This window comes from Mesorhizobium sp. LHD-90 (assembly GCF_030929505.1).
GTDB lineage: Bacteria > Pseudomonadota > Alphaproteobacteria > Rhizobiales > Rhizobiaceae > Kumtagia.
The window spans coordinates 110383-151742 of record NZ_JAVFVV010000017.1; the positions used below are offsets into that span (position 1 = coordinate 110383).

The 41360-nt window shown below is 62.4% G+C and carries 40 protein-coding genes and 3 pseudogenes (1 of these 43 running past the window's edge); 22 read left to right on the forward strand and 21 right to left on the reverse strand.

Going from position 1 to position 41360, the window contains the following annotated elements; genetic code table 11:
* From RB623_RS22355 to cax, 5 genes are all read left to right on the forward strand, one after another.
* On the forward strand, positions 1-600 hold the 3' portion of the coding sequence (locus tag RB623_RS22355) for a M14 family metallopeptidase (RefSeq protein ID WP_308059209.1). Its footprint begins 540 nt before the window's first position; 600 of the gene's 1140 nt are visible here — the last part of the coding sequence; its start codon lies off the left edge, out of view; it ends in the stop codon at positions 598-600.
* A gap of 427 nt (positions 601-1027) precedes the next feature.
* Positions 1028-1501 (forward strand): carboxymuconolactone decarboxylase family protein, encoded by a 474-nt coding sequence (locus RB623_RS22360; RefSeq protein ID WP_308059210.1) that lies wholly within the window; start codon positions 1028-1030, stop codon positions 1499-1501.
* Positions 1501-2358 (forward strand): sigma-70 family RNA polymerase sigma factor, encoded by an 858-nt coding sequence (locus RB623_RS22365; RefSeq protein WP_308059211.1) that lies wholly within the window; start codon positions 1501-1503, stop codon positions 2356-2358. Before RB623_RS22360 ends, RB623_RS22365 begins: the two co-directional genes overlap by 1 nt.
* Positions 2359-2611: 253 nt before the next feature.
* Complete coding sequence (locus RB623_RS22370) at positions 2612-2944, forward strand: potassium channel family protein (RefSeq protein WP_308059212.1); 333 nt, start codon at positions 2612-2614, stop codon at positions 2942-2944.
* Between the two features lie 123 nt (positions 2945-3067).
* A complete protein-coding gene (gene cax / locus RB623_RS22375) occupies positions 3068-4171 on the forward strand; it encodes a calcium/proton exchanger (RefSeq protein ID WP_308059213.1) in 1104 nt (367 codons plus the stop codon).
* Positions 4172-4281: 110 nt separating this feature from the next.
* Here the strand turns inward: cax and RB623_RS22380 are convergent, their stop codons facing one another.
* Positions 4282-5262: a glutathione S-transferase family protein gene (locus RB623_RS22380; protein ID WP_308059214.1), complete on the reverse strand. Its 981-nt coding sequence runs from the start codon at positions 5260-5262 to the stop codon at positions 4282-4284.
* Positions 5263-5545: 283 nt separating this feature from the next.
* Here RB623_RS22380 and RB623_RS22385 point away from each other — a divergent pair, with 283 nt between their 5' ends.
* From RB623_RS22385 to RB623_RS22405, 5 genes are all read left to right on the forward strand, one after another.
* Entirely contained in the window at positions 5546-6100 is a 555-nt protein-coding gene (locus tag RB623_RS22385) for an N-acetyltransferase (RefSeq protein WP_308059215.1), read from the forward strand.
* A gap of 92 nt (positions 6101-6192) precedes the next feature.
* Entirely contained in the window at positions 6193-6954 is a 762-nt protein-coding gene (locus RB623_RS22390; protein ID WP_308059216.1) for an SDR family NAD(P)-dependent oxidoreductase, read from the forward strand.
* A 64-nt stretch (positions 6955-7018) separates the two neighbouring features.
* A complete protein-coding gene (locus tag RB623_RS22395) occupies positions 7019-7786 on the forward strand; it encodes a HugZ family protein (protein ID WP_308059217.1) in 768 nt (255 codons plus the stop codon).
* 168 nt (positions 7787-7954) lie between these two features.
* Positions 7955-8245 carry a metalloregulator ArsR/SmtB family transcription factor gene (locus RB623_RS22400; RefSeq protein WP_308059218.1) on the forward strand — a complete coding sequence of 97 codons (291 nt, stop codon included), beginning with the start codon at positions 7955-7957 and terminating at the stop codon, positions 8243-8245.
* A gap of 57 nt (positions 8246-8302) precedes the next feature.
* The gene (locus RB623_RS22405; RefSeq protein ID WP_308059219.1) at positions 8303-9145 is read left to right on the forward strand and encodes an RNA methyltransferase; all 843 of its coding nucleotides are present in this window, start codon (positions 8303-8305) and stop codon (positions 9143-9145) included.
* Here the strand turns inward: RB623_RS22405 and RB623_RS22410 are convergent.
* Together RB623_RS22410 and RB623_RS22415 are read right to left on the reverse strand one after the other, a co-directional pair.
* Positions 9105-10298, reverse strand: coding sequence for a hypothetical protein (locus RB623_RS22410; RefSeq protein ID WP_308059220.1), 1194 nt, complete (start codon positions 10296-10298; stop codon positions 9105-9107). The two genes, RB623_RS22405 and RB623_RS22410, sit on opposite strands and share 41 nt — an antisense overlap.
* Positions 10299-10498: 200 nt before the next feature.
* Positions 10499-11026 carry a DUF1134 domain-containing protein gene (locus tag RB623_RS22415; RefSeq protein ID WP_374121728.1) on the reverse strand — a complete coding sequence of 176 codons (528 nt, stop codon included), beginning with the start codon at positions 11024-11026 and terminating at the stop codon, positions 10499-10501.
* A 395-nt stretch (positions 11027-11421) separates the two neighbouring features.
* Here RB623_RS22415 and chpT point away from each other — a divergent pair, with 395 nt between their 5' ends.
* Entirely contained in the window at positions 11422-12060 is a 639-nt protein-coding gene (gene chpT / locus RB623_RS22420) for a histidine phosphotransferase ChpT (protein WP_308059223.1), read from the forward strand.
* A 150-nt stretch (positions 12061-12210) separates the two neighbouring features.
* On the forward strand, positions 12211-12606 hold the full coding sequence (locus RB623_RS22425) for a response regulator (RefSeq protein WP_308059224.1): 396 nt from the start codon (positions 12211-12213) through the stop codon (positions 12604-12606).
* 71 nt (positions 12607-12677) lie between these two features.
* On the opposite strand, the gene ctrA is transcribed toward RB623_RS22425, so the two are convergent.
* Positions 12678-13373 carry a response regulator transcription factor CtrA gene (gene ctrA, locus RB623_RS22430; protein ID WP_308059225.1) on the reverse strand — a complete coding sequence of 232 codons (696 nt, stop codon included), beginning with the start codon at positions 13371-13373 and terminating at the stop codon, positions 12678-12680.
* 442 nt (positions 13374-13815) lie between these two features.
* Here ctrA and RB623_RS22435 point away from each other — a divergent pair, with 442 nt between their 5' ends.
* Complete coding sequence (locus tag RB623_RS22435; protein ID WP_308059251.1) at positions 13816-14196, forward strand: flagellar export protein FliJ; 381 nt, start codon at positions 13816-13818, stop codon at positions 14194-14196.
* Between the two features lie 36 nt (positions 14197-14232).
* On the opposite strand, the pseudogene RB623_RS22440 reads toward RB623_RS22435, so the two are convergent.
* The 11 genes and pseudogenes from RB623_RS22440 to RB623_RS22490 all read right to left on the reverse strand — a co-directional run.
* Positions 14233-14945: pseudogene (locus RB623_RS22440) on the reverse strand (ketopantoate reductase family protein); the annotation flags it as partial.
* A gap of 69 nt (positions 14946-15014) precedes the next feature.
* Positions 15015-15896, reverse strand: coding sequence for a succinate--CoA ligase subunit alpha (locus RB623_RS22445; protein ID WP_308059252.1), 882 nt, complete (start codon positions 15894-15896; stop codon positions 15015-15017).
* Positions 15893-17101, reverse strand: coding sequence for an ADP-forming succinate--CoA ligase subunit beta (sucC, locus tag RB623_RS22450; RefSeq protein ID WP_308059226.1), 1209 nt, complete (start codon positions 17099-17101; stop codon positions 15893-15895). Before sucC (RB623_RS22450) ends, RB623_RS22445 begins: the two co-directional genes overlap by 4 nt.
* A 546-nt stretch (positions 17102-17647) precedes the next feature.
* The gene (locus RB623_RS22455) at positions 17648-18382 is read right to left on the reverse strand and encodes a GntR family transcriptional regulator (RefSeq protein WP_308059227.1); all 735 of its coding nucleotides are present in this window, start codon (positions 18380-18382) and stop codon (positions 17648-17650) included.
* A gap of 188 nt (positions 18383-18570) precedes the next feature.
* Positions 18571-19488, reverse strand: a complete 918-nt coding sequence (gene sucD, locus RB623_RS22460) for a succinate--CoA ligase subunit alpha (protein WP_308059228.1) — start codon at positions 19486-19488, stop codon at positions 18571-18573.
* Positions 19488-20687, reverse strand: coding sequence for an ADP-forming succinate--CoA ligase subunit beta (sucC, locus tag RB623_RS22465; protein WP_308059229.1), 1200 nt, complete (start codon positions 20685-20687; stop codon positions 19488-19490). The genes sucD and sucC (RB623_RS22465) overlap by 1 nt, the downstream gene beginning before the upstream one ends.
* Positions 20688-20774: 87 nt before the next feature.
* Positions 20775-22901, reverse strand: a complete 2127-nt coding sequence (locus RB623_RS22470; protein ID WP_308059230.1) for an acetate--CoA ligase family protein — start codon at positions 22899-22901, stop codon at positions 20775-20777.
* Positions 22902-23046: 145 nt separating this feature from the next.
* The gene (locus RB623_RS22475; RefSeq protein ID WP_308059231.1) at positions 23047-23796 is read right to left on the reverse strand and encodes a TerC family protein; all 750 of its coding nucleotides are present in this window, start codon (positions 23794-23796) and stop codon (positions 23047-23049) included.
* Positions 23797-23799: 3 nt separating this feature from the next.
* Positions 23800-25326 carry a tripartite tricarboxylate transporter permease gene (locus RB623_RS22480; protein WP_308059232.1) on the reverse strand — a complete coding sequence of 509 codons (1527 nt, stop codon included), beginning with the start codon at positions 25324-25326 and terminating at the stop codon, positions 23800-23802.
* Positions 25327-25365: 39 nt separating this feature from the next.
* Positions 25366-25896, reverse strand: a complete 531-nt coding sequence (locus RB623_RS22485; protein ID WP_308059233.1) for a tripartite tricarboxylate transporter TctB family protein — start codon at positions 25894-25896, stop codon at positions 25366-25368.
* Between the two features lie 73 nt (positions 25897-25969).
* Positions 25970-26965, reverse strand: a complete 996-nt coding sequence (locus tag RB623_RS22490; protein WP_308059253.1) for a tripartite tricarboxylate transporter substrate-binding protein — start codon at positions 26963-26965, stop codon at positions 25970-25972.
* Positions 26966-27333: 368 nt separating this feature from the next.
* On the opposite strand from RB623_RS22490, the gene oxc reads away from it, so the two are divergent.
* The 3 genes and pseudogenes from oxc to RB623_RS22505 form a co-directional block, all read left to right on the forward strand.
* Positions 27334-29073, forward strand: coding sequence for an oxalyl-CoA decarboxylase (gene oxc, locus RB623_RS22495; RefSeq protein ID WP_308059234.1), 1740 nt, complete (start codon positions 27334-27336; stop codon positions 29071-29073).
* Positions 29074-29084: 11 nt separating this feature from the next.
* The gene (frc, locus tag RB623_RS22500) at positions 29085-30359 is read left to right on the forward strand and encodes a formyl-CoA transferase (protein WP_308059235.1); all 1275 of its coding nucleotides are present in this window, start codon (positions 29085-29087) and stop codon (positions 30357-30359) included.
* Between the two features lie 98 nt (positions 30360-30457).
* Positions 30458-30631 (forward strand): annotated as a pseudogene (locus RB623_RS22505) (IS5/IS1182 family transposase); the annotation flags it as partial.
* Between the two features lie 137 nt (positions 30632-30768).
* Here the strand turns inward: RB623_RS22505 and RB623_RS22510 are convergent.
* From RB623_RS22510 to RB623_RS22530, 5 genes are read right to left on the reverse strand one after another with little or no spacing between them, the layout of a single operon-like run.
* Positions 30769-31473 carry a fumarylacetoacetate hydrolase family protein gene (locus RB623_RS22510; RefSeq protein ID WP_308059236.1) on the reverse strand — a complete coding sequence of 235 codons (705 nt, stop codon included), beginning with the start codon at positions 31471-31473 and terminating at the stop codon, positions 30769-30771.
* Complete coding sequence (locus RB623_RS22515) at positions 31470-32225, reverse strand: ABC transporter permease subunit (RefSeq protein ID WP_308059237.1); 756 nt, start codon at positions 32223-32225, stop codon at positions 31470-31472. Before RB623_RS22515 ends, RB623_RS22510 begins: the two co-directional genes overlap by 4 nt.
* Before the next feature lie 24 nt (positions 32226-32249).
* Positions 32250-33053: an ABC transporter ATP-binding protein gene (locus RB623_RS22520; protein WP_308059239.1), complete on the reverse strand. Its 804-nt coding sequence runs from the start codon at positions 33051-33053 to the stop codon at positions 32250-32252.
* 1 nt (position 33054) lies between these two features.
* Entirely contained in the window at positions 33055-33879 is an 825-nt protein-coding gene (locus RB623_RS22525; protein ID WP_308059240.1) for an ABC transporter permease, read from the reverse strand.
* A 3-nt stretch (positions 33880-33882) separates the two neighbouring features.
* A complete protein-coding gene (locus RB623_RS22530) occupies positions 33883-34878 on the reverse strand; it encodes an ABC transporter substrate-binding protein (RefSeq protein ID WP_308059241.1) in 996 nt (331 codons plus the stop codon).
* 166 nt (positions 34879-35044) lie between these two features.
* Between RB623_RS22530 and RB623_RS22535 the strand changes: the two genes are divergently transcribed.
* The 6 genes from RB623_RS22535 (at position 35045) to RB623_RS22560 (ending at position 39465) form a co-directional block, all read left to right on the forward strand.
* Positions 35045-35737 (forward strand): FCD domain-containing protein, encoded by a 693-nt coding sequence (locus tag RB623_RS22535; RefSeq protein WP_308059242.1) that lies wholly within the window; start codon positions 35045-35047, stop codon positions 35735-35737.
* Positions 35738-35802: 65 nt separating this feature from the next.
* The gene (locus RB623_RS22540) at positions 35803-35949 is read left to right on the forward strand and encodes a hypothetical protein (RefSeq protein ID WP_308059244.1); all 147 of its coding nucleotides are present in this window, start codon (positions 35803-35805) and stop codon (positions 35947-35949) included.
* An 897-nt stretch (positions 35950-36846) separates the two neighbouring features.
* Positions 36847-37944: an IS1595 family transposase gene (locus RB623_RS22545; protein ID WP_308059245.1), complete on the forward strand. Its 1098-nt coding sequence runs from the start codon at positions 36847-36849 to the stop codon at positions 37942-37944.
* Positions 37945-38001: 57 nt separating this feature from the next.
* Positions 38002-38499, forward strand: a complete 498-nt coding sequence (locus RB623_RS22550; protein WP_308059255.1) for an ISAs1 family transposase — start codon at positions 38002-38004, stop codon at positions 38497-38499.
* A gap of 113 nt (positions 38500-38612) precedes the next feature.
* Positions 38613-38963, forward strand: a complete 351-nt coding sequence (locus RB623_RS22555) for an MbcA/ParS/Xre antitoxin family protein (protein ID WP_308059246.1) — start codon at positions 38613-38615, stop codon at positions 38961-38963.
* Positions 38964-38967: 4 nt separating this feature from the next.
* On the forward strand, positions 38968-39465 hold the full coding sequence (locus RB623_RS22560; RefSeq protein WP_308059257.1) for an RES family NAD+ phosphorylase: 498 nt from the start codon (positions 38968-38970) through the stop codon (positions 39463-39465).
* 20 nt (positions 39466-39485) lie between these two features.
* Here RB623_RS22560 and RB623_RS22565 read toward each other — a convergent pair.
* Positions 39486-41241: pseudogene (locus RB623_RS22565) on the reverse strand (helicase-related protein); the annotation flags it as partial.
* Positions 41242-41360: the final 119 nt, after the last annotated feature.

Below are 41360 nucleotides of genomic sequence, written 5' to 3' on the forward strand. Positions count from 1 at the left end.
GAACACAGCCGGACGCAAGAGCGGCTTTGGCGCAAGAACCGCCGGAGGAACGACGACGGCTCGTTCGGCGTCGACCCGAACCGCAACTATGGCTACATGTGGGGAACTCTTGACGTTCCTACCTCCAGCCACGTGCCGAGTGATGAGACCTATGTCGGTCCGCGCGCCTTCTCCGAGCCGGAGACCCAAGCGGTCCGCGACCTGATCGGGTGCGAGCGCTTCGCCGGCGTGATCACCTATCACAGCTACTCTCAGCTCATACTCTATCCCTGGGGCTATGGGGAGAAGCCCATAGCGGACGTTCAGCATCGGGAGCAGATGGTGGGGATGGCCGAAGAGATGCAAACCCTGATCCAGGGGGTGCATGGCAAGATCTACGTCCCGCAGCAATCTTCCGAGCTCTACCCAACCGCGGGCGACACAACGGATTGGACCTACGGGACCTACGGCATACCGTCCTTCACGGTCGAACTCAGGCCGCAGACCTTCCAAGAAGGCGGTTTCATCCTGCCACCAGGCCAGATCCTGCCGACCTGGGAGGAGAACCGTCCGGCTGCATTCCGGTTCATCGAACAGACGTTGGCCGTACCTGTGGCATAGATAGAGGCAGAGCGGAGGACGGTGAAGGCTACAGATGGCCCGAGACGGAGTACGCGCCGCCTTTCAAAGCAGTTTTCCTCTGCTGCGACCTCGACCGGCGCTTCACGGCACCAGGAGGCAGCACCTACAAGGTCAGTGCGGGTTTATCAGGAAGACTGGTGGCTGTTCCGCAACCTGCCGAAAGCGCTCAAGCGGTTCGAGAGTGAGACTGGTATCAAGACGGAACTCGTCTGGGACATCCGTCTGTTTGCTATTGCATTGATTTGCCCGAATGCGGACCATCAGGTTTCGGCACCAACCAAGACATTCGGAGCTCATACCCAAAACGTCCGCTCTTGGTGCGGTGCGGACAAAAAAATCCCACCCCAATGTCACACCGGCGCATCCCGTCTCGTCATGGTGTCGTAACCTGTGAAAGGAACGACCAATGACTGCCAAACTCGATCCGTTTGCCGCTGCGCCTGCGCTGATGAAGAGCTGGATGGGCGCCTCGCTCGCCATCGCCTCCAGCCTGGAGACCAGCCTCGTTCACCTGGTGGAAATCCGCGCCTCGCAGATCAACGGCTGCGCCAACTGCCTCAACATGCACACGGCCTCCGCGCGCGAAAAGGGCGAGACCGAGCAGTGCATCTACCTGCTCTCGGCCTGGCGCGAGGCGCCGTGCTACACCGACCGTGAGCGCGCCGCGCTCGGCTGGACCGATGCGCTGACAAGGCTCTCCGAAGGCCATACATATGAAACCGCCTACGCGACGCTGAGGGAAGAGTTTTCGGAGGAGGAGCAGGTGAAGCTGACGCTGATGATCAACATCATCAACGGCTGGAACCGGCTCGCCGTCGGCTTCGGCCTGTTCGTCGACCCAAAGGCGGTGAAAACCATCCAGGCCAAGGTGGCGGCCTGATGGAAGAGGCGACGCACACCGACGCGGCGGCGAGTTTCGATCCGCTGCGCCAAAAGCTCATGCGCGTCGCCTACCGCATGCTCGGCTCGGTGGCCGACGCCGAGGATGTCGTGCAGGAGGCCTTCATCCGCTGGATGGGGGCCGACCGCGCGGCGGTGCGCGAGCCCGAGGCTTTTCTGCGCCGCACGGTGACGCGGCTTTGCCTCGACCAGCTCAAATCGGCGCGGCGCCGGCGCGAGACCTATGTCGGCCCGTGGCTCCCCGATCCGGTCGTCGAGGAGGACGAGGCGGAGGACGTCACCCTGCCGCTGATGCTGGCGCTGGAGCGGCTGTCGCCGCTGGAACGGGCCGCGTTCCTGCTGCACGACGTGTTCGGGCTGGAATTCGAGGAGGTGGCAAAAACCATCGGGCGCGACCCTGCCGCCTGCCGCCAGCTTGCCGCCCGCGCCCGCACCCATGTGCGCGAGGCGCGGCCGCGTTACCAACTCGACAAGAGGCATGGCATCGAGCTTGCGGAAGCGTTTTTCGCCGCCTCGCGCGGCGGCGACATGAAGGCGCTGGGCGCCATGCTGGCGGCCGACGTCAGCATGCACGCCGACGGTGGCGGCAAGCGCTCTGCCGCGATTGTGCCGTTCGTCGGTTTCGACGCGGTGATGGAGGTGCATGAACGCCTGGCCTCGCTGTTCAGGCAAAAGGGTTCGACGCTGGTGCGCGCCGGCTTCGTCAACGGCCTGCCCGGCTTCGTCACGCTGGAGGCCGACGGCGAGTTGCAGACCACGGCGCTGGAGATCGAGGACGGCAAGATCGCGGCGATCTACGTGGTGCGCAATCCCGACAAGCTGAGGCATCTCCACTAGCGCTTGTAGCCGTTCCCTTCACCACTCTTGAAATTTCAGCTCTGGCCGAGTGTCGTGCCCGGAGGTGAAGAGTCGTCCGCGCAAGGGACGAAAAGCCGACATATCTCAACCGGCGAACGCGCTGGGGATCAGGCAAGGCTGGACGCCAGGCGATGGCATTCGGAGATTGAACCGCCGAAGCCTTCTGCCGCAACTGGCAACATTTGCGCCTCGGAGCTATACTGGGGAGATACCACAGCCGCGATCAAACCAAATGCAGTCCAAACAGAAAAGACGCATCTTTTTTCTTGTTCTTGCGCAACAAATTCGCTTGATGTGGCCCATTCTGTCCGGCCTGCTTGTTGTCATGGTCGGACTTGGACTGGTGATTGGACGCTTGGAGAATTGGCGGATCGACGAGGCTCTCTACTTTACATTCGTCACCGGCCTTACGATCGGCTACGGAGATTTGACACCGGGACGTTTCAGTTCGCGCTTGCTGGCCCTGGTCATCGGCTTCGCCGGCATCGTGCTGGCCGGTCTTGTTGTGGCCGTCAGCGTCCAGGCGCTGCGGGCGACGGAAATCGACCCCCCCGAAAAGAAGTAGCTTCGCCCCGATGCTCTGCCTCAAACAAGGTGGTTAGTGCTAAGCAAACTTGCCCTGAGAAGGGGAAATAGGACGATCGCAGAAAACCAGCAGACGCCAGCTCCAACCCAACGGAAGTCCCTGATGGTAGCCTTTGCCCCATTGCTCCAGGAAATCCGCCGCAACCCCGTTCTTTGGCTGTTGGTCGCTTTGCCTGTGCTATTCTTCACCCGGCTGATCGAGCCCGAAGCGCACACGCTGCTATTTGTGCTGTCCGTACTCACGATTGTGCCCCTGGCCGTGCTGCTGAGCCGCGCAACCGAGTCGGTCGCGGTCAAAACAGGCGACACCGTAGGCGGCCTTCTCAATGCCACGCTGGGCAACCTGACGGAGTTGATCATCGCACTGGCCGCGCTACGGGCCGGACAATACATGTTGGTAAAGGCATCCCTCGCCGGGGCGATCGTCACCAATACCCTGTTCATGTTGGGCGCGTCATTCCTGATTGGCGGCCTGAAGCACCATGTGCAGGAGTACAATCGGGTCAGTGCCCGCCTCCAGACAGGCCTTCTGTTTCTGGCCGCAATCGCCATGCTGACCCCGTCGCTTGTCCCGGATCCCGGTTCGGCGGCGGCATCGTCGTTCACGCAGAAATTGAGCGTGGGCCTGTCGGTGCTGCTCATCGGCACGTATGCGCTGGGCCTGGTATTCTCGCTCAAGTCGCATCGGGAGTTCTTTGGAGGAACGGATCACGCGGAGGCTGGCGGTGGCACGCTGCCGCTCCGCCTTGCACTGGCGACGCTGGCCGGCGTCACCGTGCTGGTGGCACTGGTGAGCGAGGTGTTCATCGAGTCGGTGCAGCAGGCCGCTGTCGCGTTCGGGATGAGCCCTGCTTTCGTGGGCTTCATCATCGTGGCACTGGTCGGGGGCGCCGCCGAGATGGCTTCGGCGTTTTCCGGCGCACGCAAGAACCGGCTGGACCTGAGCGTAGGCATCGCCCTGGGAAGCTCATCTCAGATCGCGCTGTTCGTGGCTCCGGTGCTGGTACTTTTGAGCTACGTCATCGGACCTGCGCCGATGAACCTGCTATTCTGGCCGGGCGCGGTTGTCATGGTGCTCGTTTCCACGCTGACCGCGTTCCTGACGACCAGCAGCGGACGCTCGACCTGGTTCGTCGGGGTGCTCGTGCTGATGGTTTATCTGATTTTCGCCATGACGCTCTACCTCCTGCCTCCGGGCACGCAATGAAGCCGGCGGTCGAAGGGGTTTGAGACGCTAAGCAGAGTCGGCGTTTGGCCGCGGCGACCCCACCCGGCCGCTTCGCGGCCACCCTCCCTCAAGGGGGAGGGAAGCCCGCCTCACCCGAACCGCCCCCGGTCGTGCGGCGCGGCATAGTCGAGCGCCGGCCCGACCGGCACGATGCGGGTCGGGTTGATGGTGGTATGGCTGCCGTAATAATGCGACTTGATGTGGTGGAGGTTGACCGTTCCGGCCACGCCGGGCACCTGGTAGAGGTCGCGCAAGTAATTGGAAAGATTCGGATAATCGGCGATGCGGCGCAGGTTGCATTTGAAGTGGCCGACATAGACCGGGTCGAACCGCGCAAGCGTGGTAAACAGCCGCCAGTCCGCCTCGGTGATTTCAGCGCCCACCAGATAGCGCTGGTGCGACAATCTCTGCTCCAGCGTATCCAGCGCCGCGAACAACTCGCCGAACGCCTCCTCATAGGCCTCCTGCGTCGTGGCGAAGCCGACCCGATAGACGCCGTTGTTGATCGCTGGGTAAACCAGCGCGTTGATTTCATCGATCTCGGCGCGCAGCGCTTCCGGATAGAAATCTACCGTCCGGTCGCCCCATTCGTCGAAGGCCGAATTCAGCATCCGGATGATTTCGGACGATTCGTTGGAGACGATCGTCTGCTCCTTGCGGTCCCAAAGCACCGGCACGGTCACCCGGCCGGTGTAGTGAGGGTCCGCGCTGGTGTAGATTTGATGAAGGAAATCAAGCCCGTAGAGCCCATCCCCGGTGGCCCCGTCCTCGGCCAGAAACGTCCAGCCGTCCTTGCCCATGAAATGATGGACGACCGAAACCGAGATGATGTCCTCAAGCTTCTTCAGCGCGCGAAAGATCAGCGTGCGGTGCGCCCAGGGGCAGGCATAGGAGACGTAGAGATGGTAACGCCCCGGCTCGGCCTGGAACCCGCGCGTGCGGCCCGGCGCCGGCTTGCCGTCGGCGGTCACCCAGTCGCGCCACGGCGCCTCGGAGCGTACGAAGCGCCCACCCGTTTCCCGGGTCGAATACCAGACGTCGTGCCACTTGCCGTCGACCAGTTGTCCCATCGCGTCGCTCCGTACCGTGCCTCGTTGCAAAAACACTTAGGGTCTCGCGGCCGAAAGCAAAACCGTTGCGGCTTGAACACAGCGTCGCCGATCCGCACAGGCGTCGAAAAGACGCGTCACCTTGCTGTAGACGCGCCGGCGATTAGATGATAGCGGCGTGCGTCATGGCAAACTGCAAGCAGTTCCGGTTCTACCGACGACGATAGAGCGCCCGCGCCGACGCGCGGCCGACACTGCCGTTTTGACGGCCCTTCTATCCTCGCAACCGACCGGATGCCGCACCATGATCCCCGCAGACGTTGTTTTCGTGCCGGAAACTGCCGCGCACGACGCCGAAATCGACCATCTCAACGAAGAAGCCTTCGGACCGGGCCGTTTTGCCCGCGCCGCCTACAAAATCCGCGAGGGCGGACCGCACGAGCGGCGGCTTTCCTTCGTGGCGCTGCATGAGGGAGAGGTGATCGCCTCCTGCCGGCTGACGCGCATCGCCGCCGGCGAGGGCCGCGCGCTGCTGCTGGGGCCGCTCGCCGTGCGGCCCGCCCACAAGAATCTCGGCATCGGCAAGAAACTGGTGGCGATCTCGGTGGAAGCCGCGCGACAGGCAGGCGCCGGCGCCGTGCTTCTCGTCGGCGACGAGCCCTATTACGGCCCGCTCGGCTTCAGGCGCATTTCACGCGGCCAGATCTCGATGCCGCGGCCGGTCGATCTCGACCGCATCCTGGTCCATGAGCTGACCCCCGCCGCGGCCGAGCGGCTGAAGGGCGAGGTTTGCCACGCGGATCTGGCGCGCATCCCCGCCTGGACCGACGATCGCGAGCCGATCCGCAAGGCAGGCTGACCCGTTCATGAACGCGCAGCGCCGATCGTTGCGGCGTTGCCTCTTCGCGTTCGCATCCTTATAGGCTGCCCCAAAGGCTCAAGGAGAGAACGATGGACATCAGCGGCCAGACAGCGATCGTCACCGGCGGCGGCTCCGGTCTCGGCGAGGCGGCGGCCCGCGCGCTTGCTGCGAAAGGCGCCCGCGTCGCCGTGCTCGACATCGGACTGGAGCGCGCCCAAGCGGTTGCCCGCGACATCGGCGGTTTTGCCGCAAGCTGCGACGTGGCGAGCGCGGAAGCCGCGGAGGCAGCGATTACCCGGGCAGCGGAAGCGCTCGGCCCTGCCCGCATCCTGATCAACTGCGCCGGCATCGCGGTCGGCATGAAGACGGTCGGCAAGGACGGCCCGCATCCGCTCGACCTTTTCCGCAAGGTGCTGGAGGTCAACCTCATCGGTACCTTCAACATGATCCGCCTGTTCGCCGACCGTGCTGGAAAACTCGATCCGTTGGCCGGCGGCGAGCGCGGCGTCGTCGTCAACACCGCTTCCGTCGCCGCCTATGACGGCCAGATCGGCCAGGCCGCCTACTCCGCCTCGAAGGGCGGCGTGGTCGGCATGACCTTGCCGGTGGCGCGCGACCTCGCCCGCTCCGGCATCCGCGTCGCCACTATAGCCCCCGGCATCTTCAAGACGCCGATGATGGCCGGCATGCCGCAGGAGGTGCAGGATTCGCTGGGCGCGGCCGTACCATTCCCGCCGCGGCTGGGCGAGCCTTCGGAATACGCCGCGCTCGCCGTCCATATCGTCGAGAACCAGATGCTGAACGGCGAGACGATCCGTCTCGACGGCGCAATCCGCATGGCGCCGAAATAACGGGTCTTGCCGCCCGGGCCGGGACGCAGATAAGTGGACCTCGAACTTCAGGATTGAGGCAGCCATGGAAGAAAAACGCGACGTCATCCGCCCGACCGACGAAGAGGCGATCCGGCTGGCGAAGACCTTGCTTCGCTCGGCGCGCTACGGCGCGCTTGCTGTGCTCGACCCGACCGGCGGCGGCCCGCTCGCCAGCCGCGTCGGCGTCGCCACCGATCTCGACGGCACGCCGCTCGTCCTCGTGTCGATGCTGTCGGCGCATACGCGCGCCATCATCGCCGACCCGCGCTGTTCGCTGCTGCTCGGCGAACCCGGCAAGGGCGATGCCCTCGCCCATCCGCGCGTCACCCTGGTCTGCCGCGCCTCCAGGCTGGAAAAAGGTTCGCCGGCGCAGGCGCAGGCCGAACGGCGCTATCTGAACAAGAACCCCAAGGCGAAACTTTATGTCGGCCTGGGCGACTTCCACATCTTCCGTCTGGAGGTGGAGAACGCCAGCCTCAATGGCGGCTTCGGAAAAGCCTACAATCTGACCCGAGACGATATCCTGACCGCGAGCGCGGCGACCGAAACGCTGTCCACGTCCGAGCAGGGCGCGGTCGATCACATGAATTCGGACCATCGCGACGCCATCGATCTCTACGCAACGCATTTCGCCCGGGCTCAGGGCAAGGGCTGGGCCATGACCGGCATCGATGCCGAAGGTTTCGACCTTGCCAGTGGCGACGAGGTGCGGCGCATCTTCTTCGATTCGCCGCTGCAGCAAGCATCCGACCTCCGTCCCGCCTTGGTCGCCATGGCCAAGGTAGCGCGCTCTAGTGTGGACAACTCTTAGGACCAACCGCAAATTGCAGCAGCAGCCCCTTGAGATCGTCAGTCAGTGCGCTAGGTTGTAGGAAAAACAATGCGGAGGCCCAACGGTGTCCCTGGGAGGACGGTGCCCACGACCTAGCACGACGAAAAGGTCGTTTCATCCGGCGGGCCGGGGAGACCGCGTGGTGGAATGAATGGGGAGCAAGCCACGGCCACCGACGCCGCGAACCTGCTCACGATGCTCGGCAACGAGAAGCGCCTCGCCATCCTTCGCAGCATCCTGGACCGTGAAATGTCGGTCGGGGCGCTGGCCGAGAAGGTCGAGCTGAGCCAATCGGCGCTCTCCCAGCACCTGGCAAAACTACGCAAATCCAAGCTGGTGGAGACCCGGCGGGATCGCCAGACCATCTACTACTCCTGCCGCTCCGAGAAGGTGCGGACGATCATGCGGGCGCTGCACAATCTCTACCAGATTGCCTGAAGCGCCTCGCATCGGGCGCGCCTCGCCAGCCGCCGCAACTTCGCATAGATCTGCCGCATGACCATCGTTCGAATTGCCGACGCGGGCGATCCGCGCGTTGCCGCCTATCGCCACATCCGCGAGCGCGATCTTGTCGGCCGGCAAGGCCTGTTCGTTGCGGAAGGCAAGGTCGTGCTCGACGTACTGCTGTCGGCGCCCGGCTACGACCTTCAATCCGTGCTCGTGCTGGAAAGCCGTTATCCGGGCCTGGAGGCGACACTGCGAAAGGCGCCGCCCGGCCTGCCGGTTTTCGTCGCCTCGCCCGATGTCATGGACGCGATCGCCGGCTTCCACATCCATCGCGGCATCCTTGCCATCGGCCGCCGCCGCACGACGCCGTCGGCCGATGAACTGCTGGCGCGCCTGCCCGACCGCGCGCTGGTTCTCGTACTGGTCGGCATCTCCAATCACGACAATGTCGGCTCGATCTTCCGCAACGCCGCCGCCTTCGGAACAGCCGCCGTCTTTGCCGACCCCACCTGTTGCGATCCGCTCTACCGCAAGGCGATTCGCGTTTCGGTCGGCGGTGTCTTCCGCGTGCCGTTCGCCCGCATAGACGACACCGCGGCCTTTGCCGGCACGCTGCTCGATCACGGTTTCCAGCCGATCGCGCTGTCGCCGCGCGGCGAGACCGATATCCGTCACCTGAAGCCGGCCGATCGGACCGCGCTGTTCCTCGGCGCCGAAGGCGCCGGCCTGCCTGCGCCGCTGCTGTCGGCCATGCGGACGGTACGCATCGCCATCGCAGACGATTTCGACAGTCTCAATGTCGCCGCGACCTCGGCGATCGCCCTGCATCGCCTGTCCGATCTGGAGTGGCTCAGCTCAACGGCAGCGGCGCGATCTTCTTCAGCGCCTTGACCCGTTCTGCGAGGCTCATGCCATCCACCGCCTGGCCGTTCTGGGCGACCGACGGAAGCTGCACCTCCAGAGCCTTGCGGATTGGCGAATCCGGCCCGTCGAGCATTGCGGTCAGCGAAATGACCTCGGCGGCGAGATCGTTCATCTGCTCGCGCAACAGCGCGGTCTCGCGGCGCTCGACCTCCCAATCGTCCGCCTTGGCGCGATCGCGCCCCGCCAGGTCGGCGCGCAACTTCTGGTTCTCGCGCGTCATTGCCACGAGGCGCTCGTCGAGGCGGCGCCGTTCGGCGTTGAGTTTCGCTACCGCCCCCTGCATGTCGCCGTTGCCGGCATTGGCCAGAAGATTGGACATCTGCAAGGTCAGGTCGGCCGTCTGGGCCTCCTGCCGCAACTTTTCCTCCAGCGCCTTGGCCAACTTGCCATTGAGCTCGTTCTCGCGCTCCGTGCCGGCCTTCAGCCTTTCGCGGAACGCGGAAATATCCTTCTCGCGCCGCTCGATCGTCTCCTCGCGGTCTGCAACGGTCGCGACCATGCGTTCCAGCTTCCGCTCGAGGCCGGCGGCTTTCCTCTTGTCGGCTCGCGCCGCTTCCCGCGCGCCGCGCAACTCGACCGCCAAATCCTGCAGTCGCTTGTCGGCCTCCCGCCGCTCGCCCTTTAGCGCGCCGAGATCGCCCGTCAGTTTTTCCACCTCGCCTTCTCGGGCAACCAGTTCGGCCTGGCGGCTGTTCGACATCTGGCTGGCGCTCTCATAGAGGCTGTTGAGCTTTTCCAGTTCCGCCGCCCGCTGCTCCAGCATGCGGTCGGCTTCCTCCAACCGGTCGGAATACTGCCGCAACTCCTCCTCCCGTTGGCGAAGCTCGGCACGAAGCTGGGAGCCCTTGGCTTCCAATTCGGAAAGCACGCGGTTCCGCTCATCCCTTTCGAGCGCGAGCTGACGCAGTTCCTCGCGGCCGCGTCCGATCTCGACGATCTGGGCGGAAGCCTTGTCGCGGAATTCCTTGACACTCATTTCGAGGCGGCGGGTCGACATCGCGAACTCGGCGCGCAGCCTGTCCTTGTCGGCCTGGATCTCGTCCATCGAAAGCGGCACCGAGCTCTCGATGCGCTGACGGGTCAGCCGCACAGCGCGGCGCCAGACAGCCGGCGCGACCATCAGGGCGAGGAAACCAGCGCACAAGAAACCGAGAACAAAAAAGAGAACGGACTGGATCACGGCAAGCCTTGAAGTGCAACGGGAAGGCCGATGGCCTTCCGGTTGCACTAATGCCGGATTTCAGCATTAGCGCAAGGATGCTGCAGTTTTGGACGAAAAAGGCGATCCCGGAACGCCGTTGGATGCTCCGATCAGATACCCTAAAACGGGTTCCAGGTCGGCTTCTGCGTCAGCTTGAGGTAGCCGACATTGATTCCGAGCCGAGCGCCGACGCCGGTGCGCACCGGCACCAGGAGCACGTCGCCCTGCTTCAGCACGTTGAACCCCACTCCAGCCACCATGTAGGCCGACCCTGCCACGCCGACGAAGCGGTCATAGAGTGCGTCGACCTGATCCAGATTGTAGACCAGCATCATGATGCGCGAGCCCTCGCCACCGAAATCGAATCCCAGCGACGGTCCCTGCCAGAAGACTTTGTGGTCGCCGGCATTCTTCGTGTAGAGCGTGCCCTCGCCATAGGTGAGGCCGCCGACGAAGGCGCCGGAACCCTCCTCCCCCAGCACATAGCCGTTCGGAAGCCCGTAGGACGAGAAGATCTGCTCGATCGCCGTCGCCAGACCGCCCGAGGTCGCGCCGAAGAAGCGGTGTCCCGAATCGACGATCTCGCGCGCGGTATATTCCTGCGCCTGAAGCGGCGAAGCAGCCATGTTCATGGCGCCGACAGCCATCATGACGACCAAGGCGAGCCGGAAAGTCATCCGGCCGAAAAAACGGGAAAGCATATTTCTGATCTCCGTCCGCGAGCGCTTCGCTGACGTCCCTGCCTTCGGCGGCTCTTGGCGGCCGCGCATGAAGTTCACCATGACACCCTATGCCGTAATCGTTTTTCAACCATTAAGCTCTCAGATGAAGATGGCGGTTCGAAGACCTGCGTGACCGTCTTTTGGGCTGCGAGGGTCGCTTCCGGACTGCCGAATCCCAACCCTTCCGCCTCGCCCGGATTTGCCGAAAAGCCAGGATGCCTTATAGCCAGACAACCGCGAAACAGGCATGATTCGGACTGGCCGGCACGGCGACCGCGGCCTGCTCCGAGATGAGGGGATCGCCGGAGAATGAATATCCGATGGCCGACATTCTGACGCTTTCCGCAGCCGATCTTGCCGCGCTTCTGTGCAGCAGGGTCTGTCACGACATCATCTCGCCTGTGGGGGCCATCAACAACGGGTTGGAATTGCTTGACGAGGGCGGCGCCGACGAAGACGCCATGAACCTCATCCGGGCCAGCGCCCGCAATGCCTCCGCCAGATTGCAATTCGCCCGCATCGCCTTCGGCGCGGCCGGCTCCGCCGGAATGGTCATCGACACCGGCGACGCAGAATCGGTCGCGACCGCCTTCCTGCGCAACGAGAAGCCCGAATTCGAATGGAGCGGCCCGCGCTGGCTGCTGCCGAAGAACAATGTCAAGCTGCTGCTCAACCTCATCCTGATCGCCAACGCGGCAATCCCGCGCGGCGGCAGGATCGCCGTCAGGCTCGACGGTACCGACAGCAATCCGAAGTTCAGCATCTCGGCGCGCGGCCCGATGCTGCGCGTGCCGCCGAAGTTCCTCGAACTGCATTCCGGCAACCGCCCGGAGGAAGCTATCGACGCGCATGCCGTGCAGCCCTATTACACGCTGCTGCTCTCGCGGGAGTCCAGCATGCCGATCTCGATTCATGCCACAGCGGACGAGATCATCTTTTCGGCCGCGCGGCCGGAGTGAACCGCCCGAGGTTGCGGCTGAAACCAGCGCAATCCGCCGATTTTAGCTGAAACTTTACCCAACCCGTTCTCTCGATTTTTACCCGCCTGTTCTAGCGTCAGCAGACCCACGCTACTGCCTGACGCCCACGGGGCGGACAAAGGATCACAGATGAAGCGGTGCATATTCGTCGACGACTCGAGCGTCATCCGCAAGGTCGCCAAGCGAATCCTCAATGGTCCGGAGATGATCTTCATTGAGGCCGGCAGCGGCATCGACGCGATCGAGATGTGCCAGGCGGACATGCCGGACATTGTGGTGATCGACTCGGCCCTGCCCGACCTGCCGACGGTCGACGTCATCCGCCGCATCCGCGCCATTCCGAGCGCCATCGTTCCCCATATCGTCGTCTGCCTGACGGAGAAGGACGTCGCCACGATCATGCGGGCGAAGCGGGCGGGCGCACAGAGCTATCTGCTGAAGCCGTTCAACCGCGCTCAGTTGCTGGAGCGCTTCCGCGCAATAGACATCGCCGCCCAGTCGAGCGCTCCGACCCAGGCGGCGTGACGTCAATCCAAAGGTTCGACCGGATCGGCGGGCTCAGGCGGGCCGAACCTTAGCCCGGCCGCCTCTTTCGTTCAGGCGCTTTCGCGGATTTCTTCCGGCTCGCGCAGCACGTAGCCGCGGCCCCATACGGTCTCGATGAAGTTCTGGCCGCCCGAAGCCGCGTCGAGCTTCTTGCGCAGTTTGCAGATGAAGACGTCGATGATCTTCAGTTCCGGCTCATCCATGCCGCCGTAGAGGTGGTTGAGGAACATCTCCTTGGTCAGCGTCGTGCCCTTGCGCAGCGAGAGCAGCTCCAGCATCTGGTACTCCTTGCCGGTCAGGTGCACGCGCTGGCCGCCGACCTCCACCGTCTTGGCGTCGAGATTGACGATGAGGTCGCCGGTGGCGATGACCGACTGGGCGTGGCCCTTGGAGCGGCGGACGATTGCGTGGATGCGCGCCACCAGTTCGTCCTTGTGGAAGGGTTTGGTCATGTAGTCGTCGGCGCCGAAGCCGAGTCCGCGCACCTTGTCCTCGATGCCGGCCATGCCGGACAGGATCAGGATCGGGGTTTTCACCTTGGAGAGCCGCAGCGTACGCAGCACCTCGTAGCCCGACATGTCGGGCAGGTTGAGATCAAGCAGGATGATGTCGTAGTCGTAGAGCTTGCCGAGATCGACGCCCTCCTCTCCGAGGTCGGTCGTGTAGACGTTGAAGCTCTCCGACTTCAGCATCAATTCGATGCTCTGGGCCGTCGCACTGTCGTCTTCAATCAGCAGAACGCGCATCTAAATCCCCTTTTCTGCTGCCGCACCGGCTTTCGCCAGCCATGCGGTGCCGGAGCAGTGATTGCCTGGATCAACCTGCCACCGAATGGTTAACAAAACCTGATTCCGTTTGGCAAGCCGCAAGTTCGCCTATCAGCCTTGAGGTACACTCTCTTGATTCCGCTCGTGAATCACATTGCGGGATAGCTGGAGGTACACCTTAACAAACCGACCTAAGTGACTCATTCGACTCATCAACTCGCAACCGATGGCAAACGACCGGATTTTTTTTACCGCGCCTTAAGCCCTTGAGCCGTATGATTAACAATGCCCGTAAACGAATGGTTACCGGGCGCGAATTTTCTTAGGGTTTCGTTCCATTTCGTTAAGGAGCGTCCGAGACGGAACGGGACCGCGGTTTTTGACGAAGCGTTAGGTTGCGTCGCGTTTGCGGAGTGAGGACATGAAGTCTCGTGAGAACCTTGTGCGGCTGAAGCAGTTCCAGGTGAACGAAAAGCGCCGGCAGCTCGCGCAACTGGACATGATGATCGCCGAATTCGAACGGATGGCGGGCGATCTCGAAGCCCAGATCGCCGCCGAGGAAAAGAAGGCGGGCATCGTCGACGTCAATCATTTCGCCTATCCGACCTTCGCAAAGGCCGCGCGCCAGCGCCGCGACAACGTCCGCAACTCGCAGGCCGGCCTCGCCGACCAGCGCGCGACCGCGGTCTCGGCGCTGCGCGAGGCGGAAGCCGAGCTCTCCAAGGCACAGATGCTGGAATCGCGCGACGGCAAGATGCGCGAGGCCGACAGCCACCATGGCCGCAGCGCCATGATCGGCTGAAGCCGCCGGAGCGCTCTGCCTCGACCGCCGCTCCCAGCGGTAGTTTCCGGTCAGGAGCATCGACCATTTGGCCAGGGGGACGAACAGTGAGTCGAAGACCTTGAGTTTGACCGGAACGTCGTGGCCGTCCAGCGTGACGGCGGCGATGTCCGCTTCCAGTTCCCGGAGCAGGAGGTTGTGCGCCTCGTCGGCAAAGGTCGCCGCCTTGAAGTTCGTCGGCAGGCCGACTTGCAGCACATTCGCCGCCTCGTCCGGCGGGCGGAAGGCCTGCGGATCGGGCGAGCAGAGCGATATCAGTCCCGGCTCGAATCGTTCCCATACCGTGGCGTTGGTGTAGGCCTCGTCCAGTTCCATTCTTGCCAGCGCCGGAATCTGTTTGAGATAGGGCAGGGCGGCATGTTCATGATCGAGAGACAAGGCAGCCGTGCCTCGGCGATCTTGGCCATCAGGCCCCGGATCGTGTGGTCCGCATATTGTGGCTCCTGCATGGCAAGGCCGACGAGGTCGTAGCGGGAGAGATCCACGTCTTCAGGCGGCGCGGCGTCCAGTGCCCCCGGCAGGCCGCGCGAGAAGATCGCCCGGTGCGCCGCTTCGTGGCGCAGCTTGATGCGGACTTCAGTACCGCCACGATTGATGAGCTCCGCGGTCTGCTTCCGGCACACCAGTGTCACGTTGTGGCCGGCCATCAGCAGCTTTGTCGCCAACAACGAGCCATATGAGGCACCGAGGATCAGAATGTTGCGCGCCATCTTCCCTCTCATGACATTGCGGCGACTGTCGTCGGACTGAAGTCACGTACTGATCACGTAAGGGCACGCTCAGGCGGCCAGAGTAAGCTCCTCCTGCATCGTCTTTCCCACGAGATGTGGGCTTTTGGCTATGACGACGCCAGCTGCGCGCAGGGCGCCGATCTTGCTTTCGGCATCGGCTCCGGCATTGCCCGCAATGGCGCCGGCATGGCCCATGCGGCGCTCGACCGGCGCATGCCGCCCGACGATAAGAGCGACGACCGGGATTTTCGGCCTGGTCGCGGCGATGAACTCAGCCAGTACTTCCTCATCCGTGCCGCCGATTTCTCCTATGACGATTACGCCGTGGGTATCGGAATCGGCAAGGAAGAGCTCGAAGCAGGCGCGCATGCTGAGACCGTGAATGGTGTCACCGCCGATGCCGACCGTGGTGGACTGACCAAGTCCGGCGTCGCTCAGCTGCGCGATGACCTCGCTGGTCAGCGACGCGGAGCGCGACAGTATGCCGATATTGCCGCGCCGCGCATTGCCGGTCGCCATGACGCCGATCTTGCAAACGCCGGGGGCGAGGATGCCCTGCGAGTTCGGTCCGACGAGAATGGTGGAGCCCTGCTTCAAGGCATCGCGCACGCGCATCATGTCGCGAATCGGAACCCGCTCCGTGAGCGCCACGACAAGCGGCATCTCCGCTTCGATCGCCTCGATCATCGCATTGGCAGCTCGATCCGGCGGAACGAAGAGCATGCTGGCATTGGCGCCAGTCGCAGCCTTGGCAGAGGCGACAGTGTCGAAAATCGGCAGGTTGAGATGATGGGTGTCGCCCTTGCCCGGGCGCACGCCGCCGACGACGCGAGTGCCGTATTCCAGCATTACGGACGAATAGTGCGTACCGGCCCTGCCGGTCATACCCTGGCAGATGACGCGCGTGTGTTGGTCGACGAGAATGGTCATGGCCTTGTTCCCGCTATCCTGGCTTCCTCGACGGCGCGCGTCGCCGCGCTCCACATGTCCGGGCGGTCTATGACCCGGCAGCCGAAATTGGCGAAACGGAAACGGGCATATTCGGCGTTGTTGCCGGCCAGACGCACGACTGTCGGCAGCCTGCGGCCGGTCCGCCGCATGGCGATTCCGAGCCCGTCGGCAATCGTGTCGCAAGGCTGCATGCCGCCACCGTGCACATTGACCAGGATCGAGCGCACCGCCGGATTGTTCAGCAGCAGCGAAAAGCCGTAGGCGACATCGAGGCTGGTTGCCGTGGTGCGTATGTCCATGAAGTTCGCCGGCCTGCCATTGGCGGCGTGGACCATGTCGAGGGTGGCCAGCCCAAGCCCCGCGCCATTCGCCACGAGTCCGATGTCGCCGTCCATCTGGATGTAGTTGAGCTGCCGGTTCTGGGCGACACGCTCGCCCTCATTGTCTTCCTGCTCTTCGCGCAACGCGGCAAGTTCGGGTTGGCGAAAGAGCGCATTGTCGTCGATGATGATCTTCGCGTCGGCTGCAACGAATGTCCTGTCTCTGGTCAGCATCAGAGGATTGATTTCGATCAGCGTGGCGTCGAGAGAGGAGAAGGCCGAGGTCAGTCGCTGCAGCAGGCTGGCGAATTCCCGAAGCTGGGTACCCGAAAGGCTGAGCCGCAGGCCCAGGGCGAGGGCCTCGTCGTCCTTGATTTCCTGGTCCGAGGTCAGATGAAGACGCTCGAGGCGCATCTCGCCGGCGTGCACACGCTCTTCGATGTCTTCGCCGCCTTCCGCTCCTGCGAGCAGAACGGTTTCGGCCCTCGCAGCGTCGATAGAGAGCGAGAGATAGAGGCTGCGCGGTGCGGTGACGGCACGCTCGACCAATACGCTATGCGCCTTCGCACCGTCGGGGCCTGTCTGGGAGGTGACGAATGCCTGACCAAGGAGAAGGCGGGCGGTCGTTGCCACTTCGTCGGGCGTGCGCACAATACGCACTGCGCCCGCCTTACCGCGCCCGCCGGAACGGATCTGCGCCTTGACCGCGAAGCCTTCCCCGCCGAGATCGCGTGCGATCGCCGAGGCGTCCTCGGGTGTCAGCGCTACGCGGCCCTCCGGCACATCGATGCCGTGGCCAGCGAGCAGCGACTTCGCCTGGAACTCGTGCAGTCGCATGACACCCTCCCCCCTAGCGCGTGGCAAGATAGTAGCGCCTTGGAATACATTATGCCAGTGCGGCTGATGTCCGTCAATGCCTGGAAAACGGCGTCATTGATTACCGCCCCTAGGAATGGCTGACGAACAGCTGGACAAAAAGAAAATGGGGGCATCTAACGATGCCGCCGCAGACCGCCAACAAACCCCGTCATTTTTGGCGGGGTTTAGTTTTGTGGGTTTGCCGGTGCTGGCGCTTTGGGTGTCAGAATGTTTTGTCGGGAGGTTGCAGACCGCTGCGGGCGGGCTTTTGATCGCTCAGGCGAGGGTGGGCTTCGGTTTCGGCGAGAGGCAGAGCGCGATCTTCTTGATGGTCTGTGCGGTGGCGGCGAGCAGGCACAGGACGCGCACGCGCACGAGACTTCGGAAGCGGGCATAACGGTGGCTGTGCAACTCTGCTTGATGACCGCTGTTGGAGGACGGACGAGGAACGTGAGCCGTCTAGCCGCCATCCCATTGGTGAGCAAAGGCAAACCGCGCCGAAACGAGCGCATTCTTACAGTTAAGCGCAAAGCGACAAGTGGATAGTGATCATTAGGTGCTCGAGGAAGTTTCGGTCCAGATACCCTCGCTATGCTCTTTGACATAAGTCGCAAGGCCCAACGTATGGTCGCGGCAAAGCCGTTCGGCCATTTCTGTGTCGCGTTTTTCCAGCGCATCGATGATCGCCAGATGATCCTTGATGGACTGGCTTGTGCGGTCGTGACGGCCGATCGTGATCTTTCGGATGCCGCGGACATGAAGGAGGATATCCTCGGTCATTTCCTGCAGGATCTTCGATCCGGTCATCTTGATGAGAGTTTGGTGAAAGTTGATGTTCGCTTCCGAATATTCACTGAGATAGTCCGTAGGCCTGTGACCTTCGTGAAACTTCTCGAAAATTTTGCGAAGCTGCTCGATTTCCTTGCGGCTGGCATTGAGCGAAATCAGCCGCGCAGCCATGCCTTCCAGCGCCGCCCAGACCTGTATCATCTCGATCACTTCACGCTTGGTCTTGCGCAGGACCACGATTCCCCGGCGAGGTATCGACTTGACGAAGCCCTGTTGTTCGAGCATCGCGATCGCCTCGCGGATCGGCGTCCGACTCACCCCGAGGCGCTCGGCAAGCTGACGCTCGTCGAGCCAAGTATCCTCGGTTGTGCCGTAGACGTCCATGTTGGCGATCGCTTTCTTCAGCGTCGCATATATCCGCGTCTTGAAATTGGGTTCGGCAGCCAACGGCCCCAGGACGAGTTCGGGAGTAGCTTCATTAGCAAGTGGCCAACGCATTTGGCTTCTCCCACTCATCTCAGGGCATTTCTCCTTTGACGTCGATTTGGGATGTGTAATGCCATATTTGTTTGGGCGCAGCCATTCTCAATGTTGGGGCAAATTGTCCAGCCGGTTGAGGTCGACAGGGCGTCATTCGTCTTTCCAGACAGATCGCTCGGGCCGCGCATTGCCCAGTGGCGCTGCAGTCAGCCGGCCTTGGACAGGATCGGCTGGCGGATTGGCACGCCCAGCAGTTCGGCAAGCGTTGAACCGAGACGGGCCGGTGTGGGCGCGATGCGAATTCCGGCCGCTTCCATAGCCGCGATCTTATCTTCGGCGCCACCCTTGCCGCCGGAAATGATCGCGCCGGCATGGCCCATGCGGCGTCCGGGCGGGGCGGTGCGACCGGCGATGAAGCCTACCGTTGGTTTGAAGCGCCCACGGCCGGCCTCGTCGCGAAGGAACTTCGCCGCCTCTTCCTCCGCCGAGCCGCCGATCTCGCCGATCATGACGATGGATTCGGTCGCGGGATCGGCCAGGAACATCTCCAGCACGTCGATGAATTCCGTTCCCTTGATCGGATCGCCGCCAATGCCGACCGCCGTCGTCTGACCAAAACCCTGCTGCGAGGTCTGGAAGACCGCCTCATAAGTGAGCGTGCCGGAGCGCGAGACAATGCCGACGGAACCGCGCCGGAAGATGGAGCCCGGCATGATACCGATCTTGCATTCATCTGCAGTGATGAGGCCGGGGCAGTTGGGACCGATCAGCCGTGATTTCGAGCCGGAGAGAGCGCGCTTCACCTTCTGCATGTCGAGCACGGGGATGCCCTCAGTGATGCAGACGATGAGGGGAATTTCGGCCTGGATCGCTTCGCAGATCGCATCGGCCGCGCCGAAGGGCGGCACATAAATAACTGTCGCATCCGCGCCGGTCGCTTCGCGCGCCTCCATGACCGTGTCGAAGACCGGGAGCCCGAGATGGCTCGAGCCGCCCTTCCCCGGCGCGACGCCGCCAACCATCTTCGTACCATACTTGGCCGCTTGCTCGCTGTGAAACGTGCCGGTCTTGCCGGTGAATCCCTGGCAGAGAACGCGGGTGTTGCTGTCGATGAGAATGGACATCAGTTGAGCCCCCCGACGGCGTTCACGATCTTCTGGGCGGCGTCGTCGAGATCGTCGGCAGGGATGAGGTTGAGCCCGCTCTGCTCGAGTATCTGCTTGCCGAGTTCGACGTTGGTGCCTTCGAGCCGCACCACCAGCGGTACCTTGAGTCCTACGTCCTTCACCGCAGCGACCACGCCTTCGGCGATCACGTCGCAACGCATGATGCCGCCAAAAATATTGACAAGGATGCCTTTGACACTGGGATCGGCGGTAATGATCTTGAAAGCGGCAGCAACCTTCTCGGCCGTCGCACCGCCGCCGACATCGAGAAAGTTCGCCGGTTCCGCACCGTAGAACTTGATGATGTCCATGGTGGCCATGGCCAAGCCCGCGCCGTTCACCATGCAGCCTATGTTACCGTCGAGTGCGACATAGGAGAGATCGTATTTAGACGCCTCGATCTCCTTTGGATCTTCCTCCGTCTCGTCGCGCAAGGCCGCAATTTCCGGATGGCGTGCGAGCGCATTGGAATCGAAGCCCACTTTGGCGTCGAGGCACTGCAGCTTCCCGTCCTTCGAAACGATCAGCGGATTGATCTCCAGCATCTCCATGTCATTGGCGGTAAAGGCAGCGTAGAGACTTTCGACCAGCGACTGCGCCTGTTTGACCAGGTCGCCGCCAAGCCCGAGCGTTTTCGCGACCGCGCGACCGTGATGCGGCATGATGCCGGTCGCGGGATCGACGGAGAAGGTGACGATTTTCTCAGGCGCGTCGTGCGCGACCTGCTCGATGTCCATCCCGCCTTCGGTGGACACCACGAAGGAGACGCGGCTGGTCACGCGGTCGATGAGAAGCGACAGATAGAACTCCTTCTCAATTTCGGAGCCCTCTTCGACATAGAGGCGGTTGACCTGCTTTCCGGCCGGACCGGTCTGGAGGGTCACCAGCGTGTTGCCAAGCATCTCGACCGCGTCGGCGCGGATGTCGACAAAGGATTTGGCAAGGCGAACGCCGCCCTTGGCGTCGGCCGGAAGTTCCTTGAACCTGCCCTTGCCGCGCCCGCCGGCATGAATCTGCGCCTTCACGACATAGACCTGGCCGGGAAGCTTGCCCGCAGCCTCGGCGGCTTCTTCTATTGTGGTAGCTGCAAAGCCTTGTGGAAGCGGTACGCCGAAGGACCGCAGCACTTCCTTGGCCTGATATTCATGGATGTTCATCGACGAAAGCCCTGAAAGATTGCACAGTTCTGGATGGCCCCTGCGCGACGCGCCGGGGAGCTATGATGCGCCAGGACCCGGTTCAGATCAGAGCAGGCCTGCGCCCCGCGCCCATTTGTACTTCGCGCCGAGCACTTCGACCGGCAGTTCGGTCGAATAGGCGTAGGCCGGAATGCCATGCTGGTAGAGATATTCGGCCGCCTCCTCGACCTCGACGTCGCCAGCGAGCGATGCAACCATCGGCTTTTCGATGCCCTTGGCGGCCATTTCTTCCTTCACCTCCACCATCAGCCTGGCGAAGACCATCGGCGGCGTAACGATCGTGTGCCAATAGCCGAGAATCAGCGAGTGAATACGGTCGTCCTCAAGCCCTAGCTTCACGGTGTTCTTGTAGGTCTGCGGGGGCTCGCCGCCGGTGATGTCGACCGGGTTGCCGGCAGCACCGAAGGGCGGAATGAATTTGCGGAACGCCGCATCGAGATCGTCCGGCATGGACATAAGATTGAGGCCGTTGTCCACGCAGGCATCCGACAGGAGCACGCCCGAGCCTCCGGCCCCCGTGATGATGACGATATTCTCGCCCTTGGGCGTCGGCAGGATCGGCACGCCGCGCGCGAACTCGAGGAGCTGCCTAAGAGAGCGGGCGCGAATGACGCCGGACTGCTTGAAGACGTCCTCATAGATTTTGTCATTGCCGGCAAGCGCGCCCGTATGGGACGACGCCGCCTTCGCGCCGGCCGACGTGCGGCCCGCCTTGAGGATGACGATGGGCTTCTTCTTGGAGACCCGCTTGGCCGCCTCCGCAAAGGCGCGGCCGTCCTTCAGGTCTTCGCAGTGCTGGGCAATGATGCTAGTATTGTCGTCCTGCTCGAAGAAGGCGAGAAGGTCATCCTCGTCAATGTCGGACTTGTTGCCGAGGCCGACGATTGCAGAAACGCCCATCTTCGCCGAGCGGGAGAAACCGACGATGGCCATGCCAATGCCGCCCGACTGGGAAGAGAGCGCCGCCGACCCCTTAACGTCATAGGCCGTGCAGAAGGTGGCGCAGAGGTTGGCGGGCGTATAGTAGAAGCCGTAGATGTTCGGCCCCATCAGGCGGATATTGTATTTCTGGCCTACCTTGACGATCTCTTCCTGCAGTTCGGGGGCGCCAGCCTCGGCAAACCCTGACGGGATCAACACCGCGCCCGGAATGCCCTTCTCGCCGCATTCGGTAAGAGCGCCGGCGACGAACTTGGCAGGAATGGCGAAGATCGCCGTATCGATCGTGCCTGGTACGTCCTTGACGCTTCTGTAGGCCTTGTAGCCAAGGATTTCGTCGGCCTTGGGATGGATCGGATAAATCTCGCCCTTGTAACCGCCATTGATGAGGTTCTTCATCACCGAATTGCCGATCTTGCCGTCCTCGGCGGAGGCGCCGATCACGGCGACGGCCTTCGGCTTCATGATGCGGTTCATCGCCTTGACGATGTCGTCCTGGCTGGGTCGCGGGCGCGGCGCAGGCTGGTTGTAGTCGACCACGATGCGCACATCCGCGGCAATCGCGCCGTCCTTGGTGGCGAAAACCGGATTGAGGTCGAGCTCGGAGATTTCCGGATAATCGTTCACGAGCTGCGAAACGCGCACGATCATGTCGGCGAGCGCGGCGCGGTCGACCGGATCGCCGCCGCGCACGCCTTTCAGCATCTCGGCCGCCTGGATGCCGTCGAGCATGGAGAGCGCCTCTTCCCGCGTCACAGGCGCCAGGCGGAAGGTGATGTCCTTCAAGACTTCGACCAGCACTCCGCCGAGACCGAAAGCAACGAGCTTGCCGAAGGAGCCGTCGGTGACGGCGCCGATGATGACTTCCTGGCCGCCGGTCAGCATCTGCTGGACCTGCACGCCAGTGATCTTGGCGTCGGCCTTGTAGGCCTTCGCATTGGCAATGATCTTCTCGTAGGCGGCCTGCGCATCCTCGGCCGATTTGACGCCGACAATGACGCCGCCGGCCTCGGTCTTGTGAAGGATGTCCGGCGAGACGATCTTCATGACCACCGGAAAGCCCATGCCGGAGGCCAGCTTGGCTGCTTCCTCGGCGCTGCCGGCGACGCCTTCTTGCGGAACCTTGATACCATAGACATCGCACAGCAGTTTGCCTTCGGGCGCGGTGAGCGCCTGGCGCCCTTCAGCCTTCACCTTGTCCAGCACGTTACGGACAGCGGTTCTGTCGAGCATATTTACCTCCTCGAGTGCCGCTCGCCTTCTTTATGGCTGCGGTGTTGCATGGGCGGCTCGGCGGCACTGTTCCAGTAACCGCCTCGCGCTGGTTTTGGCTTCCTAGCGCCCCGCCCTTCTCGCGGCCGGAGCTTCAATCTCCAGCCTACGTCGGTTCCTCCGCCGCCCGGCGACGCTGCCCCTCATTCCCAGGGGTGCGATCGCTTTCGGGATGCCGGGCCGCCTTCCAACGCAGCAGCAGCCCGAAGGCCATGACGCCCATACAGATGATGGCCGGCAGCGCAGCAGGAAGCCACGGAATATGCATCGCGATCCAGGGGCCGGCGATGTGGTCATGCACGGCGAGTTCGCCTGCGATCCATCCGAGCAGGCCGGCGCCTGCCACGGCAAGCACCGGAACCCGGTCGAGCAGCCACAGCATCATGGCGCTCCCCACCACCATCAGCGGGATGGAGATAGCGATGCCGAGAGCGAGCAGCGTGACGCTGCCCTTCGCCGCCGCGGCAACCGCCAGAACGTTGTCGAGGCTCATCACCGCGTCGGCGATGGCAACGATCTTGACGGCCTGCCAAAGCGAGGTCGCCTCCTGCGCTCCCAGGTGCGATACTCCGTCCCCGCCGGTCGGCGCCACCAGCTTGACGGCGATCCAGACGAGCAGCAAGGCGCCCGTGAGTTTCAGGAACGGTACCTCGAGCACGTACACGATGGCGGCCGCGAAGGCGATTCGGAGTACGATCGCGGCGCCGGTGCCCATGAGCACGCCCCACTTTCGCTTCTCGGTCGGCAGCGACCTGCAGGCGAGCGCGATCACCAGAGCATTGTCGCCCGACAGCACGATGTCGATGCCTATGATCTTCAGCAGACCTATCCCGAAGGCCGAGGAGCCGAATTCCATTGCTTACACCCTCCCCGCCTCGCCATGCGGTCCGAGCTTGCCGTTGCGCATCTTGTCCACGAAGAATGCAATCAGCGGCCAGAAGAGCATGAGCATGGCCAATGCGCAGATCGAGCCCACGAGCCAGTTCGACCAGAAGATGGAAATGTTTCCTTGCGACATAAGCATGGATTGCCGGAATGAGCTTTCCGCCATGTCGCCCAGCACGAGCGCGAGCACCAGCGGCGCCAGCGGGTAATGAAGCTTCTTGAACACGTAGCCGACGACGCCGAAGAACAGCATGATGATGACATCAAGGAAGGCGTTGTGGACGGTGTACGCACCGATGCAGCAGAGCACGATGATCACCGGCGCGATGATCGAGAAGGGAATACGCAGGATCGACGCCCAGAGGGGTACCGTCGTCAGGACGATCAGGAAGCCGACTACATTGGAAAGATACATCGAGGCGATGAGGCCCCATACGAAGTCCTTTTGCTCGATAAAGAGCATGGGACCGGGCTGCAAACCCCAGATAAGCAGACCGCCAAGCATGACCGCCGCCGTGGGCGAGCCGGGGATGCCGAGCGTCAGCATCGGGAGCAGCGCACTTGTGCCAGCCGCATGCGCGGCCGTTTCTGGCGCAACCACGCCCTCGATCTCACCCTTGCCGAAACCATCGCGATTCTTCGAAAAGCGTTGGGCGAGGCCGTAGCTCATGAACGAAGCTGGCGTTGCGCCACCCGGAGTGATGCCAAGCCAACAGCCCACGGCCGCTGAACGGAGATAGGTGATCCAGAAGCGCGGCAAGCGAACCCAGGTATTCATCACCGAGCGCAGCGTGATGGTCGTGCTCTTGCCCCGAAACGACAGTCCCTCCTCCATGGTGAGCAGTATCTCGCCGATACCGAAGAGGCCAATGACGGCAATCAGGAAATCGAAGCCGCGCATGAGTTCGACCGTGCCGAAGGTCATGCGCAGCTGCCCGGTAACCGAGTCCATTCCCACCGCCGCAAGCGCAAACCCGAGCATCATGGCGGCCAGCACCTTAAACGGCGCCTCGCGACCCATGCCAACGAAACTGCAGAACGTAAGAAGTTGCACGGCGAAGAACTCGGCAGGCCCGAAGCGCAGTGCGAAGCCCGCTACCACCGGTGCGAGGAAGGTGATCACCGCAACGGCAAGCAGCGCGCCGATGAAGGATGAGGTAAAGGCGGCGGTCAGCGCCTGGTCGGCCTTGCCTTGCTGCGCCATGGGATGCCCATCGAAGGTGGTGGCTACCGACCATGGCTCCCCGGGAATGTTGAAGAGGACCGAGGTGATCGCGCCACCGAACAGCGCGCCCCAGTAAATCGAGGAGAGCATGATGATCGCCGCGGTGGGCGACATCGAGAAGGTGAGCGGCAAAAGGATGGCAATGCCGTTTGCGCCACCAAGTCCCGGCAACACGCCGATCAGCACGCCGAGCACAACGCCAACACACATATAGACGATATTCATAGGGTCGGCGAGAACGCCAAAGCCGTGAATGAGCGAAATCAATGCATCCATGGGGATTTCGTCCTCGATCTTGGTCTATGGGTCTCGATCTCAGAAACCGAACGCTGCCTCGAGCGGTCCTTTGGGCAGCGGGATCAGAAACGCGATTTCGAACAGCCAGAAGAGAATGAGGGGGATCGCGATTGCGACGGGCGCGGCCTTGCGGATCGAATACTTGCCCAGCCACATCATAAAGAAACAGATATAGATCGCGGAGGCGATGTAGATGCCGAGGAAATACATCACTCCGGCATAGACGGCAGTAGGCGCCAGAACCTTGAACACCAGCCGTAGGGCGGAACGCTCCACGAAATTGGACGTATTAGCATTGCGCCCTATCAGGTTGACCGCGAATGTTACCGCGCTCGCCAGGAACATGATGAGACCGATATAGAAGGGGAAATAGCCCGCCTCCGGCCCGTCGAACGCCCAGCCAATGCCGACGCGCACGCTGTCGAGCATGACGACGCCGGCAAGGACCATGAGGGCGCCCGCAACCATCAGTTCCATGACCCTAGTAGTGACCGTGGACTGGTCTTCGCCAGGCACAACCTCGGGCATCACATCATGTTCGGGTGCCATGATGAGCTCGCTTTCTCGGATTTGTCACAAAAGGAAATGGCATCCGGAGCCAAGGCCCGGATGCCATTGAGGGTCACTCGGCGAGGAACCCCGCCTTGGTCATCAGATCCTTGTGCAGAGTCTCCGCATTCGCCACCCAGGTCTTGAATTCGTCACCGGATTTGAAGGATTGTGAAAAGGCGCCCTTGGCCATGAAGTCCTTCCACTCAGGTGTCTCCCGCACCTTCTGGAATAAGGCGACGTAATAGTCTATCGCCTCTTGGCTCACGCCCGGCGACGTGAATATGCCGCGCAGCATCTGGTACTCGACGTCGACCCCGGCCTCCTTGCAGGTCGGTACATCGCCCCATTTCACTGCGCCCTCCGTCTGCATGCGCTCGGCAGCGAAGACACAGAGTGCGCGCGTGTTGCCAGCTTGCCAGAAGGAGACCTGCTCGATCGGATTGTTGACGGTGGAGTCGATATGGCCGCCCACGAGTTGCTTGGCGACATCGCCGCCGCCCTTGAACGGTACGTAGGTGAATTTCTTGCCGGTCACCTGTTCCAGCGCGACCGTGACGATCTGATCCTCCTGCTTGGAGCCCGTTCCGGCCATCTTGAACTGGTTGTCGGCGCCGGCCTTGACGGCGTCCACATAGTCCTGCGCCGTTTTATAAGGCGAATCCGCGTTCACCCACAGGACGAAATTGTCGAGCGCCAACATGGCGACCGGCGTGAGATCCTCCCAGCTGAACGGCACCCCGGTCGCAAGCGGCGTGGTGAAAAGGTTCGACAGGGTGATGATGATCTTGTGGTCGTTGCCTTCGGACTCTTTCACATCCATGAAGCCCTCGGCACCGGCGCCGCCGGACTTGTTGATGACCACCACGGACTGCTCGGCGAGCCCATGCTTCTGGACAATGCCCTGGATCATGCGCGCCATCTGATCGGCGCCACCGCCAGTACCAGCGGGAACAATGAATTCGATCGTCTTGCTGGGCTTCCAGTCGGCCCAGGACGGGGTTACGGCCGCGAAGCCCGTTAGTGCTGTTGTCAGCGCTGCTATCGCCAGCGATTGCGCAAGTTTCATGCCATTTCTCCTCCCAGATTGAGCAACGCGATTCCCTTGTGTTTCTTGCGCGTGCTCGTTTGACATTGCAGTCGCCCCGACCCGCGATTGGCACGAGTCCTAGCTTTGCCCCTTGCTGGTTGTCTGCCTCCAAGCCTCCCATTCTGTGGTATAACAAATGCCAGTCCTAACAAAGGCCCACCCACGCGTCAAGCTGGAAATCTCACACTGGCTTGGTTTGACTTATGGCATTTATTATGCCAGAAGCGCCCCATGATAACTGCTTGGCAGCCATAAAATGAAATCAGGGCGAACATCCCCATTCAGAGTTGATGCGAGCGCCAGACTGGCCGGCAAGACGGCAGTATTCAGGAGGAGGAGCAATACCTATGACCATCGTCTCGAAAGTCGAGCAGGCCCCGTCACCCGCGGAGGGAGAACGGGATCTGACTGATGGTTTTCATCTCGTCATCGACGCGCTTAAGCTCAACGGTGTCAAGACGATTTATGGCGTGCCCGGCATCCCGATCACGGACTTCGGCCGCATGGCGCAGGCCGAAGGCATTCGCGTGCTCTCGTTCCGCCACGAGCAAAACGCCGGCTACGCCGCCTCGATCGCCGGGTTCCTCACGCAGAAGCCCGGAATTTGCCTGACTGTTTCGGCGCCTGGCTTTCTCAATGGTCTGACTGCGCTCGCCCACGCCACCACCAATTGCTTTCCGATGATTCTGATTTCGGGCTCCTCCGAACGCGAGATCGTCGATCTGCAGCAGGGCGACTATGAGGAGATGGATCAGCTCGCGATCGCCAAGCCGCTGTGCAAGGCGGCTTTCCGCATCCTGCATGCACAGGACATCGGCATCGGCCTCGCGCGCGCCATTCGCGCCGCGGTTTCCGGCCGTCCGGGCGGTGTCTATCTCGATCTGCCCGCCAAGCTGTTCGGCCAGGTGATGGACGCCGAAACAGGCCGGAAGTCCCTGGTCAAGGTGATCGACCCGGCGCCGGCGCAGATTCCATCGCAAGAATCGATCAGACGCGCGCTCGACGTGTTGAAGGGCGCGAAACGGCCGCTGATCATCCTCGGAAAGGGCGCGGCCTACGCCCAGGCAGACGACGCTATCCAGCGGCTCGTCGACAAGAGCGGCGTTCCCTTCCTGCCGATGAGCATGGCCAAGGGGCTCATCCCGGACACGCATCCGCAATGCGCCGGCGCGGCGCGCTCGACCGTGCTGAAGGACAGCGATGTTGTCATGCTGATCGGTGCGCGTCTCAACTGGCTCCTGTCACACGGCAAGGGCAAGACATGGGGCGATGCCACGAAGAAGTTCATCCAGATCGACATCGAGCCGAAGGAGATGGATTCGAACGTCGAGATCGCCGCGCCCGTGGTGGGCGACATCGGCTCCTGCGTCTCGGCGCTGCTCGCCGGCATGGAGGCGGGTTGGGCTGCTGCGCCCGCCGAATGGACCGCGGCCGTCGCGAAGAAGCGCGACGAGAACGTCGCCAAGATGGCGCCGCGCCTGATGAACAACAATTCGCCCATGGATTACCACGGCGCGCTCGGCGTGCTGCGAACGATCATCGCCGAGCGACCCGACGCCATCCTCGTCAACGAGGGCGCCAACACGCTCGACCTCGCGCGCGGCGTAATCGACATGCATCAACCGCGCAAGCGCCTCGACGTCGGCACCTGGGGCGTGATGGGCATCGGCATGGGTTACGCTATCGCCGCTGCTGTGGAGACCGGCAAGCCCGTTCTGGCGGTGGAAGGCGATTCGGCTTTCGGCTTTTCCGGCATGGAGGTCGAAACCATCTGCCGGTACAACCTGCCCGTCTGCGTGGTCATTTTCAACAACAACGGCATCTACCGTGGCACCGACGTCAATGCCGCGGGCCGAGATCCTGCCACCACCGTGTTCGTCAAGGACTCGCGCTACGACAAGATGATGGAAGCATTCGGCGGCGTCGGGGTCCATGTGACGACGCCCGACGAGCTGAAGCGCGCCGTCGCCAAGGCGATGGACTCGCGCCAGCCTACCCTCATCAACGCTGCGATCGATCCGGCTGCCGGCAGCGAGAGCGGCCGCATCGGCAACCTCAACCCGCAAAGCGTCCTGAAGAAGAAATAGGAAGTATGCCCATGAAAGCGCTTGAAGGCGTTCGCATCCTAGACTTCACCCATGTCCAGTCCGGGCCGACTTGTACGCAGCTCCTCGCATGGTTTGGCGCTGACGTGATCAAGATCGAGCGCCCGGGAACAGGCGACATTACGCGTGGACAATTGCAGGACATACCCAAGGTGGACAGCCTGTACTTCACCATGCTGAACCACAACAAACGTTCGATCACGCTCGACACCAAGAACCCGACTGGGAAGGAAGTGCTCGAGCGCCTGATCAAGGAATGCGACGTGCTGGTCGAGAATTTCGGACCGGGCGTGCTCGACCGCATGGGCTTCCCCTGGGAGAAGATCAGCAGGCTCAACCCGAGGATGATCGTCGCCTCGATCAAGGGCTTCGGCCCGGGTCCTTACGAGGACTGCAAGGTCTATGAGAACGTTGCGCAATGCACCGGCGGCGCCGCCTCGACCACCGGCTTCCGCGACGGCCCGCCTTTGGTCACCGGCGCACAGATCGGCGATTCCGGTACCGGGCTGCATCTCGCGCTCGGCATCGTGGCGGCGCTTTATCACCGCACGCACTCCGGTAGGGGGCAGCGAGTCACCTGTGCGATGCAGGACGGCGTGCTGAACCTTTCGCGCGTGAAATTGCGCGACCAGCAACGGCTCGCACGCGGACCGCTGAAGGAATACAGCCAGTTCGGCGAGGGCGTTCCCTTCGGCGCGGCCGTGCCGCGCGCCGGCAATGATTCCGGCGGTGGCCAGCCCGGCCGCATCCTGAAATGCAAGGGATGGGAGCAGGATCCCGACGCGTACATCTATTTCATCACCCAGGCGCCTGTGTGGGAGAAAATCTGCGACATCATCGGCGAGCCGACCTGGAAGACGGATCCGGAATATGCGACGCCGCCGGCGCGCCTGACGAAACTGAACGCCATCTTCGCGCGCATCGAACAGTGGACGATGACCAAGACCAAGTTCGAGGTGATGAATATCTGCAATGCCGTCGATATTCCGGTCGGTCCCATCCTTTCCATGAAGGAAATTGCCGAGGATCAGTCGCTGCGCGCCACCGGCACGGTGGTCGAAGTCGACCATCCGACGCGCGGAAAATATCTTTCCGTGGGCAATCCGATCAAATTGTCGGACAGCCCGACCAAGGTGGAGCGCTCCCCCCTCCTTGGCGAGCATACGGAGGAAATCCTGCGCGACGTGCTGCGCTTTGATCCGGGCAGGATCAGCGAGATTCAGCAGAGCGGCGCAGTCGGCGTTCCACCGGCGATCGCGGCAGAGTAACCTGAGGCCGGAGAAAGCTGAATGGCGGCATCGTTAATGCCGCCACAGGCCGCTGACAAACCCCTGGCTTTGGCTTGGGTTTTTTGATTTCACTGGTTATGTCGAAGCGACCCGCCCCTGAACAGACTGCGCTCGAGAATGTGACGCTCGATGAACTGGTTCCGAAGGATCACCTGCTTCGCAAGATCGACCGGGCGATCGACTTTTCCTTCATCCACGACCCGACGGCGCCGCTCTACTGCCCTGACAACGGCCGGCCGCCACTCGACCCGACATACATCCAAACATCGAAGCCACCGAATTCTACCGGCAGTCTTCATCCGCCCACTTTCACGCTACTGCGACGTTCCGTTTCGTGGCGAGGATATTGAAGCGCCGACCAGCTGAGGTCGCTATCTTGGACAGGACGTCAGACGACGCGAACCTCGATGTCGCCGACGCCATCGATATGACCCTTCATCACGTCGCCGCGCTTGATCGCGCCGACGCCCGACGGCGTTCCCGACATGATGATGTCGCCGGGCGCCAGGCGGAACAGACCGGACAGATAGCTGATCATCTCCGGAACTTTCCAGATCATCTGGTTGAGGTCGCCGGTCTGCTTGCGTTCGCCGTTGACGTCGAGCCAGATCGCGCCTTCCGACAGGTGACCGATCCTCGACGCCGGCACCAGCGCCGAGCAGGGTGCCGACTGCTCGAAAGCCTTGCCGACTTCCCACGGCCGGCCCATGTCCTTGGCCTTGCCCTGCAGGTCGCGCCGCGTCATGTCGAGGCCGACGCCGTAGCCGTAGACACAATCCAGCGCCTTTTCGACCGGGATGTCGACGCCCCCGCTTTTCAGCGCGACGATCATCTCGATCTCGTGATGCACGTCGCTGGAAGCCGGCGGGTAAGGGAACTCCCCGCTGGTGTCGAGATTGTCGGCGTTCTTCTGGAAGAAGAAGGGCGGCTCCTTGTTCGGGTCGTGCCCCATCTCGACCGCATGCGCCGCGTAATTGCGGCCGACGCAATAGACGCGATGCACCGGGAAAAGCTGGTCCGACCCGGCGATGGGAATGGCCGGGATCGCTGTCGGTTCGATGACGTAGTTGGGGGCCGCGGCCTTGATGTTCATTGTCTTGCTCCTGCGTAGAATTCGACCTTCGCCTCGACCCACTCGATCAGTTCCGCGATCAGGAGGGCGAAGGCAAAGAGGATGATGGTGAGGGCCCAGAATTCGGCCATGCGGAAATTGCGCGAAAAAGTCTCGAACAGCGCGCCGTAGCCGACAATGGCGACAAGCAGTTGGCCGATGACCACACCCTTGACGCCGCGGATCAGCCCAAGCCGGATGCCGGCGAGGATTTCAGGCAGTGCCGCCCAGAGGATGATCTTGACGTATAGCGCACGTTTCGTCGCCCCATAGGATCGCGCCATCTCGATCAGCGAAGGCGAGATGTGGCGCACCCCGGCGCGTGTGTCGAGCACGATGATCCAGATCGCGAACAGAAAAACCGCGGCGACGATGGTCTTCTCGCCGAAGCCGAACAGGATCATCAGCACCGGCACGAGCGCCGACAGCGGTGCTGACGAGAAGATGCTGACCCATATGCCGAGCAGTTCGTCGGCGAGCTTGACACGGCCCATCAGTATTCCGAGCGGGACGCCGACGAGGATCGACAGCACCATGCCGAAGAAAAAGGCGCGCAACGTGGTGACAGTCGCGCTTTGCCAGGACGGCGTCTGCACGAGATCGACCGCGGCCCGCAGCACCTCGCTGAACGGCGGCAGCATGATCATCAGGTCGAGCCGGCCGACGATCTCCCAGACGACGCACCAGACCAGGAGCGACGCCATCATCGGCACGCGGTAGCCGAAAATCTTCATGCCCGGACCTCTGTCGGCATCGCCTCATTCGACATATTGCTTCAGCCCCTGCCAGATCTCCTCGACCGTATCGAGATAGTGCTTGTCGCGATGGATCCGGTCCGGGTCGACCAAGCGGTCGATTGCCGGCTCGATGATCTGCGACACCCGGCCCGGACGCGGCGACAAGAGCACGATCCGGTCGGAGATGTAGACGGCTTCCTCGATTGAATGCGTCACGAAGATGAAGGTCTTGTTCTGGTTGGTCCTGAGCCGGATCAAATCCTCCTGGAACTTACGCCGGTTCTGCTCATCCACCGCCGAGAAGGGCTCGTCGAGCAACAGCACGTCGGCATCGACCGACAGCGCCCGCGCAAGGCCGACACGCTGGCGCATGCCGCCCGACAGTTCGTGCGGATATTTGTCTTCGAAACCGGAAAGCCCGACCTCGCCGATATAGTGGCGGGCGACCTTCTCGCGCTCGGCAACCGCCTTGCCCCTGAGTTCGAGGCCGAAGGCTACGTTCCGCAGCACCGTTGCCCAGGGCAGCAGCGCGAAGTCCTGGAACACGAAGGCGCGTTCCGGGCCTGGCTTGCTGACCGTGTGGCCGTTGACTGAGATGGTGCCGGCATCGGCCTCGACCAGCCCGGCGATGATTTTGAGCAGCGTCGTCTTCCCGCAGCCGCTCGGCCCGAGCAGGCTTGTCAGCTTGCCCCTTGGAAAATCGAGGTCGATGCCGCGGAGCGCTTCGACACTGCCGTAGGTCTTGGAGATGCCGCGCACCTCGACGATGGCGTCGACCGGCTCAGGCACTGGCTTTGGTCCGTTCCTCAAGATAGCGGTGCGCATGTCAGGCGCTTCTCTTTTCAGGCCTGAAAACACGCGTTTCAACCCACTGCAATGCGATGAGCGTCAGGGTCGAAAGGGCAATGATCGAGGCAATGGTTGCGTACATCTCGGCATAGTCGGCGCGGGAGCGGTGGAAGGTGATGAGGTCGCCAATGCCGGTCGGCGTGATCAGGAGTTCGGCAAGCACGACGCCGACGAAGCCGGCGGCGACGCCGAGACGCAGACCGGCAAAGATGACCGGGCTGGCGTCGGGCAGGATGATCTTGGACACGACCTGCCATCGCGTGCCAAGGAAAGACTGGCACATGGCGATCAGCGAGGTGTTGACGTTGCGCACCGCCTTGTAGGTGTTGAGCACGATGACGGGCAAAGCGAGGATCATCACGGCAAGCGTCTTCGCCGTCATGCCGATGCCGTAGATGAAGGTGACCATCGGGATGAAAGCCGCGACGGGTGCCGCCTGCAGCACGATGAAGATCGGGATCAGCAGCCACTCGCCAGTGCGCCACAGGCCGCACAGCGTGCCGAGGCCGACGCCGAGGAAGGCCGAGAGAATGACGCCGAGCAGCAGCGGCTGCAGCGTCGAAAGATAGGCTTTCGGCAGGCTGCCATCGGCGGTCATGCTGACGAACGCGATGACAGTGTCGAAAAATGTCGGAAACGCGAAGCTGACAGGGATCATGCCTGCGATCTGCCAAATGCCGGCAAACAGCACGACGGAAGCGACGCGCAACAAGGCCGGGTGGTTTTGCCAGCCGCTCGTCTCGCTGCGCCCTGACAGGGGTGCGAGGCTTATCGCCCCGCCCTCGGTTCTCGTGCTGTCCATTGTTTATTTCTTGCCGAGCTTGGCGGTAGCGCGGTCGAGCGCCGAAACATCCCAGAACTCCTCGACCTTGAGCGCTGACGCATCGCCTTCGATCTGGCCGGCAAGGCTGAAAAAGGCGAAGTCGTCCGCCGCTGCATCCGCGCCACCGCCGTTCAGCGCCAACGCGCCGGCTTCGGCGGTCTCCTTGTAATATTCGGCGATCTCCGCATCGGCTTCCGCGCCAAGGTCGGCCAGCAGCTTGTACTTGTTGCGCAGGTCGACAGCGGCTGCCGGGTTCGCCGTGATCTCGCGTCCGGTGTTGATCAGTTCTTCGACGAGGATGTCGACATCGGCGGCATTGTTCTTGAGATAGTCCGCGGTCGCGAACACAGCTTCATCGGTGGCGCTGAGATTCTCGACCGGCAGAACGACGAACTTGCCCGGCGCCTCGGCCTCAAGGGCACGGCGGTTGGCCGCATCGACGATCGATGCCTTCAGCGTGCCTTGCAGCAGTGCGTTGCGGCGAACCTCCGAGCCAGGCACGTAGCTGACGGTGCCGAGCGTGATGCCGTTGTTCTTTGCCATCAGCAACATCACGGCCTCGGTGCCGGATCCACGCGCCTGCACTGCCACATCCTGTCCGTCGAGATCCTTCCAGGACTTGTAGAACTCGCCATTGACGACCGGGAAGAAGCGCAGCGTCGAAATCTGCGCGAAAATGCGGATCGGCACGCCGACCTTCTGGATCAGCGTGTAGGGCGCGCCGATGCCGACATCGGCCTGGCCGCCGACGATCGCCTGCGCGGCGAGATCCTCGTCGTTGAGGATGATGAGTTCGACGTTGACGCCGCGCTCCTTGGCCCGCTCGATAGCCGCCAGCGTCTGGATGGACTCGATGCCGGGCAAGTCGCCGAAGGCGATCCGCATGTCGCCGGCATTGGCGGCGGGCGCGGCCATTGCAACACCCATGAAGGCCGCGAAAGCGCTCGCCAGGATCATGCGTCTGGAAATGCTGGTCATGTTTGTTCCTCCCGTTTTCTTGTAACCAATGGTTTGATTGGTTAAGGATAGGAACGGCATTGGTCAAGCGTTTTATGCCTGGAACGTCCACTAGCGATGCGATTGACCGGATCGGTGGTTTCGTTCTAGTAGCGCGTGGAAGAACGATTCTAAATTGGTTGAACCGATGGAGAAGATTGGCAACGGTGGCCATGCAGCGCTTGTGCAGCTTCAGGCCTATCTGGCGCAGATCGATCTGCCGAGCGACGGCCGCCTGCCCCCGGAGCGCGAGCTCTGCGACACGCTCGGTGTATCGCGCGGCGACCTGCGCAAGGCGCTCGACGTGCTGGAGCGCGATGGTCACATCTGGCGTCATGTCGGCAAGGGCACGTTCGTCGGCAGCGGCCCGATCGAGGAAACCATCGGCATCTCGGAGATCGCGGGAAGCTCCAGCCCGGCCGATGTGATGCGCGCCCGGCTGATCATCGAGCCCGAGATCGCGCGTGAGGCGGCACTGCACGCCACCACCGCCGACATCGCCGCGATGCGCCAGTCGCTCGCCCAGACGCGCGAGGCGGCGACCTGGCGGCAATACGAGAACATCGACAATCTGCTGCACCGGCAAATCGCGCAGGCCAGCCGCAACACCGTCCTGCTCGGCCTGTTCGACGTGCTGAACGCGGTGCGCCGGACGGTTGTCTGGGGCCGCCTGCGCGCTGACAGCGCCCGCCCACCCGCAGACCATCATAGCTTTGCCGACCATGAACGTATTGTCGAAGCAATCGCCGACCGCGACCTGGCCGGTGCCGCGGCGGCCATGCGCCTTCATCTTCAGCAGGTCGGGCGGCGTTTGATTCCTATGAGTGAGGCTGCGGAGTAGCACTTACCGCCGTGTCATCGAATTCCTGCTCGATCCGCTCATCGAGATGAAAGACGAGGCGTTTCGTGAAAGATGAACTTGCCAATGCGAACGTAAACAGTAAAGATTGGTTGTTCGGCGCCGGTGACGTTTCACGCAAAAGTATCGGCCCTGTTGTCACAAATACGGAGCTTGTGACGGCGGAGGCGGAAAGGGCGTTGACGGGTGGATGAAACCGGCATGAACTCCATGAACGCAGTCTTGCTCGACAGCCCCGTCACGGTGGGCGCCGGACGACACCCGGATACCGCTCCGGCAGCGAAACCGCGTCGCAAAAAAATAGCAGCGTGACGGTGCGTGTCGTCGAGGAGCGCGACTGGCCGGCCTTGCGCGAACTGGTGCTCAAGCATCGATAGGGTCAGCCGATTGCTTGGAGCCTGCGGAGAAATATCTATTGGAAGCAACTAAGCTAGTTCGACATGATTTGGAGGAGGTCAGATAAAATGGCAAACCATCGAAATTTCTTGGATGCATTTAATAGTTACGGCGTTACATTAACGGGATTATTATTTGACGAGATTCAATCGAAAATAAGTGTAAATGGTGAGGTTGGATACGGATATTTATACATAGAAAAAATAAGAAGGAAAGCTTGAGAGGAATATTGCCTTGTGAAATCGAGCGGAGGCGACTCAACGACACTCGTTCCCATCGGTAGAGATGGTAGAGAGCAGATCCTGAAGTTTTTCACTGAGAATCCTCTCTGATGGGGTCGTTGTGGTCAAGGTGCTCCCGTAGCTATTTCTCGGATCGTTCCGCAGGTCACTCGCTTCTCTTCGCGGTTGGCGCTTTGGCTGCCGCATGATGGGGTCAGGAGAGCGAGGCGTCTCAATCTGTTTCACGACCTTGCGAACCTTGGTTCGGCAGGTTCGGGACTCTCAACGAGATCGCTTCGCCCATCGTCCCCACGGAACGATCCGGGCATCGCCCTATTCGGGCGAAGGCTTTGTTGGGGTCGGAACAAGATCTGCTTTCCCAGACACGCGGTCTTTATCAACCAAAGACAGCGATCTCCTTGTGATCCAGTGCTTTCCATGCGATTCTTCGGGCTCGCAGCGAAGGAGACCGGGATGTCTGAAACGATGCTGGCAGCGCTTTCCAACATTCGGACAGTCGAAGACATGATCCTGGCGTTCCAGGATGAGCAGCATTGTCGGCGGCTCTTGGAAGGCATGGTGTGGCCAGAAGGTAGAATCTGCCCAGCCTGCGGGTACAAACGGTCGATAGCGATAGCCGGCCGCGACATGGGCAAGCATCGGGCACGACCGGGTCTCTATCAATGCTCCAGCGGCGATTGCCGGTTCCAGTTCACGGTGACGACACACACGCCCCTGCACGCCACAAAGCTTCCCTTGCGTGTGTGGCTCAAAGCGATGTGGCTGATGCTGCAGTCGGACAAGGGCTTGTCCTCGGTGCGCCTCGCCGAGGCTCTCGGGGTGAGCCAGCCCACCGCCTGGCGCGTAGGGCACGCGCTGCGCCTGATGGTTGCGCGCGAGCACATGCTGGATGGCACGGTGGAGATTGACCATTTCCATCTCGGTGGCCGCCCAAAGAAGCATCCAGACGATCCGCCGCGCGGACGAGGCCGAAAAGGTCAGTCGAATACGCAGAAAACGCCTGTCATGGCGATGGTGCAGCGGCCGAACGACGACACGCCCGGCACTCCGGCCGGCGACGCGCGTGCCGCGGTGGTGACCGGCCTTTCGATGCGCGATGCCGAGCGCGTCATCGAAACGCAGATCACGCCCGATGCCCGCTTGATGAGCGACGAGGCGAAGGCGTTCATGGCCATTGGTGAGAGTTTCGCCGAGCATGAGACCGTAAAGCACTCCAGCGGCGAATATGTTCGCGACACTGTCCACGTCAATTCGGTCGAAGGGTTCAACTCGCGTGTTCGCCGCACAATTGCCGGCGTCTTTCACCACATCAGCCCGCAGCATGCGGATCTGTATTTTCACGAGATCGGCTTTCGCTGGTCGCACCGCGTCGTCGCAGGCAATGCCGTTCGCAAAACCCGGCGCGGCCGCGAAACCATCCGGACGCTTTGGTCGCGCGTGCCGCCGGCCCTGCAACTCCTGAGCGTCTTTCGCGCCGCTGTTGGACGTCAGATGCGCCGCAGCCAGGATGGCGGCATCGTCATCAAATCAGCCGTAGCGGTCTTTGGTTGATAAAGACCGCATGTCTGGGAAAGCAAATCTTGTTCCGACCCCATTCCCCCCTCAAGGCTGGCCAGCCGTCCCGGCCAGGCAACCGAGCCGGTTGATCGCAAGGACATGCGCCGCGCCGAGACGGTCGAGAAGGCGCATGGCCGCATCGAAACCCGCCGCATCGCGGTGCGCCCGATCCCCTCGAGGCTCGACCGCGACTGGCCGGGCGCAACCCAGATCGTCAGGCTCGAACGGCTGCGCGAACTCAAGGACCGCTGCTCGCGCCAGATCGTCTATGCCATCACCTCGATCCCGACCGGGGCCATCGACCCTGAACAGATGCTGGCGCTGGCCCGCGCCCACTGGCAGATCGAGAACCGGCTGTTCCGTGTCCGAGACGGAACCTTTGCCGAAGACTTGTGCCGCGTTCGGACCGGCAACGCACCCGCCGCCCTCGCCCATCTGCGCGACGCCAGCCTCACGCTCATCCGCAAACGCAAACACAAGCCAAAGCCCGCTCGCGAAGCCTTCGCCGCAAACCCCAAGGCCGCAATCCGCGCAATCCTAAGGGCATGAATTGAATTGCCCTGCCCTCCTCCCTCCTTGTCTCGCTATTCCCATTGAATGCCATTTAAACCGACGCTATAATGCGTCATATTGATTGGCGATCATAACGGAAGGAGATGGCTATGGGTCTCGTCCAATATTCCGACAAGGGCCTCTTCGCTCCGCGCAAGATCGCGGAAGCATTCCGCACGACTAGCGAGGAAGTCGCCCGAACCGCGGGGCTTGGCAGGGACGCAGTCCAGCGCAAGGACCGTATTCGGTCGGACAAGACCCAGCGCCGGCTGCGCGAGATGGTAGAGGTGATCAACAAGGTCGAGCCGCGTTTCGGTTCGCAGTTGATGGCCTATGCCTGGTATCGCTCGGAGCCGCTGACGGGCTTCTCTGGCCAGACGGCCATGCAGCTCGTGCGCAGCGGCCGTGCCGACGACGTGCTGGACTATGTCGACGCTATCGACGCCGGCGTGCACGCCTGACACGGTGCTGTATCGTGGGAAGCTCTATCGGGCGCTGAACCCCATCTATGCGCGTGAGCCGCTGTCGGGGCGCGGCGCGGAACTCTACGGTGGACGCTTCAATCCCAAGGGCGTGTCGGCGCTCTATGCGTCGCTGTCGGTGATGACGGCGCTGCGCGAAGCGAACCAGGTCGGCAATCTCCAGCCGACGACGCTCGTCTCCTACGACGCTGAGATCGATCGTGTGTTCGACTGTCGGGATGACGGTACTCTCAAAACGCAGGGAATGGACGCCGCGGCGCTCGCCGACGACACATGGCGCGATCAGATGAAGGCGAGCGGGGAAGCACGAACGCAGGCGTTCGCCCGCAGGCTGATCGCCGGCGGCTATCAAGGCTTGCTGGTGAGAAGCTTCGCCCCAGGTGCTGCTGCCGACGATCTCAACCTGGTGCTTTGGAAATGGGGCGATGCAGCCCCGGCCCGCGTGATCCTGATCGACGACGAGAACCGCCTGTCGAGATAGCCGCCTATACTGCTTTCCGATCAGCCGGACGGCCCATTGCTGTTGTCGGTCAAATCCTCCGAGTCCGCAGCAAAAGCTTTGTCGACGTAGGCGAGCTGCTCGAGCTTCATCGCAGCTCGGCCTCGAAGGCGAAGGCCCCACCAACCCGCGGCCTGTACGTGCCGAGGCGCCTTTGCGCACCGGCGAGCCGTCGGCGATAGTTCTCCTGCTCGCCCTCGAAATCGGCAAGAGCATGCTCAAGCCGGGCGATGGCGCCGATCGGCGTCGTGGTGACTGGAAGCTCGACCTCATGCTTGGCGCCGGTGCGCAACAGCATGATGGTGTAGTGGAAGCCGTCCTTGCCGAAACGCTCACCGCAGAACTGCAGATCGAAGCCGCCAATCGAGGCGAGGACCGCCTCGCCGTCCTGCTGGAACTGCACGAGGGTCAGGATTTTCTTCATCAGCGCGCGGCCAGCGAGTTTTCGTTCGTCGAACGCTTCGCCAGTCACCGTCATGGAGAATGCATCGCCCGTCGTCGGAACCAGACGCTCGATATCCTGGGCGATCTCGCTGATTCTCCGGGTCGACAGATCGATTTCGCGCTCGGCATCGCGGATCTGCCGGCGGATCGCATGCTGGTCGTCGATATGGGCCGCGCGCAGCCGGTCGAGGCAGGCGATCTCGGCCTCCAGCCCCGCCCTCTGCATCAGGCGTTGATCGCCCGATGCAATAGCCTTGGCGATGGCGAACTGGTTGGCTTGCCCCTCGCCCATGTCTTCCAGCCGGCGAATGCTGGTGTCGCCGGAGAGTGCCGCGGCGATAAACCGAGCCTTGCGCTCGTTGTTCTGCCACATGGTCGCATCGAGCGAGCCGAGGGTCGCGTAGGCATAGAGGCCGGCCTCGTCGTGCTGGTTGCCTTGCCGCACGGTGCGGCCTTCGCGCTGTTCGATCTGGGACGGCAGCCAGGGCACGTCGAGATGGTGGAGCGCCTTCAGCCTCGCCTGCACGTTGACGCCGGTGCCCATCGTCTCCGACGATCCGATCAGCACGCGGACTTTGCCGGCATTGAAATCGTTGAATAGGCGCTGTTTGGCCGTCCGAAAATCCTGCATATAGGCAATTTCCGAGGCGGGAACGCCCATGCGGACCAGTTCGTCCCCGGATCCACCGATAGGCGGAGAAGCTACGGCTCGCCTCGACATTGATCGTGCCGAGATCGGAGAAGATCAGCTGGCCGGCGCCGGGCTTGTCGAATTGTTTTCCATCCTTGCGGACATAGGCCGCATCGCTCGTCTCCCGCCAGATGCGAAAGGCGTTATGGATGAGAGCGTTGAGATTGTTGGCTTCCTCGTTGTCCATGCCTGCGTCGACAAGACGCAAATCGATCGCCGCATGACGACCATCGGTGATGACCGAGAGCAAAATATCGTCGTCGGGCTGGGGCGGCCCGTCGCGTTCCTCGATCGCTTTGATGCGCTGGTCGAGCAGTCGCTGATAGGCCTTGAAGGTCGCGGTAGGCTCGGCCGTGATGATCTGACGCTTGCCGCCGGCAATCTCGGCCTTCACATAGGTGAGCAGATCGGCTGGCTGCACCACATCGGCGAACGACCGGAACATGGCGATCAGTTCGGGCACGTTGACTAACTGGGCGAACCTGGTGACCGGCTTGTATTTGCCGGACGGCTGGAGTTCCAGTTCGGTGTTCGTGTCGCCGAATGTGCTGGCCCAGGCCGAACTCGTGCAGGCCTCGCTGCGAGAGGGCAACGTGATCCATCAGGCGCTGCACGGTGAACATGTGAATGCTCCACCGCCTAAAAGGCGGTGGCTTCGGGTTACGGCTTAAAGCCGGATCGGTCCGCCGGCGGCGGACGAGGCATTCACTCACGTCACGTTGAAGTCGTCATCGGGCTCGGG

Bases quoted from the DNA above. Each gene is read 5' to 3' on its own strand.
- RB623_RS22360 (WP_308059210.1), top strand. From the start codon at position 1,028: ATGACTGCCAAACTCGATCCGTTTGCCGCTGCGCCTGCGCTGATGAAG.
- RB623_RS22365 (WP_308059211.1), top strand. From the start codon at position 1,501: ATGGAAGAGGCGACGCACACCGACGCGGCGGCGAGTTTCGATCCGCTG.
- RB623_RS22370 (WP_308059212.1), top strand. From the start codon at position 2,612: ATGCAGTCCAAACAGAAAAGACGCATCTTTTTTCTTGTTCTTGCGCAA.
- cax (WP_308059213.1), top strand. From the start codon at position 3,068: ATGGTAGCCTTTGCCCCATTGCTCCAGGAAATCCGCCGCAACCCCGTT.
- RB623_RS22380 (WP_308059214.1), bottom strand. From the start codon at position 5,262: ATGGGACAACTGGTCGACGGCAAGTGGCACGACGTCTGGTATTCGACC.
- RB623_RS22385 (WP_308059215.1), top strand. From the start codon at position 5,546: ATGATCCCCGCAGACGTTGTTTTCGTGCCGGAAACTGCCGCGCACGAC.
- RB623_RS22390 (WP_308059216.1), top strand. From the start codon at position 6,193: ATGGACATCAGCGGCCAGACAGCGATCGTCACCGGCGGCGGCTCCGGT.
- RB623_RS22395 (WP_308059217.1), top strand. From the start codon at position 7,019: ATGGAAGAAAAACGCGACGTCATCCGCCCGACCGACGAAGAGGCGATC.
- RB623_RS22400 (WP_308059218.1), top strand. From the start codon at position 7,955: ATGAATGGGGAGCAAGCCACGGCCACCGACGCCGCGAACCTGCTCACG.
- RB623_RS22405 (WP_308059219.1), top strand. From the start codon at position 8,303: ATGACCATCGTTCGAATTGCCGACGCGGGCGATCCGCGCGTTGCCGCC.
- RB623_RS22410 (WP_308059220.1), bottom strand. From the start codon at position 10,298: ATGGTCGCGCCGGCTGTCTGGCGCCGCGCTGTGCGGCTGACCCGTCAG.
- RB623_RS22415 (WP_374121728.1), bottom strand. From the start codon at position 11,026: ATGGCTGTCGGCGCCATGAACATGGCTGCTTCGCCGCTTCAGGCGCAG.
- chpT (WP_308059223.1), top strand. From the start codon at position 11,422: ATGGCCGACATTCTGACGCTTTCCGCAGCCGATCTTGCCGCGCTTCTG.
- RB623_RS22425 (WP_308059224.1), top strand. From the start codon at position 12,211: ATGAAGCGGTGCATATTCGTCGACGACTCGAGCGTCATCCGCAAGGTC.
- ctrA (WP_308059225.1), bottom strand. From the start codon at position 13,373: ATGCGCGTTCTGCTGATTGAAGACGACAGTGCGACGGCCCAGAGCATC.
- RB623_RS22435 (WP_308059251.1), top strand. From the start codon at position 13,816: ATGAAGTCTCGTGAGAACCTTGTGCGGCTGAAGCAGTTCCAGGTGAAC.
- RB623_RS22445 (WP_308059252.1), bottom strand. From the start codon at position 15,896: ATGACCATTCTCGTCGACCAACACACGCGCGTCATCTGCCAGGGTATG.
- RB623_RS22455 (WP_308059227.1), bottom strand. From the start codon at position 18,382: ATGCGTTGGCCACTTGCTAATGAAGCTACTCCCGAACTCGTCCTGGGG.
- sucD (WP_308059228.1), bottom strand. From the start codon at position 19,488: ATGTCCATTCTCATCGACAGCAACACCCGCGTTCTCTGCCAGGGATTC.
- sucC (WP_308059229.1), bottom strand. From the start codon at position 20,687: ATGAACATCCATGAATATCAGGCCAAGGAAGTGCTGCGGTCCTTCGGC.
- RB623_RS22470 (WP_308059230.1), bottom strand. From the start codon at position 22,901: ATGCTCGACAGAACCGCTGTCCGTAACGTGCTGGACAAGGTGAAGGCT.
- RB623_RS22475 (WP_308059231.1), bottom strand. From the start codon at position 23,796: ATGGAATTCGGCTCCTCGGCCTTCGGGATAGGTCTGCTGAAGATCATA.
- RB623_RS22480 (WP_308059232.1), bottom strand. From the start codon at position 25,326: ATGGATGCATTGATTTCGCTCATTCACGGCTTTGGCGTTCTCGCCGAC.
- RB623_RS22485 (WP_308059233.1), bottom strand. From the start codon at position 25,896: ATGGCACCCGAACATGATGTGATGCCCGAGGTTGTGCCTGGCGAAGAC.
- RB623_RS22490 (WP_308059253.1), bottom strand. From the start codon at position 26,965: ATGAAACTTGCGCAATCGCTGGCGATAGCAGCGCTGACAACAGCACTA.
- oxc (WP_308059234.1), top strand. From the start codon at position 27,334: ATGACCATCGTCTCGAAAGTCGAGCAGGCCCCGTCACCCGCGGAGGGA.
- frc (WP_308059235.1), top strand. From the start codon at position 29,085: ATGAAAGCGCTTGAAGGCGTTCGCATCCTAGACTTCACCCATGTCCAG.
- RB623_RS22510 (WP_308059236.1), bottom strand. From the start codon at position 31,473: ATGAACATCAAGGCCGCGGCCCCCAACTACGTCATCGAACCGACAGCG.
- RB623_RS22515 (WP_308059237.1), bottom strand. From the start codon at position 32,225: ATGAAGATTTTCGGCTACCGCGTGCCGATGATGGCGTCGCTCCTGGTC.
- RB623_RS22520 (WP_308059239.1), bottom strand. From the start codon at position 33,053: ATGCGCACCGCTATCTTGAGGAACGGACCAAAGCCAGTGCCTGAGCCG.
- RB623_RS22525 (WP_308059240.1), bottom strand. From the start codon at position 33,879: ATGGACAGCACGAGAACCGAGGGCGGGGCGATAAGCCTCGCACCCCTG.
- RB623_RS22530 (WP_308059241.1), bottom strand. From the start codon at position 34,878: ATGACCAGCATTTCCAGACGCATGATCCTGGCGAGCGCTTTCGCGGCC.
- RB623_RS22535 (WP_308059242.1), top strand. From the start codon at position 35,045: ATGGAGAAGATTGGCAACGGTGGCCATGCAGCGCTTGTGCAGCTTCAG.
- RB623_RS22545 (WP_308059245.1), top strand. From the start codon at position 36,847: ATGTCTGAAACGATGCTGGCAGCGCTTTCCAACATTCGGACAGTCGAA.
- RB623_RS22555 (WP_308059246.1), top strand. From the start codon at position 38,613: ATGGGTCTCGTCCAATATTCCGACAAGGGCCTCTTCGCTCCGCGCAAG.